Source organism: Collinsella sp. AF02-46-1 (genome assembly GCF_003465825.1).
Taxonomy (GTDB): Bacteria; Actinomycetota; Coriobacteriia; order Coriobacteriales; family Coriobacteriaceae; genus Collinsella.
This window is the reverse complement of the sequence record NZ_QSBV01000016.1, coordinates 1-55840: the sequence shown is the minus strand read 5'-3', so window position 1 is coordinate 55840 and position 55840 is coordinate 1. Positions and strand designations below refer to the sequence as shown.

Genomic DNA, 55840 nt, shown 5'->3' with positions numbered 1-55840 from the left:
TGCGACTCCGCTTCAATGGGTAACAGTATCACATTGTTGATGACGCGTGTGGCCATGTAGACGGTGTAGGTGGGCCACTCGCTCACCAGTTGTTCAATTTTCCTCTGGAAGAAAGCGAAGTTGCGGGCATAAGCGCTCTTCCAGCCATCGCCTACGTTGCCCTCTCGTAAAATCTCGAGGAATTCATTCTTGTCGTTGTCCGATGCAACCTCGGAGTCGATCTTGAGGCGCTCCATGTCGGGCTCGTCGAACTCGTCGGTTTTCCATACACAACGGGCGATTGCCTCGCGCATCTTCACAGACTGCTTATCCTTCATGTTGGTGAACTTGTCGTAGAACGCGCGGAGCAGCAGCATGATGGTGGTGAGGCGCTGCTGGCCGTCAATGATCTCGAGTTGACCAGAGAGGTTCTTAAAGGTGACGATGGGTCCTAGAAAGTATTCGTCGTTCTCGCTGTCGAAACGCTCGTAGTCATCGCCTGGAAAAGCGAACGAGAACAGGTCGTCCCACAGCGTTGCGCATTCATCCTCGCCCCAGGCGTAGGGCCTCTGGTAGTCGGGGATGAGGAAGTCCGATCGCTTATCGGTGAGAAGATCGCGAATCGATCGCTGGTCGATGTTGAGCTTGGACATGAGCTGTACCTTCCGCGCAGGAACAATCAAGATGGACAGATTATATCGCCGAAGTCGTCATTCGCTCTATTGCTGCGAGCTACTGAATCTAGCAACCTCTGGCCAACCCTTACAGTTTCATGTCGTGATCCATATCGGCGCCGATCAATGCCCGTGATGCTTCTGCTTGCACCTTCTTTGGAGAGCGCGAACGAGAGATGCGATCTACAGACGACTGAATAGCTCCATTCATTTTGGTTACAAAAAAACATGCCGCGCGCCTGCAGCATGAAGGAGAGGGAATCCTATGAAAATCGTTGTATTGAGTGGTAGCCCGCGCAAGGGCGCCAATACCGACACCATGGTCGAGGCGTTTGCCGAGACCGCGCGTGAGGGCGGCCATACGGTCGAGGTCATCCGCGTTGCCAGCAAGAAGATCGCCGGCTGCTTGGGATGCCAGTACTGCTTCGCCCATGAGGGCGTCTGCGTGCAGAAGGATGACATGGTCAACGTGATCGAGTCGTTGAAAGACGCAGATATGGTCGTCTTTGCCTCGCCTATCTACTGGTTCGATATCACCGCGCAGGAGAAGGCTGTCATCGACCGCCTGTACGCCTTCGGTGCTACGGGCTTCCCGTTCACCAAGACGGCCCTTTTGCTCGATAGCCACAGCGAGGGCGTCTATGATGCGGCGATCGCCATGTACAAGTCCACGTGCGCATACTGCAAGTGGGAGGACCAGGGCATTGTCACCATCAGCGGTATGACCGAGCGCGACAGCATGGCCTCCTCGCCCAAGCTGGAAGAGGTGCGAGAGCTCGCTCGCAAGCTCGCCTAAGGGCAAGAAGAGCGCATGGCAATCGGTGTTGGTGGAAATGCTTGCTGTCCTTACCGAGAGATAGGGGCGAATTCCCTCAAGTGCCGTATAGAACAATTTTTAAACGCAGAAAAATAACTGAAAACAAATTAATCCGCGTTAAAATATTGTCAAATAGAAGTTCATGAGGGAAGGTTACGTATGCGTCGCAAGGCAGACGAGCTCCTTAGGGAATGGCGAGACAGAGCTGATAGAAAACCTTTGCTGGTCAAAGGCGTGCGCCAGTGTGGCAAGACCTATCTGCTCAGAACGTACGCCCGGGATCTTTTCGAATCGGTTGTCTACGTTAATCTTGAGAACGACCGGTCGGCGCGAGCGGATTTTTCGGGCGGTCTTGACCCTCATTCGATCGTACGTGCGATCGAGGCTCGTACGGGACGGCGTATCGTGCCTGGCAAAACCTTACTGTTCATTGACGAGATCCAGGCATGCGAGGAAGCGCTCACTTCCCTTAAATACTTTTGCGAAGATGCTCCCGAGTATTACGTTGCGGCTGCCGGGTCGCTTCTTGGGGTTGCCATTAACCATCAGTCGTATTCGTTCCCCGTCGGAAAGACCGACTTGATTGAGATGACTCCACTCGATTTCGAGGAGTTTCTCTGGGCGATGGGGCACGATCAGCTGGTCGACGAGATACGCTCATCATTCGAGATAATGGGTCCTCTTGCGCCAAGCCTTCATGAAAAGGCGCTTGGGCTCTATCGACAGTATCTTGTTGTTGGCGGAATGCCCGAGGCGGTCCAAACGTACATCGATGATCAGTCAATCATTGATGTGGCCGAAAAGCATCGGATTATTCTCGACGGATATTCCGCCGACACCAATAAATATGCTGATGAACGCTTGAGTGCAAAGACGCGTGCGTGCTTCGATTCCATTCCACAGCAGCTTGCCAAAGAGAATCGTAAATTTCAATACAAGGTAGTGCGAGCGGGGGGCAATGCGTCTCTCTTTGGAGATGCTCTCGATTGGCTTGTATTGTCGGGTACGGTGGCGCGCTGCAGCCTAGTCGGGCAGATCGAAAGCCCCTTAGAGGCCTTCGTTAACCCTTCTGCTTTTAAAATCTATCAGGCGGATACAGGGCTGCTGGTCTCCAAGGCCGGTGCTCAACGCGCCGATATTCTTGCCGGTATCGGCGGCACATTCATGGGTGCACTTACCGAAAACTACGTTGCCCAACAGCTTTCAGCCATGGGTTATCCACTGCATTATTGGGCGCGAGATAATCGTGCGGAAATCGACTTTGTAGTAGAGAAGCAGGGATGCTTGTCTGCGATTGAAGTCAAGGCGGGGGAGAACACAAGATCTCGAAGTCTGTCCTCACTTAAAAAGACCCATCCGGGCGTGCGCCTTATCAGGCTATCGACTAAGCCCTTTGGAATGAATGATGGGCTTATGTCTGTTCCGCTTTATGCGGCATTTTGTCTATAGGGATGATGCTGGTGTAATGCATGGGGCCCGGGGCGCAGCGTTTACTGCGCTCCGGGCCCCGCTGCTTTGTAAAACCATGACGGTTTAGTCGCCGTTGTTTTAGTCAAACAAACTCGGCATGTCATTTTCCTTCATGAGGGCGCCGGCGGAGGGCAGGCTCTGCGCGGTGAACTTCTCGGCCGAGACGCCGGCGCCAAGGATTTCCTCGGTCGTGCCGACGGTGGTGACCGAGCGGCCCTTCTTGGCCGTAAAGGCCTGGACGCCCTGCGTGTTGGTGGTCGTCTTGGTCTTGAGCAGCGACGTGTTGAAGTTCATCAGGCGGTAGTCGCTCGAGACCAGCGCGAGGTCGCGGTCCTCCTTGAGCACCTGCGCATACAGCAGCTTGCTGCCGCCGTAGATGGCGTTCTTAAGGCGCTTGCGGTTGGTCTTGGTAGCGTATCCAGAAAGCGCGACACGCACCACGCGGCCGTTCTCAAAGACGAACAGCACGTCGGCCTTGTAGTCCTCGGGGTCGATGACCCAGATGACGCTCTCGTCGGGTTCCATCTCAAGATCGGTCGGAAGGTACGAGCCCAGCTGGGCCGACTTGGTGTCCTCAAACGCCGCGACCTTGCACTTGTACACCTGGCTCTTGTTGGTAAAGACCAGCAGCTCGTGGGTGTTGGAGGACGGGAACTCGATAAAGGGTTTGTCGCCGTCCTTGTACTTGAGCGTGGTCGCCTTCTTGAGCACGCGGTCCGTCATCTTCTTTAGGTAGCCATCGCGCGAGAGCATGATGGTGACCGGGTACTCCTCGACCTCGGGCTCCAAGCTTACCTCGATAACCTCATGGGGCTCGATCCTGCCCGTGCGGCGCGGCATCACGTACTTCTTGTTGACCGCTGCTAGCTCGTCGCTGATGACCTTCTTGATGTTCTCCTCGCTGGAGAGGATCTCCTCAAGCTCGGCAATCTCGCCCTCGAGCTTGGCGATGTCCTTGGTGCGGTTGAGGATGTACTCCTCGTTGATGTTGCGGAGCTTAAGCTCGGCGACAAACTCGGCCTGGGTCTCGTCGATGTCGAAACCCTTCATAAGGTTGGGTACAACCTCTGCCTCGAGCTTAGTGCCGCGGATGATGGCGATGGCCTTGTCGATGTCGAGCAGAATTGCCTCAAGGCCGTGCAGCAGGTGCAGGCGCTCGGACTTTTTGCCCAGGTCAAAGTTAATGCGGCGACGCGTGGACGCAATACGCCACGCGACCCACTCGTGCAGGATCTGGCGCACGCCCATAACACGGGGATAGCCGTCGACCAGCACGTTGAAGTTGCACGAGAACGAATCCTGCAGCGTGGTCGAGCGATAGAGCTTCGCCATGAGCTTGTCGGGGTCGACGCCGCGCTTGAGGTCGATGGCGATACGCAGGCCCGAAAGGTCGGTCTCATCGCGGATGTCGGCGATCTCCTTGACCTTGCCCTCCTTGGAGAGCTTGACAATGCGCTCGATGATGACATCGGTCTTGGTGGTGTAGGGAATCTCGTAGACCTCGATGATGCGCTCTTCGGGAATCCAGCGCCAGCGGGAGCGAATCTGGAAGCTGCCCAGGCCGGTCTCGACGATCTTCTCCATCTCCTCGCGGCGGTAGATAATCTCGCCGCCGGTCGAGAAGTCGGGCATGGGCATGTACTCGAGCAGGTCGCAGTCGGGATCCTGCAGGTAGTGCATCGTGGCGGTGCAGACCTCGTTGAGGTTGAAACCGCAGATGTCGGACGCCATGGCGACGCCGATGCCCTTATTGGCCGAGACAAGGATGTTGGGGAACGTGGTGGGCAGCAGGCGCGGCTCCTTCATGGCGCCGTCGTAGCTGTCGACGAAGTCGACCGGGTCCTTGTCGATGTCCTTGAAGATCTCGGCGCTGATGGGGGAGAGCTTGGCCTCGGTGTAACGCGAGGCGGCGTAGCTCAGGTCGCCCGAATAGTACTTGCCAAAGTTGCCCTTCGACTCCACGAAGGGGGCAAGCAGCGCTTCGTTGCCCGTCGCCAGGCGCACCATCGTTTCGTAGATGGCGGCGTCGCCGTGTGGGTTGAGCTTCATGGTCTGGCCCACGATGTTGGCGCTCTTTTGGCGCTCGCCCTTGAGCAGGCCCATCTTGTACATAGTGTAGAGCAGCTTGCGGTGCGAGGGCTTAAAGCCGTCGATCTCGGGGAATGCACGCGAGACGTTGACGCTCATAGCGTAGGGCATGTAGTTGACCTCGAGCGTCTGCGTAATCGGCTGGTCGGTGACCTCGGAGTGCAGGCCGATGACGTTCTCGGCGTTGACCTGCTTTTTCTTTGGCTGGTTCTTCGTCTTCTTCTTTGCCACGATTTCCTCTTGAACTATTTGTGGGCCGTCGTTATCGATTTGCTGCTATTGCAGGTCCAGCTGGTCCAGGTATTCCTTGCCGTGCTCGGAGATATGGCGCTTGCGGCCCGCCTCGTCGTTGCCCAGCAACAGGTTGAACATGGTTTCCATCTTGGTGACGTCCTCGGGCTCCACCTTGATCAGACGGCGCGTCTCGGGGTTCATGGTGGTGAGCCACATCATGTCCGGATCGTTCTCACCAAGACCCTTGGAGCGGTTGATGGAGCACTTCTGGTCGCCGATCTCCTTGAGGATGCCGTTCTTCTCGAGCTCGGTGTAGGCAAAGTAGGTCTTCTCTTTGCAGTTGATCTCGTAGAGCGGCGACTCGGCGATATACACGTAGCCCTCGTCGATAAGTGTGGGCACCAGGCGGTAGAGCATGGTGAGCACGAGCGTGCGGATGTGGTAGCCGTCGACGTCGGCGTCCGTACAGATGATGACCTTGTTCCAGTTGAGGTTGTCCAGGTCAAAGGCACCGAGGTTCTTGATGCGCTTGTCCTTAATCTCCACGCCGCAGCCCAGCACGCGCATAAGGTCCATGATGATGTCGGACTTAAAGATGCGCGGATAGTCCTCCTTCAGGCAATTGAGGATCTTGCCGCGGACGGGCATAACACCCTGGAACTCGGCATCGCGCGAGGTGCGAATGGCGCCTGCTGCCGAGTCGCCCTCTACGATGTAGATCTCGCGACGGCTCTTGTCCTTGGAACGGCAGTCGATGAATTTCTGCACGCGGTTGGCCATGTCGGTCTTCTGCTGCAGGTTGGTCTTGATGCTCTGGCGCGTCTTCTCGGCATTCTCGCGCGAGCGCTTGTTGATGAGCACCTGCTCCATGATCTTGTTGGCGGCATCTTTGTTCTCGATCAAGTAGGTCGAGAGGCGCTCCTTAAAGAATGCCGTCATGGCCTGCTGGATAAAGCGGTTGTTGATGGCCTTCTTAGTCTGGTTTTCGTAGGACGTCTGGGTGGAGAAGCAGTTGGTCACCAGCACCAGACAGTCCTGGACATCTTGCCACTTAATGCCGCTCTCGTTTTTGTTGTACTTGCCCTGTTGCTTAATGTAAGCATCGATGGCGCTGGTCAGGGCGCTACGGGCCGCCTTTTCGGGTGAGCCGCCGTTCTCGAGCCAGGAGGAGTTGTGGTAGTACTCCTGCATCGTGAAAGTGCGCGAGAAGCACATGCAAGCAGTGATTTTTACGTTGTAATCGGGCAGATCCTCGCGATCGCGACCGCGACGGTCGGCCTCGATAAAGAAGGGCTCGGTAAGGTAGTCGGTACCGACCTTCTCGAGCACATAGTCCTCGATGCCCTTGGGGTAGCAGAAGTCCTCTTCGGAAAACTCGCCGTCGTCGCCCTCGATGCGCAGACGGAAGGTCACGTTGGCGTTGACCACGGCCTGGCGGCGCATGGTCTCGCGATACCACTCGTGGGGAATGCTGATCGAGGTAAAGACCTCAAGATCGGGACGCCACTTGATGGTGGTGCCGGTGCGTTCCTCGTCGCTGGGCTCAATCTCGAGTGCCTTCTTTTTGGCGCCGACGACCTTGCCCTTTTTAAAGTGCAGGGAGTACTTGTTGCCGTCGCGCCAAACTGTGACGTCCATGTACTCGGAGGCGTACTGGGTCGCGCACGAACCCAGGCCGTTGGTACCGAGCGAGAAGTCGTAGTCGCCGCCCTGGTTGTTGTTGTACTTGCCGCCAGCGTAGAGCTCGCAAAAGACGAGCTCCCAGTTAAAGCGCTTCTCGGAAGGGTTCCAGTCGAGCGGGCATCCGCGACCGTTGTCCTCTACCTGAATGGAGCCATCGCGAAAGGCGGTAAGGGTGATGAGCTTGCCGTAGCCCTGGCGCGCCTCGTCAACGGCGTTGGACAGGATCTCGAAGGCGGCATGCGCGCAGCCGTCGAGTCCGTCCGAGCCAAAAATAACGGCGGGGCGCAGACGTACGCGCTCCTCGTCCTTGAGCTGGCGGATACTGTCGTTACCATAGTTTGCGGTGTTTTTTGCCATACTCGCTCTCTCGGTGCTCCTTTGCTGCGTTTAAGTCATATAGATAGTCAAGGTAGCATAGCCCAGCCCATAGGCGATTCCAACCAACACGAAATCCATCGAACAATCGTTCGGAGTTCGATGGAGATTCGTTTACTCGGACAAAACCGAGTCGGCTCTGTCCGAGTAAGTTTGAATAGCGAACCGAAGTTGTAATGTCCGCATGGCGATGACGAACATGGTTTCCATAATGACAGATATAGTTGACATTATCTGATATATGCAATATATCTCTGTCATGTTGCAATGGATATCTGTCCATTACTACGAAAGGAGCTCAATGCCGGGTAAAAAGAACCTTCGCATGAAGGCGGCGCGCGCGGCGGCTGGCCTTTCGCAAGCCGACTTGGCCCAAGCCGTGGGCGTTACGCGCCAAACCATCGGCCTTATCGAGGCGGGCGGCTACAACCCCACGCTCAATTTGTGCGTGGCAATCTGTAAGGCGCTGCGCGTTACGTTGAACGACTTGTTTTGGGAAGACGAAACCGACGCCGACCCTAACGCTCTTTAGGAGTTCGCTATGAAATTTGAAGATTTAAAACTCGTGCAAAAGTGGCGTGAATATGCCGGCCCAAAGGATGAGCGCCTGGAGGCTGAGAGCGCGAAGATCTACAAGATTGGTTTCGTGCTGCTTTCGTTTGGCATGTTGATGATCTTTCTCTACCAGTCTATAGCTCGACAGGTTGCGTGGGTTCACAGCGACGCCAGTGAAATGCCGCATGGCTTTGCAACGCCGTTCGAGGCAGCCATGTATTTGTGGCTCGTTCTCGTGATGTTGATTTGCGCAGGACTGCAAACGCGGAAGGGCTATGTCGATACCAATCGTTTTGGGCAAACCGAGCATCTTCCTGTTGGATATTTCCTGCTTGTCAGCAGTCTTAGCGGCGTCGCGTTCGCGCTTGTTATTGCCGCAATGCGCTGTATCGCTGAGGCGCAGATCGTGCCGCCCGAAAGCGTCTTTTGGTTGGCGAACCTGGCCACGGGCGTGTTCTGCGGTGCGACGGTTTTCGCGGCCACGTTTGCAGTCCTGTGCGCAACGTTTTTCACGGCGAAAAGACGCCGCGCCAAGCTCGAGGCAGAACTCGACTCCTCTGACGACATCTAATGCGTAATGGGCTGGCTCTGGGTATCCAGAACCAGCCCATTTTGATGTTCGATGAGCCGAGTCGGCGTCTCTCGCAAAAGTAACTAGAAGCTAGCGACGCTTATCAGAATTGACCTCATTGGCGGTGTCGGTTTCGAGCGCCGTGCGGCGGGCGCTGTAGGCGACAAGGCCGGCGCCTGCCGCGGCGAGTGCTGCCGCGGCTGCCGTCAGGGGGACGTTGCTGTCTTTGCGAGAAGGTGCCCCGTGGCGGTAGTGCCGTTCGAGGGCCAAAATGTCCAATTTGAGCGCGCGAAAGCGCTAGGCCCCCGGAGCGCTTTCGATACGCTAGGCAGTCTGGCCACTAGCGCAACATGTGGGCAACCAGCTCGGCGCGAGTTCCGATACCAAGCTTGGCATACACTCCTGATAGGCGGTTTTTAACAGCGCCCGGCGATACTTCCATGTGGCGTGCGATTTCGGCGTCGGTCCATCCGCGGCAGGCGAGCATGGCCATGGTGAACTCCGTGGTCGTTAAATCGTCGGCCACGTCCTCGCCCGAATCGGGGTTGTGGATGCGCCGCCAGCCGTAGCTGAATCGATACGTAATCTCGATGATGCGTGCGAAATCGTCAGGGTATTGCGCTTTTAGGCACGCCTCGATGAGCCCCTGTAAAAGGCCGTGGTGCTCGCCAATGAGCTCGATAAGGCCGTCGGGGCGCGCAATGTCCCAAGCGGCTCCGAAATGTGCCTTTGCGGCGTCGATGTCCTTGAGGCTCATGCATGCCATGGAAGCCGCCAGGTGCAGGAACAGTTCCGAGATGGGATAGCTTCCCTGTTTCATGATCAGGGTATTTTCCACCATGCCCAGGCTGCGGCCGTATTCGCCGCGCAGATACAAGGCGTGCGCCATCACGTAGCTGGCGAACAGGCGCAGACCTTCGGGCAAATGCGCCGCAAGCGGATAAAACTCTTCGGCGGAATACGGGGAAGACAAGTGCAGCAGGACGCTCGCGGCCGAGGCGAACAGGATGTGCATGGCGTGGACGGCAGGCGATTCCTCGTCGGCCGGCGTATCGAGGATGCCAGTAAGGCACCGGCGGGCATCGGCGATACGGTTGAGCGACAGACTGGCGTATCCGCAGATAAAGCATGCGGAATAGCGCAGTGCGGGGTCGGTGGCGTCAAGATAGGGGCGCGCCGTCTTGGCAGCGAGGGTGGCCTGTCCGCGAAAGTACAGCGCTTCTGCCGTGGCAATGGCGCGCGAATCGGGGTCGGAAATGCCTGCAACCGCAGCGTCAATCTGCCCCGGCACAAAGGCGGTGCACATCAACGGCATGGGAACGCATGGGTAGCCATCGCAGTCCATCTCCCAACAGCCGGCAACAATAGCAGCAATTGTACTCCTGTTACTCGGGACTGGAATTTGTGGGCATGGCATACGATTACGCAGAACGTATAAAGGAAGAGTCTATTGGCGATGCTGCCAAGGTGGCTACCGAAGCCTAGCTGACCTCGACAGTAGGAAAAATTGCCACCTCTGCAAAAAGCCTTGTCGCAGCGATGGGAAACACATCTTGTTCTGCATATAATGAAGTCATATGACGGTGCGTTTGCATACGTGTGACGCATTCCCATCGAACCGAAAAGGAGGCCCGCAGGGTTGGCGACGAGGTCAGCTTCCTCGCCCAGGGCACCATCTATCCCGACATCCTGGAGTCCCAGGACGGCGTGAAGGCCCATCACAACGTGGTTGGCCTGCCCGAGGACCTGCAGTTTGAGCTCTGCGAGACCGTCAGACTTCTGTACAAGGACGAGGTCCCCGGCATCTGCCGCGTGTGCTACGACCTCACGCCCAAACCCGTCGGCACCGTTGAGTGGGAATAAGCTTTTTGGGCTGCTTTGATCATAGTTCCATGAATGGGGGGCCTCGCGCGATTGCGCGGGGCCTTCTTTTTCGAAAAGAGCTGCCGTCGTGGTGTTGCCACTGTCCATCGTGCCTGCCATCGCCTCTGGTGTTGCTCCTGAGCAGGGCTGGTTTGCGACGAGAACTAGCAGGGCTTGTTGGCGGCACGAGCGAAGCAGGTTGTTTCGCATTGAGCGCGCCGGGCAGAAGAAGGCCATAATGGAGTGTGCGCACAATTTGTTTTAGAGGAGGATGCCGCATGGCAAAAGACGAACAAACAGGCTGGATTGTTGAGATGCTCATGGCCAGTGTGTCGGTGGCGCCCGCGGCTCTTTTGGAAGAGGTTATGGCAGATGAGCGCTGCGTGGCTTTTGGCCCCATCCACCATTTTATTGTGGGCGCGGTGCTGCTTGCGTGCTGGCGCAACGCCGAAGCATCTAGGGAGCGAGATGCGATGCTCAAAGACGATCTTGCCGATTTGATGTCTCGTTCGGATTGTGTGCCGGGGGCGACGTGTGCCCGCTGGGGCATGTGCGGGGCAGCTGCGTCTGCGGGCATGGCATATGCAATCGTGCGGGGCAATGCGCCGCTGCGCAGTGAAGGCTGGCAGGAAGGGCAGCTTATGGTTTCGGAGCTGCTTGCCGCCATCGCGCGCTCGGGAAGCCCACGGTGCTGCAAGCGAGATGCGCGCGTGGCGATTCGTGAGGCCGTTTCGTTTTTTAACGCGCTCGGCGGACCACAGCTTAAAGCATGGGAGAAGACGCCAGCCTGCGATAGCTATGCGGTCAATACAGTGTGCATGGGCGAAAAGTGCCCGTATCATCCGTCCTTTATCATCCAATAGGGAATCGGGTGCACCAATAAGAGTTGGGCAGATGTGACAAAGGGACAGTCCCTTTGTCACATTATCGATGCTATGTGCGGGATGGTACGTCACGCGATGTGCCGTCCTGCTCGTTTTTTGGCGCGCTTCGTTACATTCCCCACTTGCGCCGGTAAAAAATGGGGATAGAGTAGGACAAACGCGTCGAATACGAACGGCGGGGGAGAGCGGGCAAGGTGCCTGCGCGGGAGAGGTTGCCGTCCATGTTGGAACTCAAAGGAATTTGCAAAAGGTACGTTACGCAGTCGTTTACGCAGGTGGCGCTCGACAGCGTGAGCCTGTCTTTTCGGGATAACGAGTTCGTGGCCATTCTGGGGCCCTCGGGTTCGGGTAAGACCACGATGCTCAACGTTATCGGCGGACTCGACCACTTTGACTCGGGTGACCTGCTAATCGACGGTATTTCGACCAAGGACTTCCACGATCGCGATTGGGATGCCTATCGCAACAACCGCATCGGCTTTGTGTTCCAAAGCTATAACCTCATTCCACATCAGACCATTTTGGAAAACGTGGAGCTGGCGCTTGCGCTCACGGGCGTGGGGCACGCCGAGCGCCGCCAGCGTGCGCGCAAGGCGCTCGAGGCCGTTGGTCTGGGCGAGCACGTGAACAAACGCCCGAGTCAGCTTTCGGGTGGACAGATGCAGCGCGTGGCCATCGCCCGCGCCCTGATTAATGATCCCGAGATTGTGCTGGCAGACGAGCCGACTGGCGCCTTGGATTCCACAACGTCCGTACAGGTCATGGACTTGCTCAAGGACGTCGCGCGCGACCGTCTGGTTATCATGGTCACGCATAATCCCGATCTGGCGTACGAGTATGCCACGCGTATCGTCAACCTGGCGGACGGCAAGATTACCGACGATTCTGATCCTTTCGATGTCGCTGACGCCACGCGCCGCGAGGCCAAGCCTACGCGCAAAACCTCGATGAGCTTTGTGACGGCGCTGGGGCTTTCTGCCCGAAACCTCATGACCAAAAAGGGCCGTACGGCCATGACGGCCTTTGCGGGCTCGATTGGCATTATTGGCATCGCGGCGATTTTGGCGCTGTCCAATGGCGTAAACGGCTACATCAAAAAGGTCGAGGAGGATACGCTCTCGAGCTACCCGCTTACCATTTCCAAGCAGGACTACGACCTGTCGTCCATGATGGGCGGGCAGGGGGCTGCGGATGACGATACGTCCAAGAACGAGGGCTCGTCCGACGACGCCACCGACGGCAAGGCTCAGGGAACCGAAAAGATTCCCGTGGTCACGGCCGTAAAGGATATGTTTGCAAGTGTTAAGTCCAACGATATGACGAGCTTTAAGGCATGGCTCGATGCCGGCGGCGACGGTATCGACAAAGAGGTCAATGCCATCCAGTACGGTTACGGCGTGACGCCGGTTGTCTATCGTGCCGGCAAGGGCGATGAGAAGCCTGTCCGGCTGGTGCCCAACGCTATGACCGAGGCCATGAGCGGTGGTGCGAGCTCGGCGGCAACGGTGAGCATGGACTCCATGGGAACCTCGGTCTTTAACGAGATGATCGACGATCAGAGTTTGCTCGACAGCCAGTACGATGTCGTGGCGGGGCATTGGCCCACGTCCGCCAACGAAGCCGTGATGGTGCTTTCGAGCCGCGGTACGGTGGGCGACTACACGCTCTACAGCATCGGCGCTCTGGATATCAATGAGCTCAACGACTTGGTCAACAGCGCCATGACGGCAGACGGTGGGGTCGAAACGCCCGAGACCGGCGCCGACTTTACCTACGACGATGCGCTGTCCACGACGTTTAAGGTGCTGTCGCCGGCCGATGCGTATCGCAAAAACGAAGAGACCGGCATGTGGACCGATATGTCTGGCGACGCCGACTTTATGGCCGACAAGGTTGCCGACGGTATTGACGTGCACATTGTGGGCGTGGTGCGGCCTAACGAGACGGCCAATGCGAGTGCGTTGTCCCCGGGCATTGCCTACACGCATGCGCTGACTCGCCAGCTTATGGAGCGCGCTGCCGATTCGCAGATCGTGCAAGAGCAACTTGCCCACCCCGAGACGGATGTCTTTACGGGCAAGTCTTTCGATGAGCTGCAAGGCGAGGCCAAACAAGGCGTGGACCTGGGCAGCATGTTCAGTGTGGACGAGGCGGCGCTCAAGAGCGCGTTCTCGTTCGATACGTCTGCGCTCTCGGGTGTTGCCGGCGGTATGGACCTGTCGGGTCTTGACTTGTCCGGGCTGGACATTGACCTTTCGGGCGTTGGTAAGGACATCGACTTCAGCGACATCATGGCCAAAGCGCCAGCCCCAGATTTTTCGGATATCTTTGACGGTCTGGAACTCACGCCCGAGCAAATGCAGCAGGTGGGAACACTAGCCAATCAGCTGTTTGAGGGCTTTTTGCAGTCTGATCAGTTTAAGGCGCTGACACCCGAAGATCTTAAGGACGCGTCAAAGCTCGCTGCCGCATTCTCGACTTATCTTGAGAATGATGCGGCAGCCCAGCAATGCCTGGCTCAGCTCAAAGCGCTCGGCGGCGATATCCTGGCCGAGCGCCTGCAGCAGGCGATGGCCGACTATGTGCAAAAGCAGCTGGCTCCGTATTTGCAGCAGGCTATGGATCAGGTGACGAAGGCAATCAGCGAGCAGGTGGCAACGACCGTGTCGACCCAGCTTAAGGCCGCCGCGGCAGGGCTCATGGACCAGATGGTGACGCAGATGTCTTCGAGTTTTGCCAACCTGGCGAGCGCCATGCGCGTGGATGCGAGCGCCTTTGCTCGTGCCATCCACTTCAACATGGACGCCGAGGACCTGAGCTCGCTCATGATGAGCTATGCCAAGGCGTCGAAGCTTACCTACGACAACAATCTGACCACGTTGGGCTACGCGGATGAAGCGGACCCCATCTCGGTCAAGATTTTCCCGCGTGACTTTGAGGCCAAGGAGCGCGTACTCGACCATATCGATGCGTACAACAAGCAGGTCAAAGCTGCTGGCCATGATGAACAGGCAATTTCGTACACCGACTACATGGGCATCATCATGGGCTCGGTGACCGACATCGTGAATACCATCAGCTTGGTGCTCATCGCGTTCGTGAGCATCAGCCTGGTCGTGAGCTCCATCATGATCGGCATCATCACCTACATCAGCGTACTGGAGCGCAAGAAGGAGATCGGCATCCTACGCGCAATCGGTGCGTCGAAGCGCAACGTGGCAAACGTGTTCAACGCCGAGACCTTTATCGAGGGCCTCATCGCCGGTGTCTTTGCCATTGTCGTTGTGGTGCTCGTGAGTTTTCCGGTTAATGCCTGGGCGCTTGCTGCCAAACAGGTACCCAATCTGATGAGCCTGCCCGTGCAGGATGCGCTGGCGCTCATTGCAATTTCGGTGCTGCTGACGGTCGTTGCCGGCCTGCTGCCGGCCCGCAGTGCATCCAAAAAAGACCCCGTGGAAGCCCTGCGCTCCGAATAATGTGACAAAGAGACTGTCATTTTGTCACATTGAGTGACATTTAAATCGAGGTCTAATACTTTTCCCGAGAAGTGAACGAGTCAAAATGGACCCCCGAAGCATCGACACTTTTGAGATGCAATTTCCTGCGGTTTTGCCAGCCAAATCCTGCGGGTTTGGCGTCTAAAAATGTCGATGCTTCGGGGGTCCAAATATAGCCGTTCACTTCTCGGGAAAAGTATTAGACCTCGAGAGATAGACGGCGTTCTCGAGCGCCAACTAGAGCGTAGGCCCCTGGCATTTCTTCGCTGAGAGCATAAGACTAATTTCCGGACGGATGTATTCGTCGAACTCTTCCTCGGGCACCCTTTCGGATTGTCGGTTACTTTGCGGCGCATTAGCCGGTGCCAAGTGGCGGCACTTTCGATAGCTCGGATTTGCTACCCAAGAAAGCAAGCTCATGCTCAAAGCCACGGCAATGAGGCTCGAAAAAGAATGCTCCAGGCACAGGGAGCCGGAGCTTTACCTGTAAGACCGAGCGGTTTTGATGCCCGTCGTGTTTGATAGAAGGCGCGGGAAGGGGATGGCCCCTCCCGCGCCTTCTAGTTTGTTTTGCTCATCAGCGTGATGCGGATGATTGGATGGGTGTACTCGTCAAACTCGTCCTTAGGATCCGTATCAAACGAGTAATACGCTTTAATGGAGTCGCCACTCGTCCTGATAGAGATTCTCTCGTAGAGCGAGCCGTTCAAAAAAGTCTGCCTAAACTCTTCGGGAAGCTTCTGCGCTGCTAGGAGCTCGGGGCTTGTGGCCTTGACGTTTATGGTTTGGACGGCAGAGGAAAGCTCGTCAAGGTCGAGCTCGATACGGGTAAGGTTGTCCTCGAGGCTCGCATCGGGGTCGATCTCTGCCGCGTAGCTCACTTCCGTGAGCGTTCCCTTGTTGTCAAAATCCAGGTACGTATAGGTCTTTTGGGTATCCGAGTCGCCGTCGTGCAGATAGCCGCGGACGTGATAGCCGTAATCTTGATATCGCTCGTAGGGGTCATCGGCGGACACGTACTCGCATGAGGGCTCTAATGCCTTGCGTGCGATGGCGATCTGCTCGGCCGCGGCCGCGGCGTTCTCCTGCATCTCGATGTTTCCCTGCGCCAGCTGCGGGATATAGGCGCCGCACACAATTGCGAGGGGCAGCGCCACAAGCGCGACGATCCACTTTTTTGCACGGGGGATAGGCACGCCACAGGCCTCTGCCATAGCCTTTGCGTTGGCGAAGCTCTCGGCAAGCACATCTGCCGCGGTGGCGACGGCGCCTACGGCAGCGGCGACTTCTGCCGTGCCGCCCAGGTTGCGTGCGGTCTCGTTGTCGCTGTTCTTGAGCAGGCGTGCGGCGCCCTGCGTGCCAACAACGCCTGCGATTTGTGCCGAGCGGTCTTTCTCGCTCTGCTCGACGGCGAGCCGGTTCTGCATTTCCTTCCACTGCTTGCCGCGCATGCCAAAACGCGGCGCGAGGGCACAGTAGCAGAATATGACGAGCTCGATGGCGGTGAGCACCAAGGCGGTCATCATGCCCGTCTCTTGGAAGCCTTCGTGATGGAAGACGATGTCGTCGATCATTTCGAAAGGAATAATCAATAAGGGCAGCACGAATGCCATGGCAAGCGCCGCGCCGGCAACCTTGGGGCAGATGCAGTATCGCTGGATGCGCTTACGTTCTTGTTCGGAGAGTGTTGCCATAGCCGGTCCTTGGAGTCGTGGCGGTCGTTGTGGCGCGATGCCGTCATATGTGACTCAGTATAGAGAATCCCGCCATCGGTGAGCGCAGGTCATACGGCAAAAGTGCCACGACAACTCGACAATTCGATGGGTTCGTCATTTGCGCCTTTTTTGCGTTAGAGGTACCCTGCTGCGAACCTCTTGAGTTCGGTGTCGCTTGCGTTGTTGAGGATGCCGTCGTCAACGATCTTTGCACCCGGAGCGCTTGCCCTAAGGACCGACGCCGTCTTTCCCATTCCGCTTCCGCCCGAAGTGGCAAACAGGACGATCGTCTTGCCTGTCAGGTCGTAAGACTCAAGGAATGTGTTGATAATCGCCGGTGCCACGTACCACCATATGGGGAAACCCAAAAAGATGGTGTCGTAGCCTTCGATGTGCTCCACTCTAGAGGTTATGGCGGGGCGGCAGGAGGGGTCGGCGGCCTCGCGTGTGCTGCGGCTCTGCTTGTCGCGCCAGTTGAGGTCGGCGCTCGTGTATGGATTGACGGGCACAATGGCGAACAGGTCACTGTCCGTCACGCGAGCCAAGCGGCTCGCAACGTCCATCGTTGTTCCCGATGCGCTGAAATATGCCACAAGTGTCTTAGCCATTGGAGTCCCTTTCGTTGCTGAGGGTTAGGTTTTATGGTGAGGTGCTATTAAGTGCCGCCTCATGGCCGCGATACCGAGCGGCTTGAACAGCATCCGGTTGAGGCGTTGCGTAGCCGATAGATGAGATAGTCAAGGCATTCGAGCTTCTGTTGCCCCGCGTGTATATCGTTGAGCAATTCGCGGCGATGCCGTTTTAGTAGGCAAATGCGCGCACAGTCGCTGGCAGCAGTGCCGTATAGCTCGATAAACTCTTCGCTGCAACCGGCGTCGCGTAGGCTGTCGATGATGTTGTCGTCCATGGCATCACTTTGTGGTTTTGACCTTGGTGGTGCCGGCAAGCGGCTTTTCGCCGGGACGGGCCTTGGGGCCAACGAGCGCGTGCGGTTGATAGAGCTCTTCGAGGAACTCGATCTCGGCGGGCGAGAGCGTTACGTCGAGCTCGGCCACGGCATCGTCGACGCGCCCGGGCTTGGAGCAGCCCACGATGGGGGCCGCCACACCACGTGCCCAGTGCCATGCCAGCGCAATCCTCGACATCGGCACGTCGTGATCGGCGGCAATCTTGGCCACGCGCTCAATGACGGGCATGTCGATGGCGCGATCATGGTCGTACTTGTTGGCCATGGTCGTGTCGGTGGTGCCGCGTGTGCTCGAGCTTTCCCACGTGGGTCGGCAGAGGTGTCCCGAAGCCATGGGGCTGTATGGCGTAAGGGCCATGTCAAACTGGCGGCACACCGGGATCATCTCGCGCTCGTCCTCTCGGTACAGCAGGTTGTAGTGGCACTGCATGCTCGTAAAGGGCGTCCATCCGTGGTCGCGCGCGACGATCTGCAGGTTGTGCAGCTGGTAAGCATACATAGCGCTGGCGCCGAGCGCGCGAACCTTGCCCTCGCGCGCCAAGTCGTTGAGCGCCTCCATGGTCTCTTCCATGGGAACGTCGTAATCGAAGCGGTGAATGATGTAGAGGTCTAGGTAATCGGTGCCCAAGCGCTTGAGCGAGCCTTCGATCTCGCGTTTGATGGCGTTGGCGGAAAGGCCGCCCTCGTTGAAGTGAACCTTGCTAGCCAGCACGACGCTCTCGCGAGCGATTCCCAGATTGCGCAGGGCGGCGCCAATGTACTCTTCGCTCGTGCCAAAGCTGTAGCAGTTCGCGGTATCGATAAAGTTGATTCCGGTGTCGAGTGCGCGTTTGATGACGGCGCGTGTGCCGTCGGGTCCGATGGTCCACTGATGAAAGTCGGGGCTGGGCTCGCCAAAGCTCATGCCTCCCAGGCAGAGTTTAGAGACTTTAATGCCGGAATGGCCAAGGGTTGTGTACTGCATGATGCTCCTATTTCTGGTTCTCAACGTCGGGGTGCCAGGCGGCATATTGCGCAAGCTTCTCGGGCGTGCGCTCATAGAAGGGTTTCCCGCGATCGAGGGTAGCCATGGCGGTCATGTCGCTGTCCGTGAGCTCGAAGTCGAAGACATCGATGTTGTCGGCGATGTGCGTCGGATTCTTGGAGCCTGGAATGACGATATTTCCCTCTTGGATATGCCAACGCATAATGATTTGAGCAGGCGTTTTGCCATACTTGACAGCGAGGTCGCGCACGACGGGTTCGTTCATGATGCTGCTGTTACCGCGCCCGCCGAGCGGGTACCACACCTGCAACGCAATGTCGTGCTGGGCGAGCAGCTTCTTCAGTTCGGTCTGCGGGAAATACGGATGGCACTCGACCTGAATAAGGGATGGAACGATCTCGCAATTTGCGAGAAGCTTCTCGATTTCGTTCTCGTCGAAATTGGAGATTCCGATGGAGCGGAGCTTGCCTTCCTTGTACGCGATCTCAAGCTTCTCATAGCCCGCCAAGTAGTCGCCTGCGGGTTGGTGCAGAATCATGAGGTCGATGTAAGGTGTGTTCAGACGCTCGAGCGTTTCGTCAACGGCGGTGTCGCTGTTGTAAAAATAGGGCCAGAGCTTGGTTTCGAGAAACACGTTTTCGCGTGGCAAGTCTGATTCGCGCACGCCACGACCCACTGCTCGCTCATTCACGTATGCATTGGCAGTGTCGATGAGCTCATACCCCATGCCGAGTGCGGAGGTAACCGACGATTGGGCATCGTCGGGTTTAAGCAGATACGTGCCAAGTCCTAGCTGGGGGCTTTTGATGCCGTTATTGAGCGTGATGTATTCCATGCGCTTCCTTTCTCGATGGTTCTCTTCTGTAACGATAGTTCCGAGATTTGATAATGTATATTTCCTATAGCAACTAGCTAGATATACGGATTATGTATGTGAAACGAATTGGACCGAATGAAGTTCTCCGTTGTGCACGAAGGAGCAATCATGGAGCTGCGAACGCTGCGTTATTTTCTTGCTGTGGCCCGCGAGGAAAACATGACCGAAGCTGCTAACGTGCTACATGTGACGCAGCCCACGCTCTCGCGCCAGATAGCCGATTTGGAACGCGAGCTGGGCGTGGAGCTGTTCGAGCGCACCAATCGATCGTGTGTGCTCACGAGCGATGGCATGCGCTTGCGCCAGCGCGCCGAGGAGATTGTCTTGCTGGTGGAACAGACCGAGCTAGAGTTGGCGGATCGGGAGCTCGGCATTGCAGGCGTTATCCGCATTGGAGCCGGCGAAACCAAATCGATGCGGCTGGTGCTCGATACTTTTGCTGAGCTGCATCGGAGTCATCCCGGAGTGACGATTGAGCTCTATACCGGCAATGCCGATGCGGTGGAGGAGCGCTTGGAGCGTGGCTTGCTCGACTTTGCCCTGCTGTTGGAGCCCGTTAACGTCGAGAAATACGAGTGGATCCGTATGCCTGAGGCTGACCGGGCCGGCGCCGTTGTCGCCGCGAGCGGTCCATGGGGTGGCCTGGACGTGTTAACGCCTGCGGACGTGGCGAAGATGCCGCTGCTGGTGAGTTCGCGTACCTCGAATCGAGCGTTCGATCTCGAAGTGTGGTCGGGCGGCGTCTTCAGCTTCGATGACCTCAACGTCGTGGGGCATTTCGATCTGATCGGCAACGCGTCGCACCTGGTGCGTTCGGGCACCGCATGTGCGGTTGGTATTGGAAGCTTGTTGCAGATAGATGAAAGCAGCGACCTGCGTTTTATCCCGTTTGAGCCGCCGCTCACCATTGCATCGTATCTGGTGTGGAAAAAATATCGCCTGCGTTCTCGCGCCTGCGAAGAGTTCCTGAACCGCTTGAATGGGATGTGACAAAGGGACAGTCCCTTTGTCACATTGATTTGAGAATGGATGTTGATGTATTTATCGCTGGCCCCTATGGAGGGGATTACCGGGCATGTGTTCCGTCGCGTGCATGCGGAGTGCTTCGGCGCGCTCGATTGTTATTACACGCCGTTTTTGCCGCCGCCGCGGGTGGGAAACCGCTTTGGCGGCAAGGCGTTTAAGGAGATCGATCCTGCCAATAACCAGGGACTTAATGTCGTTCCCCAGCTTATGTCCAAGAATGCGGACGAGTTTGTGTGGGCAGCACACGTGCTCGCCGACATGGGCTACCGCGAGGTCAATCTCAACCTTGGTTGCCCCTCGGGGACGGTTGTCGCGAAGGGCAAAGGGTCGGGCTTTCTGCGCAACCTCGATGAGCTCGAGGTGTTCCTGAGCGATGTGTGCGAGCGGTCGCCGTTGCCGGTGTCGGTAAAGACCAGGCTGGGGTTGGAGAGTGACGACGAATACGGGCGCGTGCTCGATCTGTACTGCCGCATGCCGTTGACAGAGCTGATCGTGCACCCGCGTGTACAGAGGGATCGCTATACGGGTTCGCCGCGCAAAGCGTTTTACGGCGAGACGTTGGATCGCGCGCCATTCCCCGTGGCCTATAACGGCGACATCTTTGATCTTGAGGACATGGATGCGCTGGTGGAGGCCTATCCCGGCACGCACCATGTAATGCTGGGACGCGGCTTGCTCGCGAACCCCGCGCTGGCTCGCATGGTTAAGGGTGGCCCTGCTGCCACGGCAGCCGAACTGCAGCGTTTCCATGACATGCTGTTTGCGGCCTATGCGGAAGAGATTGGCGGCAACGCGGTCTTTCGCATGAAGGAGTGGTGGTTCTACGCCAAATGCGCCTTCGCCGACCCCGCTACCGTTCACAAGCTCGTACGCAAGACTAAAAAGGTCGACGAATACCGTGCCGCCGTCGAGCGTGTCTTTCGCGAGCAGCCACTTGCGCCTATAGCCCGCTTCCACGGCTAGTTAGTTATCGGGGACGTTCTTTAACGACTGGTCATTTAAGAACGTCCCCGATGACTATGTTGCAAAAAAGCTGTACGCCAGCATTCAAAGATGTCGAAAAATGTCGACTTTGGATGCTGGCGTACATGTTTGGGTCGGCGGGAGAGTGGAGTCTAAGCAATCATTGCATCGAGCGTGATGAGCTCTCTGAGTCGCTCCGTGCGTGTTTGCCCATGGCGCTTTGCTTTTGCGTCAAAGGCTTCAAGAACAGACTTACCCACACGTGCCGATAAAACAACGCTTGGCTCATCAGAGATCGACGGCCTTCCCGGCTTGATGGTGCGACCCTTCGGCCATTCATCTTTTTCGTATGCCTCCGCGGCTTTCTCCAACTCTCCGGGGGCAAACCCCATCATCTTTTCAAGCTGCTTGGCGTCCATAGCGCCTCCTATCGATTGACATAATGTCGAGCGCTGGTTACCGGAATCTCTTTTTGTATACAGTTTTGTAGACAAAAATACAAGCAGTTTATCAAGCTAATTAGCGTGTATTGACTAGTTTTTTCGATAGGAAATGAGCATCGATGGCTTCGATATTTCTTCACTTGCTAGTCTGGAACATGAGCGCTCATTGAACCTGCAGAGGGGGCACTTTAACAAACTATCGAGATTCTGGCCAGGAGCTTTCACCGGTCTTCGGTGGTGAGAACAGCTCAATTCGCGACACAGTGTGTCGCGAATTGGAGTAGTCGCTGAGTGTTCTTTAACAACTAGTCATTCAAGAAGAGAGCATCTAAGTGCCGGAATTGCCATTTTGAGTCGTTCCTAACGACTATTCTGGAGGGCTGTGTGCAAAAAAGGGCAAATATGAGTACTGTTGCCATTATGGTTGCATTTATTTTGTTCAAAAATGAGGTCCCTGATGAGATTTAATACCATTAGGCGTCTCTTTTATTGAACATATGGGGAGAAATAACGCCGTCTGTGGGCGCTTGGGGCGTTGAATGATCCCTGAAATGATTAAAATTGCTGTTACTAAACAAGTAGCAGTACTCATATTTGCCATTTTTTGAACACGGCCCTCTAAGGAGCCCTTTCCAGAGACGTCAGATGGCCCCAAACAGCCATAATCCAAAGGCTGTCTCAAACAACTAGTCATTTAAGAACGTCCCCAACGACTACCTGTGCCGGGGCCATGCAAAAAGCTGTACACCAGCATCCAAAGATGTCGAAAAACGTCGACTTTGGATGCTGGTGTACATGTTTGGGTCGTATGGGCTTGGACGTCGGGGCGAGCCGACTGCAATTGCGTACTAGAGCAGGTTCTTCTGTATCCACGCGATGATGTCGCTCGATTCGTAGAGTGGTTTGCCGTCGATGAACAGGCAGGGAACCTGGCGTTTTCCGCCGATGGCGATGAGTGCCTGCTCGGCTTCGGTATCGGTCGAGATGTTGCGCTCGGGGATGGTCACGCCGTTATCGGCCAGGAAACGCTTGACCTTTATGCAATACGGGCAGCCGGTCATAACGTAGAGCGCGAGCTCGTGATCAGTAGCCATAGGTCTCCAATCGGTTGAGGTTTCGATTGAAATACCCAAAGCCGCCGCGGTCTATGCACGCGTCAACGACGACTCGATTGCCTGTACCAGAAACGCTGTGGCTCCGGTGCCGCAGGGGTTGTCGTAGTAGTCAACAAAGCGCTGGTCGGCAAGATAACCATTGGCGAGGCCCAGGTATGCTTCGTCCTGGGGCTCGTGTCCCCAGTTAAGGCCAATCCATCGGCGGTGCATTGCGACAAGCTTGCGGGCTTCGTTACTCTTTGGATCGCCGTCGCCCATGGCAATCGAGAGCTGGCCCAGAATAGCGCGTTCAAGTTCCTTCATGTCGTTCCATGTCTCGGGATCCATATCCAGCAGTGCTTCGTTTGCGGCGTCGATCGCCTCGTCGCCATAGCGCGCTCGCGCCTCGGCACCGTAGCGCTCCTCGTTTTCGTGCACGGAGCGCCAGCGCTCCAGTTGCGGCAGCACGGCGCCCATGAGCGAGACGGCTTCATCGAGCGACATGCCGGTGTTTTGTGCCAGACGCGGGGCACAATCCTCAATCATCGCCTCCATGGTGGTGTCATAGGTGTACTTGCCGTGGTCGTAGCACCACTTGCAGTAATGATCGGTCGTGGCGCCCGTGGCGTCGGTGCCGTAGTCGTCGGGCGTGAGTATCATGCCGCAGCTCTGGCAATAGTGCTCGGGCATTTCGAGCAGGTGGGGCAGCGGCTCTCCGGTTACGGCGGCAATGAGCTTCATCATGTCAATGCCCGGGGTGACTTCGCCACGCTCCCAACGGCTGACGGCTTGGCGTGTGACGAAGAGCTTGGCGGCGAGCTGCTCTTGGGTAAGGTTGTTGTCGCGGCGGATGGCGATGAGCTTTTCTGCAAAGGCCATAATGGCTCCTTTCTGCTGCTTGTTGGCTTAAGCATACGCGGCAGCCGATGTCCTTCCAAGCAACCGTTGGTTGCATGCAGATGACGATGAGAGAGAATCGCAGCCTGCGCCCCGCGCGCCTGTGCCGTACAATGACCGGCATGGAACCTATTGCACACATACATACCGACCTGCCGCAGAAGTTCGGCATCCCGCGCAACAGCTTTTTGGCGCCCCATCTTGAGGGGCGCATTGTCTTTGAGCCGGAATATGCTTCCAACGCGGCGGTTGAGGGCTTGGACTCCTTCTCGCACCTGTGGCTGCTCTGGCGCTTTGAAAACGGAACGCCCGGCGGCACGGCGGAAGACATCGCCGCCGATGCCAAGACGCAGGACAGGTCTGGCACCAACGCCAAGTGGTCGAAGACCGTGCGACCGCCGCGCTTGGGTGGAGCCGAGCGCGTGGGCGTATTTGCCACACGCAGCCCGTTTCGCCCCAATCCCATCGGTCTTACCTGCGTCAAGCTCGACCGCGTGGAGCTTAACGACGACGCCCCCATCATCCATGTGCTAGGGGCCGATCTGCGCGACGGCACGCCCATCTACGACATTAAGCCCTACATTCCGTTTGCGGACTGTCACCCGGATGCGACAGGCGGCTGGATTGAGGATGCGCCGTGGCAAGATCTCGACGTTGAGTTTCCGCATGCGCTGCAGGATATGGTCCCGCCCGCAAAGCTCTCCGGCTTGATAGAGGTCCTTCGCCAAGATCCGCGCCGCGCGGGCAGCAAGCACGAGCCAAACCGCGTGTACCACTTGGCTTACGCCGGGCTCGACATATCGTTTACGGTTGATGGAACCAGCTTGACGGTAACCGCCGTCAACGACGCACGGGACTAGCTGGCCATTCGACGGCGCTCGCCAAATTCAACGCCAAACCCCGTGCCAAAATCGCCCACGCTGGTGGACAATAACGCCTATCAAAACAATCCGCTTTGCACGGGAGCTCAGCATGAAATACGACTTTACTTCGCTTATCGACCGCCACGGCATGGACGCCATCGCCGTTGACTCCTGGGGCGAGATCCCTGGCATGGCTCCGAACGCGCCCGACGAGGGCTTCGACCGCATCCCCATGTGGGTGGCGGACATGAACTTTGCCACGGTGCCCACGGTCCAGGAGCACATCATTCAGCGCGCCCAGCATCCCATGTTTGGCTATTTCGATCCGCGCGACGAGTACTTCGACCGCATCATCGAATGGCAGAGCCGACGTAATGGCGTCGAGGGTCTGCTCCCGGAGCATATCGGCTACGAAAACGGCGTGCTGGGCGGTGTCGTGTCGACCCTGCGGGCGTATGTCCAGCCGGGCGATGCGGTGCTGGTCCACAGCCCTACCTACATCGGCTTTACCAAGTCCATCGAAGCCGCGGGCTATCGCATTGTCCACAGCCCGCTTAAGCTCGACGACCAGGGCGTGTGGCGCATGGACTTTGAGGACATGGAGCACAAGCTCGTCCAAAACCACATCCACGCCGCGGTGTTCTGCTCGCCGCACAATCCCTGCGGCCGCGTATGGGAGCGCGACGAGATCGAACGTGCCATGGACATCTATCGCCAGCACGATTGCGTGGTGATCTCGGATGAGATTTGGTCCGATATCATCCTGCCGGGTCACAGACATATCCCGACGCAGTCGGTGAGCGAGGATGCCCGCATGCGCACGGTTGCCCTCTACGCGCCCAGCAAGACGTTCAACCTGGCGGGCCTGGTCGGCAGCTACCACATCATCTATAACGAGACGCTGCGCGACCGCGTGTGCGCCGTGTCCAACAAGACTCACTACAACGAGATGAACGTCCTTTCGATGCACGCGCTTATCGGCGCCTACCAGCCGCAGGGCTACGAGTGGGTCGATGAGCTCAATCAGGTCATCCAGGGCAACATTGACTACTTCTGCGATTACGTGGACGAGCATTTTGAGGGCGTGGGCTATTCGCGTCCGCAGGGCACGTACATGGTGTTTCTGGACTGCACCGAGTGGTGCCTCGAGCATGGCCGCGATATTCAGTGGCTGCTCGACGAGGGGGCGCGCGTGGGCGTGGGGTATCAGGACGGCCGCCCGTTCCACGGGCCCTGTCACATCCGCGTGAATCTGGCACTGCCGCTTTCGCGGGTAAAGGAGGCGTGTGAGCGCCTGGACCGCTACGTTTTTGGGGTATAGGGGGCGCTCGATTCGAGTGCTGCCCCATGTGCCCACGCCGTCAAAATGCGTGGGCACATGGGGTGCAGAGGGTAGCGAGCGCGTTTTCCGCATTCGCTACTTTTCATGAATCTGCTTGCCGCAAAGATGTTCAATCGAAATCTCGTAGAGTTGGACGCCCTTTATGTCTTTGGCGATCTCCTCCTCGACTTCTTCGGCAGAAGGGTAGTACTTAAGCGCGAGCTGACGGACTTTGTCCTCGATAAACGCGGGCGCTTCATCTACCAGGCGACAACGACCAAAGACAACGGTACTCATAACGTAGGGAGCCCAGTCGCCGTCCTTGTACCACTCGTTGCCGTAAACGGTAAAGCAGACTTTATCATCATGCTTGAGTGAATCGACCTTGTGGCCAGCCTTGGCGCCATGGAAATAAATCTTGTCGTGCTCGGCGTCAAAGAAGTAGTTGACGGGAATGGCATAGGGGTAGCCATCATCGCCGTTGACGGCAAAGACGCCGCGCTTGCAGGTAGCGAGCAGTTCGCGCGCTTTCTCGTCGGTGATGGCGCGTTTCTTTCGACGTAAGGGCCTAAACATCGTTGGCTTCCTTTCTACTGCGCATGGTGGTTGAGCACAAACTATAGCGAAACAGCCCCATTTTTCTTGATACAGGCGAGTATGTTTTTGAGCTTGCTAAAGTCGAGCGGTTTGGGCAGATGGGCGTTCATGCCGGCGTCGTGTGCCGCCTTGGCGTCTTCGGCAAAGGCGTTGGCGGTGAGCGCGATGATGGGGATGTCGGCCGCATCGGCCTTTTCGCTCAGGCGGATCGCCCGGGTTGCCTCGTAGCCGTCCATGCCCGGCATCATGATGTCCATCAGGATTGCATCGAAGCTGCCGGTGGGACGACCAACATATAGATCGACCGTTTCGTTGCCGTCGGCGGCGCGAGTCACGACGATGCCTTCGCTTTCGAGCAGAGCTTGGGCAATCTCGGCATTGAGTTCGTTATCTTCTGCCAAAAGGACGTTCATGCCGGCGAGTGAGCAGCTGCTTACCTGCGTGTCTGCACACTCTTTTATCTGAGGGTTCTTGTCGATATCGAGCGGAATCCGGACGTCAAACGTACTCCCCACGCCAACCTCACTCGAAATCTCAATCGTGCCGCCCATCATATCGATGAGCGATTTGACGATAGACATGCCAATGCCGGTTCCTTGGAACTTGCTGCGCGCATCGTCGCCTTCCTGGGCAAACGGCTCGTAAATGTGTGCCAAAAACTCGGATGTCATACCAATGCCGGTATCCGAGACGCTAAAGCAAAACACGGCGTGCTCGTCGTCGACCGGTTTGATGGTCGATGAGAACGTGACGGTGCCTCCGTGCTTGTTGTACTTGATGCTGTTGTCGAGCAGGTTGACAAGGATCTGCCGAATATGGGTGGGGCTGCCGATCATATATTGGTCGACAGCGTAGGGCTCGCTGGTGTCGAGCATGGTTATGCCGCGGTCCGATGCGCGGAGCTTGCACAGTACGAGCGCATTGTCGCACAGCTCTTTAAGGTTGAATGATTCGTGCTCGAGCGTCACTTTGCGCTCCTCGATCCTGCCCATCTCGAGGATGTCGTTAATCAGTGACAGCAGGTGATTGGCGGCAACGCGCGCCTTGGCGCGGCTTTCGCGGGCGACCTGCATGTCGCCTTCTCTCAATTCCTCAATTTCGATAAGGCCCAGGATGCCGTTGAGCGGCGTGCGGATGTCGTGGCTCATGCGCGTGAGGAAAGCGGTTTTGGCGGCGTTGGCGGCATCGGCTTTCTGCCGTTCCTCCTGTGCGCGGTAAAGCGACCAGACAAGGATGACGATGCCGGTGAGCAAAATGCAAATGACGACTGCCGCAATGACGATGCGGTTGCGGTAGAGAAGTCGGAACGCATCCGATTCTTGCGCCGAGTACGATGTGGGGAAATAGCTGTTTGCAGAGAGCGATTCACCTGCATTGACGATGCCCTTATTGATGATTCCCAGCAGCTCGGGCTTGCCGCGCGAAATTAAACACGATAGTTGTGCCGTGTTGGTGAGTTCCTGTGTTTCGAAATCCTCGATGTCGTAGATGTCGCGGAGAGTTTCCAGGCGCGTGCTGGGGACAATGATGCAACGTGCCTTCCCCTCATCGAGGGCTTTGAGCACCTCGCCGTCATTCGAATACTCGGTTACCGTTGCGTTCGGAAAGAGACTTTCGAGCTCAAAACGGTTAACGATTGTGCTCTTTGTACAAGCGATGTTCTTAAGGTCGCTGTTCAGGTTTTTGCCACTGTGAATGGCGGTCAGCGAAACCGTTCCCATCGAGTTTGACTGGATGACCCCTGTCTGTTCGGCGAGCCAGTAGTCGCGAAACAACGGCAGGGCGACATCGATGGTCCCGTTGGAAAGGGCTTTGATCATTTGCTTGTTGTTCGAGAGTGCGATTGTTTTGACCGTAATGTCAAACTTGTCGTGCAACGTCGTTGCAAGCGAGGCGAGCGACCCTTCCATCTCGCCGTCGTCATTTTGCGTACAGTAGGGAAGTTGGTTTTTAAGATAGCCGAGCGTGATGGTATTGCCGTTTTCTTTGAGCCAGGTGGTCTCGGTGCCGGTGAGCGATGACGAGCCACTGTTTTGGGTCGAGTAACTCGTTTTGACTTCCTCGTTATAGCGCGGGTTATCGCGGGCGATGGTCGTCATGGCGGCGTTGATGTCGTTCATCAGGTCAGGGCGGCTTTTGGGAACGGCAAAATAGTAGTCGCTCGAGCCTACGTAGAACATGGGTGACGCATCGGGCGACGAAATGGTGTCGTTCATGATGACGGCGTCGACCTCGCCGTCTGCAAGCGCCTCAAAGAGGGCGCTGCCGGTGTCGATTTCTTTATAGGTGCAGGTAACGTCTTCGTTGGCGAGCCACTGCTGGCCGACGATAGTTTGCATAACGCCAGAGTTGCAGCCGATGGTGAGGCCTTGGAGCGCCTGAGGGTCACCCTTGGCTAGATCGTCGCGGTCGGGCCTGGCGTAGATATAGTAGCGCTCGGTGCCCTCGGGATTTGAGGAAAAGAGCAGCTTCTGCTCGCGTTCTGCCGAATACGAGATGTTGGGCATGAGGTCGATTTCGCCTGCCTCGAGCATGTCCATAAGCTCGGAGAAGGTGCCGCTAACGTATTCGTATTGCCAGCCCTTTGTGTAATACGAGAGGGTCTGGAGGTACTCGTAGCCCCATCCCGAGAGGCGCTCGCCCGGCGTGCCTTCCTGGAAGCCTTTGTTGTTGACGAGCCAGCCAACGCGGACCGTCTTGACCTGGTGGTCGGAGTCGGCGGCAAAGGCGGGGGCAGGCATGACGGCGCTCAGTACGGTGAGTACGGCAACCGCGACGGCTAGGGTGCGATATAGAGCCAAACGAAGGATGGCGGAAGGTTTCACATGTAATCCTATCGAGTCGAGACAGTATCACATAAGGATACCAGCTCAACCTGCCCACTCAGCCACCGCACCGCTAAACGGTCAGGTAGTCATTGGGGACGTTCTTGTTTGACTAGTCATTTAAGAACGTCCCCAATGACTAGTTCCGTTTGCGGGGGAGGCGTGGGACAATACCGAGCGAATGTGATTGGGCGTCTGGGAAAAGAGGTCGCGATGAACAAGTTGAGGACGCTTGCTGACGTGTTGCGCCAGGCTGGCTTTGCGCGCATCACGGGCCTGTTTCTCGTCTTCTATCTGCTGTGCTCGACGGCCGTCTGGCTGTCCGAGCCCACGACCCTCACGTTTGGCGACGGCCTCTGGTTTAGCTTTGAGACCGTATCGACGATCGGCTTCGGTGATATCCCGGCCGAGACGCCGGTTGCCCGCGCTATCACCGTCGTTTTGAGCGTCATCAGCATCTTCTACATCGCCATGCTCACGGGCGTGGCGGTGAACTACTGCAACACGCTCATCAAGATGCGTCAAAAGGACACCATGGCGCGCTTTATGGACGATCTCGAGCATTTGGAAGAGCTCGATCGTGACGAGCTCGCCGACCTGTCGCGCCGTGTGCGCGAATATCGCCGACGCCAACGCTAGAACGGGCGACGCGCGTCACGACGAGGGGGACTGAATATGAATATCACGGTATACCTGGGCGCGAGCGTCGGCAACGACCCGGCGTTTCTGCCTGCAGTGCGAGAGCTCGGCACGTGGATTGGCTCCAACGGCCACGCGCTGGTATACGGCGGCTCCAAGTCGGGCCTGATGGGCGCGCTTGCCGATAGCGTGCTCAATGCTGGCGGGCATGTGACGGGCGTTGAGCCGAGCTTTTTTATCGAGGCAGAGTTTCAACACGACGGTATTGACGATCTCATCGTGACGAGTGACATGGCCGAGCGTAAGGCCAAGATGATCGAGCTCGGCGACGCGTTCATCGCCTTCCCGGGCGGTACGGGCACGCTCGAGGAGATTGCCGAGGTCATGTCCGCCGTGTCGTTGGGGCATCTCGATGCGCCGTGCATCCTGTACAACCTCGGGGGCTACTACAACGATCTTAAGTCGCTGCTCGGGCGCATGATCGACAAGGGCCTATCGAGCCCGCAGCGCCAGACCGGCATCTACTTTGCCGACGACCTGCGTCAAATCGCATCGATTATCGGCGCCTAAGCCTTAGGCTCATCGCTCGTGCGGCACCCAACGGCACCGTTCGCGGCGTAGATGGTTAGCCCGCCCGAGGCCTGCTCGTCCTACAATAAAACGTATCTTTGTCGATTTGACCACGGGAGGTCCCGATGGATACCCTTGCAAAACCCAAAAACCGTGCGCTGTTCTTAGTGAGCGTGGCTGCGACCGGTGCGTTTGCGGGCACCGCGGTCTGGCTGTTCTTCTTTGCGATGGAGCGCGGTATCGACTATCTATGGACCGAGATCCCGCATATGCTGGGCGTCGCTTCACCCGAGCTCGCGAGCGGCCCGTTCGGGTTTTTGCCGTATCCGTTTTTCGTCTGCCTGCTGGGCGGCCTGCTGATCGGCCTGTACGAAAAGATGACGGGCACCAAGACCGATGACCTCAACCAGGTAATGGCCAAGGTTAAGCAAGACGGTCGCTATCCGTACGACAACCTGGGCAAGCTTTCGCTCGCGGCGTTGCTGCCGCTGCTGTTTGGCGGAAGCATTGGACCGGAGGCCGGCCTGACCGGCGTTATCGCGGGTCTGTGCAGCTGGGTCGGCGACCGCATGCGTCGCTTTGGAGCTGAGTTTAGGGAGCTCACGCTGCTGGGCACCCAGGCTGCTCTGACGGCACTCTTTACCGCGCCCGTGTTTGGCTTTGTGGCGCCGCTCGCCGGAAGTGCTGACGGTCAGGGTGCCAACGAAGACGAGGATTCCGCCTCCGACGAGATCACCATCAAGCTGCCCAAGGCGCAAAAGACCGTGGTCTACGGCATCGCGATTGCCGGCGGTCTGGGTACCTACCTGCTGCTCGGCCAGCTTATGGGCGGCGGCATGGGCATGACCAGGTTCGAGTCCGCTCAGGTGGGCAACCTGGAACTTGTCTGGCTCATTCCGCTGGCGTTGGTCGGCACCGTATGCGGCTGGCTGTACTTTGTCTCTGAGCACGCGAGCGAAACGTTTGCCCGGGCCATAGGAGAGCGTCCTGTCGTTAAGGCAATGCTGGCCGGTCTGGTACTTGCCGCCTGCGGTACGGCTCTGCCCTACACCATGTTTGCCGGCGAGACCCAAGCCGACGTGCTCATGGAGACCTATCTGACCATTCCCGCCGGCGTGCTTATCGCGACCGGTCTTGTTAAGGCCATGCTGACGCCCGCCCTCATCAACCTTGGTTGGCGTGGCGGCCACTTCTTCCCGGTTATCTTCTCGGGTGTGAGCCTGGGCTATGGTCTTGCCATCCTCACCGGCGCCGATCCGGTCTTTTGCGTCGCCGTCTGCACCGCCTCGACGATGGGCGTCGTTATGCGTCAGCCGGTCATGGTTGTGGGCCTGCTGCTCATGTGCTTCCCGCTCAAGGGTATCGTCTGCATGATCATCGCCGCCGTCATCGCGGCGGGCATTCCGCTGCCCAAGCCGCTGCGCAAGTAGCACGGTAGCGCGCGGGCAATACAAACATCTCAAGCCCGGTGTGGGCGCTGTGTCACGGATTTGCGGGTGGACTGAATCTCGCCTGACACCGACGCTACTTCCAAATCGCGAGCGCGGCGGTGCCCAGCACGATGAGGAAAAGGCCGATGGCGCTTCGATGCGACAGCTTTTCGTTGAAGGCCAGTCGTGCGAACAGCACCGATACGACAATCGATAGTTTGTCGATTTGCACGACGACGCTCACCTGGCCTGCAGCGATGGCGTAGTAGTACAGCAGCCACGACGCGCCGGTCGCAATGCCCGATGCCGCAAGAAATGCGAGTTCGCGCGGGTCAATGCGCGCGACCTGCTCCAGCTTTCCCTTGGCAGCCACGATTGCCCATGCCATAACAAGTACCACACAGGTGCGGATTGCCGTGGCCAGGTTTGACTCGACACCTTCGATGCCGATCTTGGCGAGGACGGAGGTGAGTGCCGCGAACACGGCGGCGCCGAGGGCGTAAGCGAGCCAGGCTCGGTCTTGCTTTTGCTCTGCGCCGACGGACTGCTTTTTCTCGATCATCAAAAACGTGCCGAGCGTGATAACTGCGGTTCCCACGAGCTTGACCGCCAGGTTGCCTGTCTCACCAAAAAGCACTATGGCGATCAGCACGGCGAGCACGGTGCTCATCTTGTCGACGGGTACAACCTTGTTGACGTCTCCGATGCTGAGCGCCTTAAAGTAACAGATCCACGAGGCGCCGGTGGCGAGTCCCGAGAGGGTGAGGAATAGCCAGGCTTTGGCGGGAATGGCGCCGATTGCTCCGATGGATCCAGAAATGCCCGCCATTGCCCAGGCAAATACGAGCACCACGCAAGTACGGATGGCGGTTGCAACGTCGGAGTCGGTGTGCCTGATGCCGCATTTGGCCAAAATGGATGTGATGCCGGCAAAGAAAGCTGATGCAAATGCTGCTGTAACCCACGACACGGGTTGAGCGCCTCCTCATAAAAGACCGCGCCAGATCTGCGGCGCATGCCCGATGATACCGCGCTTGCCTACAGGTCGCGTGCTCGATAGACCTTGGTACTGATGGCGCAACTCAGTGCAAAGAGCACGAGGGCCAGTACGGCAATTCCTGCGCACAGGCAGCCGAGGACGGCGGGATCGGGATTCGCCCCAGCAATCGACATGAGCCAGTTGCTGATGGGGTTGGAGGAGCTCAGTGTGGCCATGGCAAGGCATCCGAGCAGGGCAAACAGGCCGACGGAAAGGCGCAGCGCCTCCATGTGTCCAAATCGAAAGAACAGCGGCTGTGCCAGAAACACCATCATGAGGGAGATGAGCATCGATGCGGCGGAGGCTATCGTGGTCTCAAAGACGATCTGTCCCGTCGAGGGCATGCCCATGTGATCGAAGAACGGAAAGGTGATGATGCTCAAAAGCGCGGCGGCGCAGGTCATAACGGCCGAGAAGGCAATGATGCTCAGGTAGCGTGCACAGATGATGTCTTTGCGCGAGATGGGCAGCGTCGCCCGATAACGCTCCCATCCGTTTTGATTGTCGAAGCCGGCCAGCGAACTCATGACCATGATGGGCGACATGGCACTGACCGCGCAGGCGCCGGCGCTCATACCGGAATCGCCATCCGATGCGTTGGCGAGGGCCAGTACGACGAAGATGAACAGGCCGACGCCCGCGATGCTCGGGGCGAGCGTGCGAACGATGGCGAGCTCGGACATAAAGGCGCGTTTCATTTCGAAGCCCCTTTCAGCATGAGGCGAAGATAGTCATCAATGGTTGCCCGATCGCAGGGAATCTCTGGAAAGGCCTCGAGCGTTTCGCGACGGTCGGGCACAAGCACGTCCACGCTGTAGGCGTGGTGGGCGGCGCGGGCGTCTTCGACGCAAGCCATAAGCTCGGCGGCCTGTGCCTGAGTGCAGTGAGCGATGCCAGCACGGTCAGTAATGTCCTCGCGCGGCAGGTCAAACACAATCGAGCCGTTATCGATGCAGATGACGCGGTCGGCGGTGTGATCGAGGTCGGACGTAATGTGGCTCGAGAGCAGCACGCTGCGCTGGCCGTCGGCGACAAAGGCAAGCAGCTCGTCGAGCAGTTCCTCGCGCGCCATGGGATCAAGGCCTGCGGTGGCTTCGTCCAAAACGAGCAGCTTGGCATTGTGACTGAGTGCGCAGGCAAGCTGCAACTTCATGCCCATGCCGCGGGAGAGGTCCTTGACCTTCGTCTTGGGATCGAGGCCAAATCGGTCGATGAATCCGGCGAACGTTTCGCAGCTCCACGTGGGGTACGCCGGGCCTACGAGCCTCTCGACCTGGCCCACCTTGAGCGTGGAGGGGAAGGGGCATGTGTCCAGGACAAGGCCGACGCGGGAGCGCAGGTGGCGCTGTGCCTCGTCGGGCGCGTTGGCGTCGCAGCGCTGTCCAAGCAGATGCGCCTCGCCGGCATCGAGCTTTATAAGCCCGAGCGCGGCGCGAATGGTCGTCGTCTTGCCGGCGCCATTTGCGCCCACAAAGCCAACGATCTGGCCGGGCTCCACGGCAAGTGTGACGTCTCGCAGTGAAAAACGGTCGCTCACACGGCGTGAGATGCCTTTGAGTTCTAGAAGGTTTTGCATGGTATAGCCTTTCTTGCAGATGGCTACTGCATGGTTTCGGGGGCTATCAGGTCGAGCATCTCGTGCAGCTTGTCGCGCGTAACGCCCAGGGCTTCGGCTTGGCTCGCCGCTTTCGCAAGCAGTTCTTCGATATGGCAGAGCTGGTTTTCGCGCAAGAGCTCCTGGTTGCCCTCGGCGACAAAACAGCCCTTGCCCTGCACGGTGCAGATAAACCCGAGCTGCTCCAGGTCGGCGTAGGCGCGCTTGGTGGTGATGACGCTCACGCCAAGATCGCTCGCGAGCGCGCGGATGCTGGGGAGTTTGGCTCCCGCAGTGAGTGTGCCCGAAAGGATCTGAGCTTTGACCTGTGAGGATATCTGTTCGTAGATAGGCTTATCGCTCGAATCGGATAGGATGATGTCCACAGCGGCTCCTTAGCTGTTGGGTTACACGTGTATATAACCGGTAAGCACAGTATATATATACTATGCACAGTTATGCAAGAGCTAAATGTGGAATAGCCCATCGGCGCCGCGCTTGCTCCAAAACAATCTCAATCTGTAACACCTGGGTCCGTTTTGGGTCGCCTGCTGTTACAGATCGAGATCTTATTTGCCCGCTTGCCTATTTGTCTCAGTCTGTAACAGTAAGAGTCGATTTGCGCGGCTAGATGTTACAGATTGAGACATTGGCTCCCTGCCTTCCTGTTTATCTCGATTTGTAACAGCTAGACCCAATTTGGGCGGTCAGATGTTACAAATCGAGATTGTGCCGGCGGGCCTGCCGGTTTGTCTTGATCTGTAACAGGTAGAGGCTCAAAACCCGTCTTACTGTTACAGATCGAGACAGTCCTTGAGGCGACTGCCAGGTGCACAGCGAGCTTGGCTAATGAATTTGTCCTGATAGGTGCCCTATGGCGGGATTTCGCGGCTACAATAGTACGGTTTCAACGACGTAATGCACTCAATGCAAGAAAGGATCCGCATGGCAAGCCTGTCGGATGAAATCTCGTCGCGCCGCACATTCGCGATCATCAGCCACCCGGATGCCGGTAAGACCACGCTTACCGAGAAGCTGCTGCTCTATACCGGCAGTATCCAGACCGCCGGCTCGGTCAAGGGCAAGAGTTCGGCCAAGCATGCCGTCTCGGACTGGATGGACATCGAGAAGGAGCGCGGCATTTCCGTTACCTCCTCGGTGCTGCAGTTCACCTACAACGGCGCCTGCGTCAACATCCTCGATACCCCCGGCCACCAGGACTTCTCGGAGGATACCTACCGTACCCTTATGGCCGCCGACGCCGCGGTCATGGTCATCGACGGCGCCAAGGGCGTCGAGGCCCAGACCAAAAAGCTCTTTAAGGTCTGCACGCTGCGCCACATTCCCATCTTCACCTTTGTGAACAAGCTCGACCACGAGGCCCGCGATCCGTTTGAGCTCATGGAAGAGATCGAGAACGTTCTGGGCATCAATACGTATCCTATGAACTGGCCGATCGGCAGCGGCCGCAATTTCCGCGGCGTGTTCGATCGTCAGACCCGTCGCGTTATCGCCTTTGAGGGCGACGGCCACGCCAACGCCACCAAAAAGGTCGCCGAGGTCGAGGCCGAGTTGGGCGACCCCGCCATGGATGAGCTCATTGGCGAGGAGAACCATAAGAACCTGATGGACGACATCGAGCTGCTCGATGGCGCCGGCGACGAGCTCGATTTGGATGCCGTAGCCTGCGGCAAGCTGAGCCCGGCGTTCTTTGGCTCGGCGCTCACCAACTTTGGCGTGGAGCCCTTCCTTAAGGAGTTCCTTCGTCTGGCCCCGACGCCGCGCGCCTATACCGATACGCTCACCAGCGAGCCGGTCGACCCGTGTCGTGACGACTTTAGCGGCTTTGTGTTTAAGATCCAGGCCAACATGGACAAGAACCACCGCGACCGCATTGCCTTCGTGCGCATTTGCTCGGGCAAGTTCGAGCGCGGCATGGATGCCTTCCATATGCAGGGCAACCGCAAGCTCAAGCTGGCTACGGGCACGTCGATGATGGCCGATGACCGCGCCATCGTGGACGAGGCGTACGCGGGCGATATCGTGGGCCTGTTCGACCCGGGTATCTTTAGCATCGGCGACACCGTGTGCTCCGGCAAGCGCCACGTGCAGTATCCGCAGATCCCGACGTTTGCCCCCGAGATGTTCGCTCGTATTACGCAGGTCGACACGCTCAAGCGCAAGCAGTTCGTCAAGGGCATGGAGGAGCTTGCCCAGGAGGGTGCCATCCAGATCTTCCGCGAGCTGGGTGCCGGCATGGAGAGCGTCATCGTGGGCGTGGTCGGCGTACTGCAGTTTGAGGTGCTCGAGCGCCGCCTCAAGGCCGAGTACCGTGTTGAGGTTCGTCGCCAGCCACTGCCCTATACGGACATCCGCTGGATCCAGAACGACCCCGACACCATCGATATCCCGGGCCTTTCGCTCACGCGCGACACCCTGCGCGTCGAGGACATGCGCGGCGGTAAGCTGCTGCTGTTCACGAGCCCGTGGAACGTGGATTGGGCAACCGACCACAACCCCGACCTTATCCTATCGGAGTTTGGCAACGTAGCCTTTTAACGCATCGGCGCGGTGGCCCTGCGGGGCTGCCGCGCCGTTTGCTTGCCTGATGCCGCGTGAGCGGCTATCATACCCACCGTCGTCTCAAGACCGGGGCGTCCGAGCAGTTCGGGTCCGATATCCTGCTCGTTAAACCTAAAACCAAAGGAGTACATAATGATCAAGAAGGTCATGGAGGACTATAAGGTCCTGTTGCGGAGCATTCCCGCGGCAACGGTTTCGCTGTTTTTCGTGAGCGTCATCATGATGAACCTGCTGGCCAACAAAGAGCTTATCAGCCTGCCGTATCTGGCACTCGATTGCGGCTTTGTGGTGAGCTGGGTTTCGTTTTTGTGCCAGGACATGATCTGCAAGCGCTTTGGCGCCAAGGCATCCATCAAAATCTCTGTCCTCGCGCTGCTGGTCAACCTGGCCGTGAGCCTGTGCTTTTGGGCATGCTCGCTCACGCCCGGCATGTGGGGCGCCTACTACGACACGGGTATGATCGAGGTCAACACTGCCCTTAACGCCACCATCGGCGGCACCTGGTACGTGGTGCTTGGCTCTTCGCTGGCAATGCTCGTTTCTGCCGTGGTTAACTCCACGCTCAACCAGTCGCTCGGCCGTATGCTCAAAAAGAATAACTTTGCGAGCTTTGCCTTCCGCTCCTATGTGTCTACGGGTGTTGGCCAGTTTATCGATAACCTGGTCTTTGCCATTGTGGTGAGCCACACGTTCTTTGGTTGGACCTGGGTGCAGGTCCTTATGTGCTCGCTGACCGGCGCTGTCGCCGAGCTGCTGTGCGAGGTTTTCCTGAGCCCCGTGGGCTACAAGGTCGTGCGTGGCTGGGAGCGTGAGAATGTGGGCGCCGAGTACCTCGAGCGCCACGCAACCGCCTAAGGAGCAAGTATGCGGTTTTTGATCACGGGCGCTTCGGGCGGTATCGGAGCCGCGTGCGTGCAGCGCTTTTTGGACGAGGGCCACGAGGTCGTGGGCTTTGATTTGCTGCCGGCGGCGATCGAACACGAGCGCTACCGTCATCTGATCGTTGATGTCTGCGAGCCTGACTCGTTTCCAGGCGACCTTGAACCCCAGGTAATCGTGAACGCTGCCGGTACGCAGGATTCGGCCGATGACATCGCCGCCAACCTGTGTGGCACCATCAACGTGACCGAGCGTTACGCCTTTGTGGGGGAGGGGCTTGCCGCCAAGCCGGCGCCGGCTATCAAATCCGTGGTCAATGTGGGGTCGGCGAGCGGGCATACGGGATCGGAGTTTCCCGCCTATGCTGCCAGCAAGGGTGGCGTTATTGCCTACACCAAAAACCTTGCAAACCGCCTGGCACCGCAGGCCATCGCCAACAGTGTGGACCCGGGCGGCGTTATAACGCCGCTCAACCGTTGCGTGATGGAAGACGAACACCTGTGGAGCCAGATTATGGAGCTCACGCCGCTTAAACGCTGGGCCACCGCCCAAGAGATCGCCGAGTGGATCTACTTTGTGGGCGTGACCAACCGGTTTATGACCGGGCAGAGCCTGCTGATCGATGGCGGCGAGGCCGGCCGCACACAATTTATTTGGCCCGAATAGGAAACGCGCCCGGCGGAAAGCCGTCGGGCGCGTTTTTGATGTATCGATTTTTAGCCGAGGCAAGTCCAGTTGACGGGGGTCGAGCCGTGCTGTTCGAGTAGCCGATTGGCAGCGGAGAAGGGGCGCGACCCCATAAAAGCAGGGAGTTCTGCCGTGGCACGGTTGGCCGAAAGCGGCGAGGGATGCGTAGAGGCCAGGCAGAACTTGTCGGTTGCCTTGCCCGCGCCAGTTGCGACGAGCTTGCCTTCGACCATCTGCTGGGCAAAGCGGCCCCATGCCAAAAAGACTACCGGTTGGGGCAGCTGACAGCAGCGTTCGATAATGTAGTCGGTCAGGGTGCTCCAGCCCAGCTTGGCGTGCGAGTTCGCGGCGTGCTCGCGCACGGTGAGCGTGGTGTTGAGAAGCAGGACGCCCTGTTGTGCCCATGGGGTTAGGTCTCCCGTGGCGGGAATGGGGCAGTCCAGATCGGCATTGAGTTCCTTGTAGATGTTGCGCAGGCTTGGCGGCAACTTGGTTTGCGTCGCGGGGACCGAGAACGACAGCCCCATGGCCTGGTTGGGTCCGTGATAAGGGTCTTGACCCAAAATGACAACTTTGACCTGGTCGGCCGGCGTATAGGCGAGGGCATTGAGGATGTCGTCTTGTGCTGGGTAGATGGTCTGCTCGGCACGCAAAAGGGCGATGCGCTCGAGCAGCTGGTTCGTAGTGTCACGTACCGGCTGCGGCGCATCGCCCAACCAAGTTGCTATGTTGCGGTCGCGGGTTGCGGTGTCCATGGGGCTCCTTTATGGCAGATGCTCTGTTGGCATCTATTGTAAAGGCGCACCGGTTGCCTTTATGCCGCGGCTGCATAAGGAGTGGGGATTACGAGACGCGCTCGGGCGCTCCTGCCATACGAGCCTGTCCATGCGCGCGAAGGCGCGGAAGCTCGACGGTTGCCACCATGACGCCGGTGAGGATGAGGGCGGCGCCAAAGAAGGCGATGGGGCTCAGGACCTCGCCGACCAGGAAGAACGAGAAGACAGCGGAGCAGACCGGCTCGAGCGAGAAGGCAAAGCCGGTGGTCTCGGCGGGCACGTGGGGCTGCACGAGCGTCTGGGTGATAAAGCCATAGGCAGAGCAGATGAGTGCGAGCGCAACGACAACGACGATTTCGCCGGGCGTGCTGGGAAGCGTGAAACCGCCAAAAGCGCATGCGGCGATGCCCGAGAACAGGCCGCCAAAGCCCAGCTGCCAAACGCCCAGAGCCAGCGGATCGACTTCTTCGACAAAGCGCTTGGCGATGATAATGTGGCCGGCATAGATAAAGGCCGAGAGCAGCATGACCATCGCGCCGGGATTCAGGCTGGTAAAGTCGGCGCCCGAGAGCAGCAGCATACCGCAGGTGACGATGGCGGTTCCGATGAGCACCTTGCGCTCGGGGGCGCGACGCAGCAGGGCGGCGTTGGCAAACGGCACGATCACGACCGTCAGACTCTGCAAAAAGCCGGCGGTTGAGGCGGAGGTGAGGCTGGAGCCCAGGCACATGCAGGTGAGCTCGGTTGCCATGATGGCGCCGATGATGGCGGAGCGAATCATCACGTCACGGTTGATACGCAGCGCGTGCTTGTGGAAGAGCAGCAGGCAGGCCACAAAGGCGATGATGCAGCGCAGCGTAACGATGCTCGTGGCGTTCATGCTGTCCATGCCGATCTTCATAAGGGGGTACGAAAAGCCCCATGCGACGGGAACGGAAAATGAGAGCGCGATTGCTTTTTTGCGATCCATGGGACTCCTTTTGTTACAGAACGGTTTCGTAAAAGGGATTCTGCTCCCAGATTTGGATGTAGTAAAGCGAATGTATCTTCAGTATGATTAAGAAATGCTAATGTTGGCGGGAAAAGCCCTGGCAAAACGTTTTACGGCTGCATTGATGTGGAGGCACGATGGCATCGCGGTATCAGATTGTTTGTATGGTGGTCGATTGCGGCAGCCTGAAACGTGCCGCCGACGAGCTGGGCTATACGCAAAGCGCGGTGAGCCAGGCCGTCAAGGCGCTCGAGCGCGAGCTGGGCACCACGATTATCGAGCGTGGCAAGCAGGGCGTCTCGCTTACGCGCGACGGCAAACAGTATCTGCCGTATCTGCGCCAGATCGTTACTGCCGAGGCCGAGCTTGAGGGCAAGCGCCAAGAGTTGCTGGGGCTCTCCTCGACTGATATTCGTATCGCGACGTTTACCAACGTGAGTCGTACGGTGCTGCCGCGTGTGATCCGCGACTTTGGGGCCCTGCATCCGGGCGTGCACTTTACCCTCAAGCAGGGCGATTACACGCGCAACGCCCAGTGGGTACACGATGGCGTGGTCGACTTTTGCTTTACGGCGCGCGGATTTACCACGGGGCTCGAGAAGCGCGTGGTCTATCACGACGAGTTGGTGGCGCTGTTGCCGGCCGCGCATCCGCTGGCGGCAAAGAAAAAGGTAACGCTTGCCGACCTGGCGTCCGAACCGTTTGTGCTGTTGGACGAGGGCGAGCAGAGCCTGGTGCTCGATGCATTCGCGGCGCATGGGCTGTCGCCGCACGTGACGAGTGAGGTGACCGACGACTACACCATCATGGCGATGGTGGAGGAGGGCCTAGGCGTGAGCATGCTGTATCGCCGTACCGTTGAGGGCATGCGGGCCGATATTTGTGTGCGCCCCATCGTGCATGCTCCCTCGCGCGACGTGGTGGCCGCCTGGCGCAGCTGGGACACCATGCCTATCGCCACGAGGCGCTTTATCGACTATATGAGCTCGCATATTGTCAATTAATGACTGGCGTGGCGTTGAGTGTGGTGATTAGCGGGCTGTCGCTTTGGCTTGGGTGGCGCGATAGGTGTGTGCCGGATGGCAGAGCAATACCGCCACGACCATAAAGAACGCCGTAGTGCCCAGGCTGATGGGGTAGACCATCATGATGTTCGCAAAAGTGCGGAAGTGCGGGAACACGCAGAACACCCAATAGAAGCGGATGCCGCAGACGCAGATCATGGTGATGAGGGCGGGCGTGAGCGAGATGCCAAAGCCGCGCAGATAACCGGACATGTTTTCGTAGAACATGCTAAAGGCGTACGCCGGGAAGATCGAACACACGCGGATATAGCCGATCGAGACGATGTTGGGATCGCTGTTGAACAGCGACAGGATCTCGCGCCCCAGGCCGACAATGACGGCAATCGTGGTGAGCGCAACGATACCGCCTTCGACCAGGCAGACCTTGAGCGTCTTGGTGCAGCGGTCGATCTGGCGGGCACCGTGGTTCTGTCCCACAAAGGTGGTGCACGCCTGGCTAAAGCTGTTGAGCAGGTTGTAGCACACGTACTCCAGACTCATGGCGGCGCTCGATGCGGCCATGACCTCGGTGCCCAGGCTGTTGATGGCGGACTGGATGATGATGTTGGCGACGGCAAAGACAGCGCTTTGGACGCCGGCGGGCAGGCCGATCTTGACGATGCGCTTGAGGGCGACGGGGTCGATAGCCAGGTCGCGTGGGGTGACGCGGACGACGGAGTCGGTCTTGAGCAGGCGGATAAAGAGCGTAGCGGCGCTGACGGTGTAGGCGATGGCGGTGGCGATGGCGACGCCCGCGACGCCCCAGTGGAGTACGGGGACAAAGATGAGGTCCAGGCCAATGTTGAGGACGGTGGACACGGCAAGCGCCTGCAGCGGCATGCGGGTGATGCCGACGGAGCGGAAGATCGCGGCCTCAAAGTTGTAAAGCAAGATCGAGGGCATGCTGAGCAAAAAGACGCGCAGGTAGAGCGAAGCGAGCGGCATGGTTTCGGCGGGAACGTTGAGCGCGGCGAGCATGGGCTCGGCAAAGATCTCGCCCAGCGCAATGACGACAAAGCCCACGAGCGCCATTAAAATCGAGGTATGGACGGCGCGTTTGACCATGTTCTGATCGTTGCGGCCGATAGCGTTGGCGATGACCACGTTGGAGCCAAGCGACATACCGATAAACAGGTTGAGCATAAGGCTGGTAAGCGGAACATTGGAGCCGACCGCCGCCATGGCGAGGGTTCCCTGGTCGCCCGAGAAGTTACCGATGATGACGGTGGCGATGAGGTTCGACAGCTGCTCCAAGATGCTCGTGGCGGCCACGGGGAAGGCGAACAGGGGAATATTGCGCCACAGCGAGCCGGTGGTCATGTCAATGTGCCTAGATGCGGTATCAGCCATACGCTCTCAATCTCTAACATGCTCTTTCGTGCTTATTTGCGCAGACGATGATACTCCTAATACATCCAGCCAGCACTTAGGGACGTTCCTTTTCTGCCGGCAGCTGGGGACACTCCTTAGTCATTCAAGAACGTCCCCAATGACTTGGTGGGGGAGGCGTGCGACAATGGTGGGCGTTGTGTTGTCCGCGCTAAGGAGTTGCCATGTTGTTGTGTCCCGTTTGCCATGAGCCGTTGGTGGACGACGAGCGCGGTGCTGCATGCGCGGGCGGACACCGGTTTGACCGTGCGCGCGAGGGCTATCTATATCTGCTGCGCTCGTCGAAGAGCGGCGACTCCATGGGCGATCCCAAGTCGCAGGCGCGCAGTCGTCGCGACTTTTTGAACCGCGGCTACTACGCGCCGTTGCGCGATGCGATGGTCGAGCTGGTGCGCGAGCAGGCGTCTGAGCGTGCGGCGTCTACGGGCGGCCCCATGACCTTGCTCGATATTTGCTGTGGCGAGGGCTACTACACCAGCGCCATGGGTGCGGTGCCGGGCGTGGATGCTTACGGCTTTGACCTGGGCAAAGAGATGGTGCGCCTTGCCGCCAAGCGCGGCGATGCGACCTACTTCGTGGCCAACATGAAGGACATCCCCGTGGCTGATGGCGCCTTCGATATGGTGACCGAGCTCTTCGCTCCCTTTAACGAGCGTGAGTTTGCCCGCGTGCTGGCACCCGAAGGCTCGCTCTACACCGTGGTACCGGGCGCCCGTCATCTGTTTGGACTCAAGGAGGTGCTCTACGACACGCCATACCTCAATGACGAGAAGCTGCCGAAGACCATCGAGCTCGAGTTAGTCGGAACGCAACGGGTGTCTGCGAACATTACGCTTCAGACCCAGGCCGACATCGAGGCGGTGTTCCAGATGACGCCGTACTACTACCGCACACGCCCTGCCGACAAAGAGCGCCTGGCAAATTTGGACACGCTCCAGACCGATATCGACTTCATCATCGCCGAGTACCGCCACTGCTAACCTACCAAAAAGGGACAGGTTTATTTTGGCAGGTTTTATCTGGGCAAACGCAAAGGGCCGACCGCGGAGATGCGCGATCGGCCCTTTTTAGTTGCTTGGCTGCAGAGGTTATGAGAAGCGAGCGCTTACAGGCGGTCCTTGTTCTCGGCCTTAACGGCGTGTGCCTGCTGAACAAAGAACAGGTCGTACACCACGATGACAAAGGCGACGATATTGACGGCGCTGCCGCCGAGCGCGGGAAGCGTGAGCGCGGCCTGCGCAATCGTGGCGATTGCGGCAACGATGCCGAGCTTAAACGCAGCATCCACCTGCGAAGGCTTGTTGGCGCCCTTGATGCCCGCAACACCTGCGGCGAGATCGATGAGGCCCTTGGCGACCAGCACGACCGCGGCGAGCATGGCGTTCGACCCGTACGTGGAATCGAGGTTGCCGGTCGCGATGCCGGCGATTCCAATGACGAGACTGGCGATGCCCAGAACAAAATAAATCAGGGCAAGGATTTTGAGTGTCTTGCGAGCGGCGCTCATAGCTGGTCCTTTCGATGCGGGCGCGGAGAATCTGTCGCACCCAGGTTGCGGCACATATCGTGAAGCACATTGTAGTTCAACGGGGCGATGCATGCGTTTGAAAGCGTCTCTTGCCTGTACGGTCCAACCTTTCAAAAAGGAAAGCTGGACGTAAGCCAAATCGATGGCAGCTCATGTGCGGCGCTGAGATGATGAGGTCGTAACAAGGAGCTGGTCTCAAGGAGGAGCCATGATGTACGGAGCAGAGCAAGTGCGTGAGCCGCGGTCGTTGGGAAGGCGCATGAGTGATTCCGTGATCGCTGCCGTGTGCACGGGATTGATGGCGGTGCTTTGCATTGGGATGCTGTGGACCATGTCGCGTGTGGGACAATAGCGGACGGTTGGGTGCCAACTGAGGTGGCGCTTACGTATTCGTTTTGCTTGCTAAGGAGTGTCCATGGGCGTCGTCGATCCCTTTTCTGTTGCTCGGGCTGCTGGGCTCGAGCTCGTGCGGACGTCCGAGGGCCTTACGCTCACCGACGGCACGATGGAGTTGCGTGCCGATTTTGGCCGCATGCTTCCACGGCTCAAGCAGGGTCGTCTGCAGCAAGAGCTACTGGTGAAGGCTGCGCGCACAAAAGGCATCGAGCAACCATGGGCGATTGATGCCACAGCAGGCTTTGGCGAGGATTCGCTGCTGCTGGCTGCCGCGGGTTTTGCGGTCGATTTGTATGAGCAGGATTGCGTGATCGCGGCGCTCCTCCAGGATGCCCTGGATCGCGCGGCAGATGATCCGGCGCTTGCGGCCGCCGTGGCGCGCATGCACTTACATGCGGGCGAGGACAGCATTGCCGGTCTTCGCCATACGGCCGAGCTGATCGAGCGGGGCGAGCTCGCGGCTCCCGACGTGGTGTATCTGGACCCCATGTTTCCCGAGCGCACCAAGAGCGCGGCGGTCAAAAAGAAGTTTCAGCTCTTGCACCATTTGGAGCAGCCGTGCGCCGATGAGGAGACGCTGGTCGAAGCTGCGCTTGCACCGCACCCGCGCAAGGTCGTTATCAAGCGGCCGGTGAAGGGGCCGCTGCTTGCCGGCGTTAAGCCGAGCTATCAGCTTGCGGGCAAGGCCGTCCGCTACGATGTTTTGGTGCCGCCGCGCCCGTAGTTTGCGTGCGATGGCCGGCGATGTGTCGGTGCCGCGCCGCTGCGTGAGTGTCGCGCCGATGCGGCGCCTATTTCCAAGGGTGCGACGTCAGGTGCCACCCGCCGCAGTATTCACATTTGTAGCAGGCCAAGCCACGTCGTCCACGGTTTTCGCAGTCGGCCATAACGGCCTCGGCCTCGGCGCGTGTGTCGTAGCGGTTTTTGCGCTCGCACGACTTGTAGCGCCAAGCCTCATCGCGCTCGGCGTCCAGGGCATCGCGGCGCTCGTCCTCGCGCGCAAACAGGTCGCTCATATCGCCGCCGGTGGCAGCGCCCAAAAACTCGCTTTTGGCCTTTGACCAGGCGGCTCGCTTTTTGCTTCCCATCCGCTCCTTGCCCTTTCCAAACGTTGGTATCATTGCTCAATCAAAGTGATACCAATAAACGTGAGGTCGCCGCGTGATGATCAGAAAAACCCTCGATACCGACATTCCCGCCGTCATGGCTATCTATGACGCGGCCCGCGCCTTTATGCGCGCGCATGGCAACGCCACGCAGTGGCCCGAGGGCACGCCTTCGGCCGAGCAGCTGGCTGCCGATATTGCCGCTGGTGGCAGTTACGTGTGCGAAGTCGACGGCCGCGTGGTGGCGACGTTTGCCTTTTTACCGGGTCCGGACGAGTGCTATGACGTGATTGAGGACGGTCAATGGCGCAGCGACACTCCGTATGCCGTGCTGCATCGCGTGGCATCCGACGGCACCGTGCACGGTATCGCGGCGGCGATGTTTGCCTTTGCCAAGGAATGCGCCGACCATCTGCGTATCGACACGCACGAGGACAACTTGCCAATGCAGGGCGCCATCGCCAAGGCGGGGTTCGAGCGTGTCGGTATCGTCTATGTGTCCGACGGCACGGCGCGTGTCGCGTTTGATTGGCTGCGCGAGGCGTAGGAGCCAAGGCACGTATCATCACCCAGCTCAAATAAAAAATGGCCCCGAGTGGGGCCATTTTTGGTAAAACGCGTCGTTGTGGGACTCGCATTGTTACCGCCCCAGATGAACCCGGGCAGACAAAAAGGGGAGGTGCCGGCTTTCGCAAGGCGCGAACCTACGAAAATCGCCGCGCGGCAACGCGGGGCGATGAGCTCGGTCGGGGGATAGGGCCCGCTTCGCCCACCGGCCCGTAAATTGTATCATCCAGTGTGGAGCGTGAACGCCCGTTGCCGCGTGCGATGGGCTTGCAATAAGAGGAGAGCCATGTCGAAGCAAGCGGTCGTTGGAATCTTGGCGCATGTCGATGCCGGCAAGACCACGTTGGCCGAGGCCATGCTGTTCAACGCGGGCCGCATTCGCAAGCGTGGCCGCGTGGACGATGGCGATTCGCATCTGGACACTAACACGATCGAGCGCGAGCGCGGTATCACGATTTTCTCGTCGCAGGCCGTGCTCGACCACGGCGATACCCACGTCATGCTCGTGGATGCTCCCGGCCATGTCGATTTTTCTGCCGAGGCGGAGCGCACACTGCGTGCCCTGGACTACGCGATTCTGGTGGTGGGCGCCAACGATGGCGTGCAGGGGCACACCGAAACCCTGTGGCGCCTGCTTGCACGCTATGACATCCCGACGTTCATCTTCATCAACAAGATCGATTTGGAGAATCCCAGCCGCGATGTTTTGCTGGCACAACTCGGGCAGCGTCTTTCCGAGGGCTGCCTGGATGCCAACGAGCTGCTGGCGGGCGCCGCCGTTCAGGAGGACGCTGCTGCGTTGGACGAAGCGGCGCTCGAGGAGTTTCTTGAAGCGGGTGAGCTTTCTGTCGCAACGCTGTCGCGCATGGTTGCCGAGCGCAAGCTCTTTCCCTGCTTTGCCGGCTCGGCGCTCAAGGACCAAGGCGTTGACGAGCTACTGGATGGTATATGCGCGCTGATGCGTGAGCAGGCGTGGCTCCCGGAGTTTGCCGCGCGCGTCTATCGTGTCAGCCGCGGGGATCGTGGCGAGCGCTTGGCTTGGGTTAAAGTGACCGGCGGCACGCTGCGCGCAAAACAGATGATCAGCGGGCGTTCCAGTGCCGAGGCGTGGGAACAGAAGGTCGATCAGGTACGCATCTATAACGGCGAGAAGTATGAGCTTGCCCAAGAAGTTGCTGCTGGCGGTATTTGCGCCGTGACGGGTCTTGCGCACGTTCGCCCAGGGGACGCCCTGGGCGCGGAGCCCGCGGGCGATGCGCCCGTCATCGCTCCGGTCCTCACCTATACGGTGCTGCCGGGCGAACACGACGTTCATGCGGTGTTTAAAGCGCTGAGTGAGTTGGCGGACGAAGATCCCATGCTCGGCGTAAGCTGGAATACGCATCTTGAGCAGATCCATTTGCAGTTGATGGGCGCCGTGCAACTCGAGGTCGTGCAGCGGGTGTTGGCCGATCGCTTTGGCCTTTCGGTTGCGTTTGAGCCCGGCGGCATTCTCTATAAGGAGACTATTTCGCGGCCGGTCGAGGGCGTGGGCCACTTTGAGCCGCTGCGCCACTATGCCGAGGTGCATCTGCGCCTGGAGCCGTTGCCGGCGGGTTCGGGTGTGCAGTTTGGCACCGTGACCTCGACCGACGAGCTCGATCTTAACTGGCAGCGTTTGGCACTCACCAACGCTATGGAGCGCGACCACCTGGGCGTGCTGACGGGCTCGCCCATCACCGATGTGCGCATTACGCTCACGGGCGGTCGCGCGCATGCCAAACACACCGAGGGCGGCGATTTTCGCCAGGCCACGTATCGCGCGATTCGCCAGGGTTTGATGCAGGCGCGCGAGGTCGGCGCAGACGTGTTGCTGGAGCCGTGGTACCACTTTGAGCTCGAGGTGCCGGGGGAGTGCGTGGGCCGGGCGTTGTCAGATGCCACACGCATGGGTGCCGAGTACGAGCCGCCGACGATGGCGGGAGACCGAGCGAAGCTTGTGGGTCGCGTGCCGGCATCCGAGGTGCAGGATTACGCGCTGGAGGTGGCTGCCTACACGAGCGGGCGCGGTCATCTGTACCTGGAGTTCGCCGGTTATGCGGCTTGCCATGATGCCGGGCGCGTAATCGAGACGGCGGCCTATGAACCCGAGGCCGATCTGCCCAACACGCCCGACTCGGTCTTTTGCTCTCACGGCGCCGGCTACACGGTCAAATGGTACGACGTGCCCGCCGCGGCGCACGTAAAGGTCGATCCCGCCACCTTCCGCCCCTGGCGAGCAGCAGACGCCGAGTTTTTCGGCCACTGGTGATAGAAGGGCGGCCTCTTTGTCACCTGCTGTTGGTATAACTCGGTATAAGTTGGTATAACTATAGGCAGCGTTTGCCAATCCGAGGAGGCCGATATGAATCCAAATCCCTTTAAGCCCACAGCTGGTAAGCGGCCTCCGATACTCATCGGTCGCGAGTCGGTCATCGAAGATTTTGAGGAAGGGCTCGACAACGGCGCCGGAGCGCCGGGCAGGCTCATGCTCATTACGGGAAACCGCGGCTGTGGCAAAACGGTTCTCCTGCGGGAGCTGCAACGTCTAGCCAGCGAGCGCGGATGGGCGGTTGTCTCCGATTCCGCTTCGCTTGGTTTGTGCGACCGCTTGGCCGACGCGCTTCGCTCGAATAAACCCGTTGTGACATCAATGGAGTTTGGTCCGTCGTTTGGCCGGATGTCGGTCGAGGCGGCGCGGGCAAAGGGCGAAACGTTGCGAGGGCTGGTCAACGAGCGCTTCAAGAAACTCGGCCCAAGCAAGGGTATTCTGTTTGCGATTGACGAGGCTCAATCTGCGTCTATCGAGGAACTGGCGGCTCTCGCCGTTCTCTATCAGCAGGTGCTCGGAGATCAGGATGCCACGGGCTTGCCCGATAGCGACCAGCGAGGTCTTGCGTTGGTCTTTGCCGGCTTGCCCAGCATGGTTGACGATCTGCTCGAAGAGCCGAGCGTGACGTTTTTGCGGCGCGCCCAGCAGCGTACGTTGGGGGCGATTTCTTTGCCCCAGGTGCGCGATTCATATATCCAGACGGTCGAATGTGCTGGTCTTTGCATTGATGCGGGGACGGCGGATCTTGCGGCGCACAAGAGCATGGGACATCCCTATATGGTTCAGCTGGTGGGATATTACATGTGGCGGTCTGCTGTCCGGCGTGGCTCGCAGGTCATTGAAGGGTGCGATGTCGAGGTTGGTCATGCGGATGCCGTCTCTGAGTTCTACGAAGCGGTTGACGCGCCTCTGTATTACGGGCTGCGCACCCCACAGCGCCTCTTTATCGAGGCTATGGCGGTTGACGAGGGCAAGCTGACGCGCATGGCGGATATCATTGAGCGCTGCGATCGCACCCAGAGCTGGGCGAGTAAATATCGCGCAAGCTTAATTCGCGAGCGCGTCATCGAGGCCGCCGGATACGGTCTCGTCCGGTTTAGCGTGCCTATGCTGGGCAAGTATATCCGCGACCGCGTTTTATGGCATGAGTAGGGTGATAAAGGTGACGGAACAGAAGATGAGCCCACAGGCTATCGAGGTGCGCGGTGCACGTGTCCACAATCTCAAGGACATCGATATCGATATTCCGCTGGGGAGGCTCGTGGGCATTGCCGGCGTATCGGGTTCGGGCAAGAGCTCGCTGGCGCTGGGAGTTCTTTATGCCGAGGGCTCGCGCCGTTACCTGGAGGCGCTCAGCACCTATACCCGCCGTCGTCTGACGCAGGCCGAGCACGCCCAGGTGGACGAGGTGCTGCACGTACCGGCGGCGCTCGCATTGCATCAGCGCCCTAGCGTGCCGGGCGTGCGTTCCACCTTTGGTACCATGACCGAGCTCAACAATAGTCTGCGCCTGCTCTTTAGCCGTTGCGCCCATCACGTGTGCCCGCATTGCGGGGCGCGCGTGGAGCCGAGCCTTAACGTGGCTGCGGGCCTGTCGCTCACGTGCCCCGCATGCGGCCGCGAGTTCTACGCGCCGAGTGCCGAGGATTTGGCTTTCAATAGCGGCGGTGCGTGCCCTACCTGCGGCGGCACCGGTGTCATGCGCGAGGTGGACGAGGCGAGCCTGGTGCCCGACGAGTCAAAGACTATCAATGAAGGCGCAGTGCTTCCCTGGGGCACGCTCATGTGGGACCTGATGAAGCAGGTGGCCGGCGAGATGGGCGTGCGCACCGACGTGCCGTTTAACCAGCTCACGCCTCAAGAGCGCGACATCGTGTTCCATGGTCCGGCGGTTAAAAAGCACATTCTCTACGTTCCCAAAAACGGCGAGGGCGCCACGCCGCTCGACTTCACCTATTACAACGCCGTCTATACGGTCGAGAACGCGCTCGCCAAGGTTAAGGACGATAAGGGCCTCAAACGCGTGGCACGCTTTTTGCGCGAGGGCCCGTGCCGTGATTGCGGCGGCACGCGCCTCTCCGAGGCTGCGCGCCAGCCCCAGGTGCGCGGTATCAATCTGGCGCAGGCGGCGGCCATGACGCTGGGCGAGGCGATTGAGTGGGTGCGCGGGGTGCCCGCATCCTTGCCGGTCGAGATGCAGCCCATGGCGACGGATATCTGCGATTCGTTTTTGGGAGCGGCCCGTCGTCTGGTCGACCTGGGTCTCGATTACCTTTCACTCGATCGCGCAGGTGCCACGCTCTCCACGGGTGAGCGTCAGCGCGTGCAACTCGCCCGCGTGGTGCGCAACCGATCGACGGGTGTGCTCTATGTGTTGGACGAGCCCTCGATTGGCTTGCATCCTGCCAATGTCGACGGCCTGGTAGGCGTGATGCGCGATCTGGTGGATGACGGCAACACCGTGGTTGTCGTTGACCACGATACACGCGTGCTGGCGGAAGCCGACTATCTGGTTGAGATGGGTCCCGTTGCCGGAGCAGGCGGCGGTAATGTGATTGCCGCGGGCACGGTAGACGAGATCGAACAATCGCAGGCCAGCCGCATCGCGCCGTTTTTGAGATCGGACTCCAAGCGTTTGCGTCCGCAGGTGACTGACGACGAAATGTTCGACCAGGGCCACATCCGCATGGCGACCGATACCATCCATACCGTCAAGCCGCTCGAAGTCGATATCCCGCGCGGTCGCCTTGTCGCGGTGACGGGCGTTTCGGGTTCGGGCAAGACGACGTTGGTACTCGAGACGCTCATCCCGGCGCTTAAGGCGCAGGCAGCTGGCGAGCGCTTGCCACGCCACGTGCGCTGGATCGATGCCGAGGGCATTGCACGTGCCAACCTGATTGACGCTACGCCTATCGGCGCCAACGTGCGCTCGACGGTGGCAACTTATGCCGACATTCATGATGAGCTGCGTCGCGCCTTCGCCCGTACGCCCGAGGCCAAGGCAGCCGGCTACAAGGCGGGTGCCTTTAGCTACAACACTGGCACTTTGCGCTGCCCTACGTGCGATGGCACGGGTTCGATATCGCTCGACGTGCAGTTTTTGCCCGACGTCGAGATCGTCTGCCCGGCATGTCGCGGCTCACGTTATGCAGACGCGGCTTCGCATATCCATCGCGAGGGCAAGGACGGGAGCCTGCTTACGTTGCCGCAGCTCATGGACATGAGTGTGGACGAGGCTCTCGACGCCACGCTGGGGCTCAAGAAAGTTCAGACGCGCTTGCAGACCTTGCGCGACCTGGGCTTGGGCTATCTCACGCTCGGTGAGCCCACGCCGGCGCTTTCGGGCGGCGAGGCGCAGCGTCTTAAGCTTGCGAGCGAGATGGGACGCGTGCAGGACGATGCCGTATTCGTGTTCGACGAGCCTACGATCGGCCTACATCCGCTCGATGTTCAGGTGTTGCTGAGTGTGTTCGACGGCCTTGTTGCCAAGGGCGCCACGGTTATCGTGATCGAACACGATCTCGACCTTATCCGTAACGCCGATTATGTGATCGACATGGGCCCGGGCGGTGGCGACGCCGGCGGGCAAATCGTCTGCGCCGGCACGCCGGCAGACATCGCGACCTGCTCCAAGAGCATTACCGGCCGCTATCTATAAGCGAATATGAAAAAGGGACTGTCCCTTTGTCACATTCCTGGGAAGTTTGACTGGCGCAGGGCCTCGTAGAGGACGATGGCGGCGCTGTTGGAGAGGTTGAGTGCGCTGATGCGGTAGTCGTCCGGATTGACGAAGTTGCCGCAGATATCCTGTCGAAGGATGGCTTCGTGTCTGTCCTCGGTATGCCCGAGCGACTCCTCGTGGGCCTCCCAGGCGTCGGCGTTTTCGAGCGAGTCGCAATCGCGCAACATGGGGATGCGCTCGCAGCGCTCGGGCGCCGCGGCAAGCAGTGGCTCGGGAATCCCCGAGCTCTCGCTGCCAAAGACCAAAAAGTCACCGTCGCGGTAGGTGCTTTGCGCATAGGTTCGGCGCGCCTTTTTGGTTAGCAGGTGCAGGCGCTCGTCGGCGGGGGAGAGGCCGTTGCGCGCAAGGAAATCCTTCCAGCCGGCATATGTCGTCACGTCCAAGTTTTGCCAGTAGCCCAGGCCGGCGCGACGCACCGTCTTGTCGTCGAGTGAAAAGCCCAGTGGCTCCACCAGATGCAGGCGGGCACCGGTAACCACGCAGGTGCGGCCGATATTGCCCGTATTGGCCGGAATCTCGGGCGCATACAGCACAATGTTGAACATGAATCTCCTTGGCTCAGAACGAAAAACCACCACGAAGGGCACCTTCGTGGTGGTTTGGCGGTTACGTAGGCGGAAAAATGCCCGCTTGGATAAACCTAGGCGCGGTGCCAGTCGGTCAGGCAGGCATCGAGGGAGGCGATGAGCGCGTCTTTGTCCATGTGACGGCCGATGATGCACAGGCTCGTCATGCGGTCGCCCGTCTCGTCGTCCCAAATCTGCATGATTTCGGGGTTCTCGTCGATAATCTTCTGCTTCTCGCCCTCGGGCGCAGAATCGACAAACAGGCCGTTTTCCATCAGACGCATCTGGTGGCCGGCCTGCTCAAACATGTAGCACATGTCCGGATCGCCGGTCTGCCACAGCGGACCCTTGACGCGAATGACTTCGTCGGGCCACTCCTGCTCAACAAAATCGGTGAACTTCTGCAGGTCAAACGGCTTGCGGCGCGAGTACACAAAGGTCTCGATGTCGTACTCGAGCACCTCGGGGTCGTCGTGCTCCTCGGGATGCTCCATGGCCTCGATCCAGGCGGCGGAGTTGTAGGCGCGCATAAAGTCGAAGCGGTCGGTGTCGAGCAGCTCCTCCATGGGGACCTCGCCGTTTTGAGCCTCGACAATCACGGCGTCCTTCTGCAGGCTGCGCACGATGGCTTTGAGCTCTGCGATCTGCTCGGGGGTGACGGTGTCAGTCTTATTAAGAATCAGCGTGGAGCAAAACTCGATCTGCTGGATGAGCAGGCTCTCGATGTCATCCTCGTCAATGTCCTCGGCCAGCAGGTCGCGACCGCCGTTGAACTCGTCGTACATGCGGGCGCAGTCGACCACGGCCACGATGTTGTCGAGCGCGAGCTTGGGCTCGCCGCCCACCTTGGCCTCGTCGCAGAAGCTCGAGATGGTGTAGGCGATGGGGATAGGCTCGCAAATACCCGAGGCCTCGATGATGATGTAGTCGAACTTGCCCGAATCGGCGATGCCCTGCAGCTGGTTGGCCAGGTCGTCCGAAAGCGTGCAGCAGATGCAGCCGTTGGTGAGCGGGATGAGGTCGTCGGTCTCGGAAAGGCCGCCGTCGGCGATAAGGCTAGCGTCGACGTTGATCTCGCCGATATCGTTGACGATCACGGCGGCGCGGATGCCGCCGTCGTTGGCGAGGATGTGGTTGAGCAGCGTGGTCTTGCCGGCACCGAGGTAGCCGGTAAGCATGATGATCTTCACGGGTTTGTTGGGCATGTGCCCTCCTTTGTTAGACATGGCTTACAGTTGAATCTTATGCCAAACGCCTGCTCTTATACCCACGCGCCGACAAATAACACAGGCTACTCCCAGGCTCCCCATACATCAGGGCAATAACCGACGGTGGCCTTTTTGCCGTTGCGCACGATGGGCTCGGCCAGAACCTGCTGGTTCTCGAGTAGCTTGTCGAAGCGCTGGCTGGTGGTGAGGTGCTGGATGAGTGCGAGCGTCTCCTCGTCCTTAGCCTTGGGGTTGAGCAGCTTGTCGATGCCGCCGACCGCCTGCATCACGCTCGTGAGCTCGCCCTTGCTCATCTCCTTTTCCTTAAGGTCGATAAACTGCACCTTAATGCGGCGCTCCTTAAAGTAGCGCTGGGCCTTCTTGGTATCGAAGGACTTTTTGGTGCCGAAGATTTGCACGTTCATGTATTTGTTCCGCCGTTCTAACGAACGGCGGTCACATCGACGCTGCAAAGCCATCTGATGGGCAATCTGCCTTTCAATCGTCGGGCGCGGGCAAAAGCCCAGCGCCCTCCTCTTTCAAGGCACCTTTCCTCATCAGCTGGCTTTTCGCTGACATTGATAGAGCATCGAGGTGACCACCGCTGGACTTATCGAATAAAGTTGGTGCGCGCGCGATCGGCCTCGGGGGCTTCGATGCCGGCGGCCTTTCCCGCCTCGATGCAACGCAGCAGCCAGGCCATGTTTTTACCGATGTTTCGCATGGTGGCAAGGCCCTCGGCGTCCTGGGCGGCCTCGCCCGGCATGGCACCGAAGACGTTGTTCCAGTAGGTGGATGCTACCACGGGCATCTGGTTGATGGTGAAGTACTTGTTGAGCACGTCGAAGGTGGTCGACGTGCCGCCGCGACGGGCAACGGCGACAGCGGCGCCCGGCTTGTGCGTAAAGGCCTTGCTGCCTGCATAGAATGCGCGGTCGAGTGCCGAGAGGATGCGTCCGCTGGGATGTGCGTAGTAGACGGGCGAGCCAAAGACAAAGCCGTCTGCCTGCTCGGCAGCGGCAATCAGCTCGTTGACCACATCGTCGTCAAAGGTGCAACGGCAATCGAGCTTGCCGCACTGGCCGCAACCAATGCAATCGCGAATGGGCTTGGCGCCCAGCTGAAACATCTCGGCCTCGATGCCTTCGGCGTTAAGCTGCTCGGCGACCTCGGCGAGTGCGCGGGCCGTGTTGCCGTTTGCCTTGGGGCTGCCATTGACCAAAAGAACCTTCATCACAAACTCCCTCTGCTGTCGGTGACTTCTGCAGAGGATTATCGCACGAGCGGGCAGATGGCGTGGGGCACGATGCCGGCCCCGAGGGCCCACGGCAGGCACGCTTACCAGGTACGAGCGGGATACGGTCCAGAGGATGTTGGAGTGCGGGGCCTCGTGCGAGCAGATTGTAAGGGGTCTGGGCGGGTCGCCCTCGATGGGGTTGATTTCCGATCTCAGCCGAACACATTGAGCAAATA

At 58.7% G+C, this 55840-nt stretch carries 51 protein-coding genes and 1 pseudogene (1 of these 52 cut by a window edge); 24 read left to right on the top strand and 28 right to left on the bottom strand.

What is annotated here, in order from left to right; genetic code table 11:
* Positions 1 to 632, bottom strand: the start of a protein-coding gene (locus DWV20_RS07700; protein ID WP_117636929.1) for a DUF262 domain-containing protein. 1102 nt of this gene lie to the left of the window's left edge; the window shows 632 of its 1734 coding nt (coding positions 1-632); it begins with the start codon at positions 630 to 632; its stop codon lies beyond the left edge, outside the window.
* Between the two features lie 286 nt (positions 633 to 918).
* On the opposite strand from DWV20_RS07700, the gene DWV20_RS07695 reads away from it, so the two are divergent.
* On the top strand, positions 919 to 1449 hold the full coding sequence (locus tag DWV20_RS07695) for a flavodoxin family protein (protein WP_118256733.1): 531 nt from the start codon (positions 919 to 921) through the stop codon (positions 1447 to 1449).
* 180 nt (positions 1450 to 1629) lie between these two features.
* Positions 1630 to 2919, top strand: coding sequence for an ATP-binding protein (locus DWV20_RS07690; protein WP_118256732.1), 1290 nt, complete (start codon positions 1630 to 1632; stop codon positions 2917 to 2919).
* A gap of 99 nt (positions 2920 to 3018) precedes the next feature.
* Here DWV20_RS07690 and DWV20_RS07685 read toward each other — a convergent pair whose 3' ends face one another.
* Both DWV20_RS07685 and DWV20_RS07680 read right to left on the bottom strand, forming a co-directional pair.
* Positions 3019 to 5259 carry a DNA gyrase subunit A gene (locus tag DWV20_RS07685; protein ID WP_118256731.1) on the bottom strand — a complete coding sequence of 747 codons (2241 nt, stop codon included), beginning with the start codon at positions 5257 to 5259 and terminating at the stop codon, positions 3019 to 3021.
* 45 nt (positions 5260 to 5304) lie between these two features.
* Positions 5305 to 7302 (bottom strand): type IIA DNA topoisomerase subunit B, encoded by a 1998-nt coding sequence (locus DWV20_RS07680; RefSeq protein ID WP_118256730.1) that lies wholly within the window; start codon positions 7300 to 7302, stop codon positions 5305 to 5307.
* A gap of 319 nt (positions 7303 to 7621) precedes the next feature.
* On the opposite strand from DWV20_RS07680, the gene DWV20_RS07675 reads away from it, so the two are divergent.
* Together DWV20_RS07675 and DWV20_RS07670 are read left to right on the top strand one after the other, a co-directional pair.
* Positions 7622 to 7852, top strand: coding sequence for a helix-turn-helix transcriptional regulator (locus DWV20_RS07675; RefSeq protein ID WP_055252407.1), 231 nt, complete (start codon positions 7622 to 7624; stop codon positions 7850 to 7852).
* Between the two features lie 9 nt (positions 7853 to 7861).
* Positions 7862 to 8446 (top strand): hypothetical protein, encoded by a 585-nt coding sequence (locus tag DWV20_RS07670; RefSeq protein WP_118256729.1) that lies wholly within the window; start codon positions 7862 to 7864, stop codon positions 8444 to 8446.
* Between the two features lie 90 nt (positions 8447 to 8536).
* On the opposite strand, the gene DWV20_RS09860 is transcribed toward DWV20_RS07670, so the two are convergent.
* The gene (locus DWV20_RS09860) at positions 8537 to 8716 is read right to left on the bottom strand and encodes a hypothetical protein (protein WP_147346316.1); all 180 of its coding nucleotides are present in this window, start codon (positions 8714 to 8716) and stop codon (positions 8537 to 8539) included.
* A gap of 70 nt (positions 8717 to 8786) precedes the next feature.
* Entirely contained in the window at positions 8787 to 9761 is a 975-nt protein-coding gene (locus DWV20_RS07665; RefSeq protein WP_158566352.1) for a helix-turn-helix transcriptional regulator, read from the bottom strand.
* A gap of 335 nt (positions 9762 to 10096) precedes the next feature.
* On the opposite strand from DWV20_RS07665, the pseudogene DWV20_RS07660 reads away from it, so the two are divergent.
* The 3 genes and pseudogenes from DWV20_RS07660 to DWV20_RS07650 form a co-directional block, all read left to right on the top strand.
* Positions 10097 to 10309: pseudogene (locus tag DWV20_RS07660) on the top strand (hypothetical protein); the annotation flags it as partial.
* Positions 10310 to 10587: 278 nt separating this feature from the next.
* The gene (locus tag DWV20_RS07655) at positions 10588 to 11172 is read left to right on the top strand and encodes a DUF5714 domain-containing protein (RefSeq protein ID WP_118256727.1); all 585 of its coding nucleotides are present in this window, start codon (positions 10588 to 10590) and stop codon (positions 11170 to 11172) included.
* Between the two features lie 242 nt (positions 11173 to 11414).
* On the top strand, positions 11415 to 14669 hold the full coding sequence (locus DWV20_RS07650; protein WP_118256726.1) for an ABC transporter ATP-binding protein/permease: 3255 nt from the start codon (positions 11415 to 11417) through the stop codon (positions 14667 to 14669).
* 581 nt (positions 14670 to 15250) lie between these two features.
* Here the strand turns inward: DWV20_RS07650 and DWV20_RS07645 are convergent.
* From DWV20_RS07645 to DWV20_RS07630, 5 genes are all read right to left on the bottom strand, one after another.
* Positions 15251 to 16384, bottom strand: a complete 1134-nt coding sequence (locus DWV20_RS07645; RefSeq protein WP_118256725.1) for a hypothetical protein — start codon at positions 16382 to 16384, stop codon at positions 15251 to 15253.
* 155 nt (positions 16385 to 16539) lie between these two features.
* On the bottom strand, positions 16540 to 17013 hold the full coding sequence (locus DWV20_RS07640) for a flavodoxin (RefSeq protein ID WP_118256724.1): 474 nt from the start codon (positions 17011 to 17013) through the stop codon (positions 16540 to 16542).
* A gap of 59 nt (positions 17014 to 17072) precedes the next feature.
* Entirely contained in the window at positions 17073 to 17312 is a 240-nt protein-coding gene (locus DWV20_RS09855) for a hypothetical protein (RefSeq protein WP_147346315.1), read from the bottom strand.
* A gap of 4 nt (positions 17313 to 17316) precedes the next feature.
* The gene (locus DWV20_RS07635; RefSeq protein ID WP_118256723.1) at positions 17317 to 18336 is read right to left on the bottom strand and encodes an aldo/keto reductase; all 1020 of its coding nucleotides are present in this window, start codon (positions 18334 to 18336) and stop codon (positions 17317 to 17319) included.
* A gap of 7 nt (positions 18337 to 18343) precedes the next feature.
* Positions 18344 to 19192: an aldo/keto reductase gene (locus DWV20_RS07630; protein ID WP_118256722.1), complete on the bottom strand. Its 849-nt coding sequence runs from the start codon at positions 19190 to 19192 to the stop codon at positions 18344 to 18346.
* Positions 19193 to 19342: 150 nt separating this feature from the next.
* Between DWV20_RS07630 and DWV20_RS07625 the strand changes: the two genes are divergently transcribed.
* Both DWV20_RS07625 and DWV20_RS07620 read left to right on the top strand, forming a co-directional pair.
* Positions 19343 to 20224, top strand: a complete 882-nt coding sequence (locus DWV20_RS07625; protein WP_118256721.1) for a LysR family transcriptional regulator — start codon at positions 19343 to 19345, stop codon at positions 20222 to 20224.
* Between the two features lie 45 nt (positions 20225 to 20269).
* Complete coding sequence (locus tag DWV20_RS07620) at positions 20270 to 21223, top strand: tRNA-dihydrouridine synthase (protein WP_118256737.1); 954 nt, start codon at positions 20270 to 20272, stop codon at positions 21221 to 21223.
* Between the two features lie 152 nt (positions 21224 to 21375).
* On the opposite strand, the gene DWV20_RS07615 is transcribed toward DWV20_RS07620, so the two are convergent.
* From DWV20_RS07615 to DWV20_RS09905, 3 genes are all read right to left on the bottom strand, one after another.
* On the bottom strand, positions 21376 to 21642 hold the full coding sequence (locus DWV20_RS07615; RefSeq protein ID WP_118094936.1) for a ribbon-helix-helix protein, CopG family: 267 nt from the start codon (positions 21640 to 21642) through the stop codon (positions 21376 to 21378).
* Between the two features lie 872 nt (positions 21643 to 22514).
* Positions 22515 to 22760: a glutaredoxin gene (locus tag DWV20_RS07610; protein WP_118094154.1), complete on the bottom strand. Its 246-nt coding sequence runs from the start codon at positions 22758 to 22760 to the stop codon at positions 22515 to 22517.
* Positions 22761 to 22811: 51 nt separating this feature from the next.
* On the bottom strand, positions 22812 to 23639 hold the full coding sequence (locus tag DWV20_RS09905; RefSeq protein ID WP_118238016.1) for a TipAS antibiotic-recognition domain-containing protein: 828 nt from the start codon (positions 23637 to 23639) through the stop codon (positions 22812 to 22814).
* 140 nt (positions 23640 to 23779) lie between these two features.
* Between DWV20_RS09905 and DWV20_RS07600 the strand changes: the two genes are divergently transcribed.
* Both DWV20_RS07600 and DWV20_RS07595 read left to right on the top strand, forming a co-directional pair.
* Positions 23780 to 24517, top strand: coding sequence for a tRNA (N6-threonylcarbamoyladenosine(37)-N6)-methyltransferase TrmO (locus tag DWV20_RS07600; protein ID WP_233539798.1), 738 nt, complete (start codon positions 23780 to 23782; stop codon positions 24515 to 24517).
* 112 nt (positions 24518 to 24629) lie between these two features.
* A complete protein-coding gene (locus tag DWV20_RS07595) occupies positions 24630 to 25841 on the top strand; it encodes a MalY/PatB family protein (protein ID WP_118256720.1) in 1212 nt (403 codons plus the stop codon).
* Between the two features lie 96 nt (positions 25842 to 25937).
* Here DWV20_RS07595 and DWV20_RS07590 read toward each other — a convergent pair whose 3' ends face one another.
* Positions 25938 to 26417: a pyridoxamine 5'-phosphate oxidase family protein gene (locus tag DWV20_RS07590; protein WP_055252525.1), complete on the bottom strand. Its 480-nt coding sequence runs from the start codon at positions 26415 to 26417 to the stop codon at positions 25938 to 25940.
* Between the two features lie 41 nt (positions 26418 to 26458).
* The gene (locus tag DWV20_RS07585) at positions 26459 to 29263 is read right to left on the bottom strand and encodes a transporter substrate-binding domain-containing protein (protein WP_117758275.1); all 2805 of its coding nucleotides are present in this window, start codon (positions 29261 to 29263) and stop codon (positions 26459 to 26461) included.
* Between the two features lie 213 nt (positions 29264 to 29476).
* Here DWV20_RS07585 and DWV20_RS07580 point away from each other — a divergent pair, with 213 nt between their 5' ends.
* The 3 genes from DWV20_RS07580 to DWV20_RS07570 all read left to right on the top strand — a co-directional run bounded on the left by DWV20_RS07580 (position 29477) and on the right by DWV20_RS07570 (position 31902).
* Positions 29477 to 29902: a potassium channel family protein gene (locus tag DWV20_RS07580; RefSeq protein WP_055252221.1), complete on the top strand. Its 426-nt coding sequence runs from the start codon at positions 29477 to 29479 to the stop codon at positions 29900 to 29902.
* Positions 29903 to 29938: 36 nt separating this feature from the next.
* Positions 29939 to 30472: a TIGR00730 family Rossman fold protein gene (locus tag DWV20_RS07575; RefSeq protein ID WP_117758274.1), complete on the top strand. Its 534-nt coding sequence runs from the start codon at positions 29939 to 29941 to the stop codon at positions 30470 to 30472.
* 125 nt (positions 30473 to 30597) lie between these two features.
* The gene (locus tag DWV20_RS07570) at positions 30598 to 31902 is read left to right on the top strand and encodes a chloride channel protein (protein ID WP_117758273.1); all 1305 of its coding nucleotides are present in this window, start codon (positions 30598 to 30600) and stop codon (positions 31900 to 31902) included.
* 94 nt (positions 31903 to 31996) lie between these two features.
* Here the strand turns inward: DWV20_RS07570 and DWV20_RS07565 are convergent, their stop codons facing one another.
* The 4 genes from DWV20_RS07565 to DWV20_RS07550 all read right to left on the bottom strand — a co-directional run bounded on the left by DWV20_RS07565 (position 31997) and on the right by DWV20_RS07550 (position 34921).
* Complete coding sequence (locus DWV20_RS07565) at positions 31997 to 32872, bottom strand: EamA family transporter (RefSeq protein WP_117640579.1); 876 nt, start codon at positions 32870 to 32872, stop codon at positions 31997 to 31999.
* Between the two features lie 68 nt (positions 32873 to 32940).
* Positions 32941 to 33639: an ABC-2 transporter permease gene (locus DWV20_RS07560; protein WP_118256719.1), complete on the bottom strand. Its 699-nt coding sequence runs from the start codon at positions 33637 to 33639 to the stop codon at positions 32941 to 32943.
* Positions 33636 to 34517: an ABC transporter ATP-binding protein gene (locus DWV20_RS07555; RefSeq protein ID WP_117758271.1), complete on the bottom strand. Its 882-nt coding sequence runs from the start codon at positions 34515 to 34517 to the stop codon at positions 33636 to 33638. The genes DWV20_RS07560 and DWV20_RS07555 overlap by 4 nt, the downstream gene beginning before the upstream one ends.
* Before the next feature lie 23 nt (positions 34518 to 34540).
* Complete coding sequence (locus DWV20_RS07550) at positions 34541 to 34921, bottom strand: GntR family transcriptional regulator (protein ID WP_117758270.1); 381 nt, start codon at positions 34919 to 34921, stop codon at positions 34541 to 34543.
* Between the two features lie 559 nt (positions 34922 to 35480).
* On the opposite strand from DWV20_RS07550, the gene DWV20_RS07545 reads away from it, so the two are divergent.
* From DWV20_RS07545 to DWV20_RS07535, 3 genes are all read left to right on the top strand, one after another.
* Positions 35481 to 37094 (top strand): peptide chain release factor 3, encoded by a 1614-nt coding sequence (locus DWV20_RS07545; RefSeq protein ID WP_118256718.1) that lies wholly within the window; start codon positions 35481 to 35483, stop codon positions 37092 to 37094.
* A 156-nt stretch (positions 37095 to 37250) separates the two neighbouring features.
* Positions 37251 to 37973 (top strand): VUT family protein, encoded by a 723-nt coding sequence (locus DWV20_RS07540; protein ID WP_233503106.1) that lies wholly within the window; start codon positions 37251 to 37253, stop codon positions 37971 to 37973.
* Positions 37974 to 37982: 9 nt separating this feature from the next.
* On the top strand, positions 37983 to 38663 hold the full coding sequence (locus DWV20_RS07535; protein ID WP_118256717.1) for an SDR family NAD(P)-dependent oxidoreductase: 681 nt from the start codon (positions 37983 to 37985) through the stop codon (positions 38661 to 38663).
* A gap of 50 nt (positions 38664 to 38713) precedes the next feature.
* On the opposite strand, the gene DWV20_RS07530 is transcribed toward DWV20_RS07535, so the two are convergent.
* Together DWV20_RS07530 and DWV20_RS07525 are read right to left on the bottom strand one after the other, a co-directional pair.
* Positions 38714 to 39439 carry a uracil-DNA glycosylase gene (locus tag DWV20_RS07530; protein WP_118256716.1) on the bottom strand — a complete coding sequence of 242 codons (726 nt, stop codon included), beginning with the start codon at positions 39437 to 39439 and terminating at the stop codon, positions 38714 to 38716.
* 88 nt (positions 39440 to 39527) lie between these two features.
* Complete coding sequence (locus DWV20_RS07525) at positions 39528 to 40430, bottom strand: DMT family transporter (RefSeq protein ID WP_118256715.1); 903 nt, start codon at positions 40428 to 40430, stop codon at positions 39528 to 39530.
* 158 nt (positions 40431 to 40588) lie between these two features.
* Here DWV20_RS07525 and DWV20_RS07520 point away from each other — a divergent pair, with 158 nt between their 5' ends.
* Positions 40589 to 41455 carry a LysR family transcriptional regulator gene (locus tag DWV20_RS07520; protein ID WP_118256714.1) on the top strand — a complete coding sequence of 289 codons (867 nt, stop codon included), beginning with the start codon at positions 40589 to 40591 and terminating at the stop codon, positions 41453 to 41455.
* Positions 41456 to 41482: 27 nt separating this feature from the next.
* On the opposite strand, the gene DWV20_RS07515 is transcribed toward DWV20_RS07520, so the two are convergent.
* Entirely contained in the window at positions 41483 to 42865 is a 1383-nt protein-coding gene (locus tag DWV20_RS07515; RefSeq protein WP_118256713.1) for an MATE family efflux transporter, read from the bottom strand.
* 203 nt (positions 42866 to 43068) lie between these two features.
* On the opposite strand from DWV20_RS07515, the gene DWV20_RS07510 reads away from it, so the two are divergent.
* On the top strand, positions 43069 to 43884 hold the full coding sequence (locus DWV20_RS07510) for a putative RNA methyltransferase (RefSeq protein WP_118256712.1): 816 nt from the start codon (positions 43069 to 43071) through the stop codon (positions 43882 to 43884).
* A gap of 125 nt (positions 43885 to 44009) precedes the next feature.
* Here DWV20_RS07510 and DWV20_RS07505 read toward each other — a convergent pair whose 3' ends face one another.
* A complete protein-coding gene (locus tag DWV20_RS07505) occupies positions 44010 to 44411 on the bottom strand; it encodes a hypothetical protein (protein ID WP_117820863.1) in 402 nt (133 codons plus the stop codon).
* Positions 44412 to 44847: 436 nt separating this feature from the next.
* On the opposite strand from DWV20_RS07505, the gene DWV20_RS07500 reads away from it, so the two are divergent.
* Complete coding sequence (locus tag DWV20_RS07500; protein WP_118256711.1) at positions 44848 to 45552, top strand: class I SAM-dependent methyltransferase; 705 nt, start codon at positions 44848 to 44850, stop codon at positions 45550 to 45552.
* A 67-nt stretch (positions 45553 to 45619) separates the two neighbouring features.
* Here the strand turns inward: DWV20_RS07500 and DWV20_RS07495 are convergent, their stop codons facing one another.
* Entirely contained in the window at positions 45620 to 45916 is a 297-nt protein-coding gene (locus DWV20_RS07495) for a hypothetical protein (RefSeq protein WP_055310006.1), read from the bottom strand.
* Positions 45917 to 45992: 76 nt separating this feature from the next.
* On the opposite strand from DWV20_RS07495, the gene DWV20_RS07490 reads away from it, so the two are divergent.
* The 4 genes from DWV20_RS07490 (at position 45993) to DWV20_RS07475 (ending at position 52509) form a co-directional block, all read left to right on the top strand.
* The gene (locus tag DWV20_RS07490; protein WP_117582849.1) at positions 45993 to 46481 is read left to right on the top strand and encodes a GNAT family N-acetyltransferase; all 489 of its coding nucleotides are present in this window, start codon (positions 45993 to 45995) and stop codon (positions 46479 to 46481) included.
* Positions 46482 to 46787: 306 nt separating this feature from the next.
* Positions 46788 to 48791 (top strand): translation factor GTPase family protein, encoded by a 2004-nt coding sequence (locus DWV20_RS07485; RefSeq protein WP_118238035.1) that lies wholly within the window; start codon positions 46788 to 46790, stop codon positions 48789 to 48791.
* Positions 48792 to 48884: 93 nt separating this feature from the next.
* Positions 48885 to 50003, top strand: a complete 1119-nt coding sequence (locus DWV20_RS07480; RefSeq protein ID WP_118238037.1) for an AAA family ATPase — start codon at positions 48885 to 48887, stop codon at positions 50001 to 50003.
* Between the two features lie 10 nt (positions 50004 to 50013).
* Positions 50014 to 52509 (top strand): excinuclease ABC subunit UvrA, encoded by a 2496-nt coding sequence (locus DWV20_RS07475; RefSeq protein WP_233539797.1) that lies wholly within the window; start codon positions 50014 to 50016, stop codon positions 52507 to 52509.
* Between the two features lie 29 nt (positions 52510 to 52538).
* Here DWV20_RS07475 and DWV20_RS07470 read toward each other — a convergent pair whose 3' ends face one another.
* The 4 genes from DWV20_RS07470 to DWV20_RS07455 all read right to left on the bottom strand — a co-directional run bounded on the left by DWV20_RS07470 (position 52539) and on the right by DWV20_RS07455 (position 55601).
* Entirely contained in the window at positions 52539 to 53138 is a 600-nt protein-coding gene (locus tag DWV20_RS07470; RefSeq protein ID WP_117716516.1) for a tRNA (cytidine(34)-2'-O)-methyltransferase, read from the bottom strand.
* Between the two features lie 95 nt (positions 53139 to 53233).
* Positions 53234 to 54364, bottom strand: a complete 1131-nt coding sequence (locus DWV20_RS07465; protein WP_117635529.1) for a GTP-binding protein — start codon at positions 54362 to 54364, stop codon at positions 53234 to 53236.
* A gap of 86 nt (positions 54365 to 54450) precedes the next feature.
* Positions 54451 to 54792, bottom strand: a complete 342-nt coding sequence (locus DWV20_RS07460; protein ID WP_117716515.1) for an arsenate reductase family protein — start codon at positions 54790 to 54792, stop codon at positions 54451 to 54453.
* A gap of 185 nt (positions 54793 to 54977) precedes the next feature.
* Positions 54978 to 55601 (bottom strand): flavodoxin family protein, encoded by a 624-nt coding sequence (locus DWV20_RS07455; protein ID WP_117716514.1) that lies wholly within the window; start codon positions 55599 to 55601, stop codon positions 54978 to 54980.
* Positions 55602 to 55840 lie beyond the last annotated feature (239 nt).

What these genes read in the sequence shown, in the direction of transcription:
- DWV20_RS07695 (WP_118256733.1), top strand. Translation starts at nt 919, where the DNA reads ATGAAAATCGTTGTATTGAGTGGTAGCCCGCGCAAGGGCGCCAATACC.
- DWV20_RS07690 (WP_118256732.1), top strand. Translation starts at nt 1,630, where the DNA reads ATGCGTCGCAAGGCAGACGAGCTCCTTAGGGAATGGCGAGACAGAGCT.
- DWV20_RS07680 (WP_118256730.1), bottom strand. Translation starts at nt 7,302, where the DNA reads ATGGCAAAAAACACCGCAAACTATGGTAACGACAGTATCCGCCAGCTC.
- DWV20_RS07675 (WP_055252407.1), top strand. Translation starts at nt 7,622, where the DNA reads ATGCCGGGTAAAAAGAACCTTCGCATGAAGGCGGCGCGCGCGGCGGCT.
- DWV20_RS07670 (WP_118256729.1), top strand. Translation starts at nt 7,862, where the DNA reads ATGAAATTTGAAGATTTAAAACTCGTGCAAAAGTGGCGTGAATATGCC.
- DWV20_RS07665 (WP_158566352.1), bottom strand. Translation starts at nt 9,761, where the DNA reads ATGCCGTTGATGTGCACCGCCTTTGTGCCGGGGCAGATTGACGCTGCG.
- DWV20_RS07655 (WP_118256727.1), top strand. Translation starts at nt 10,588, where the DNA reads ATGGCAAAAGACGAACAAACAGGCTGGATTGTTGAGATGCTCATGGCC.
- DWV20_RS07650 (WP_118256726.1), top strand. Translation starts at nt 11,415, where the DNA reads ATGTTGGAACTCAAAGGAATTTGCAAAAGGTACGTTACGCAGTCGTTT.
- DWV20_RS07645 (WP_118256725.1), bottom strand. Translation starts at nt 16,384, where the DNA reads ATGGCAACACTCTCCGAACAAGAACGTAAGCGCATCCAGCGATACTGC.
- DWV20_RS07640 (WP_118256724.1), bottom strand. Translation starts at nt 17,013, where the DNA reads ATGGCTAAGACACTTGTGGCATATTTCAGCGCATCGGGAACAACGATG.
- DWV20_RS09855 (WP_147346315.1), bottom strand. Translation starts at nt 17,312, where the DNA reads ATGGACGACAACATCATCGACAGCCTACGCGACGCCGGTTGCAGCGAA.
- DWV20_RS07635 (WP_118256723.1), bottom strand. Translation starts at nt 18,336, where the DNA reads ATGCAGTACACAACCCTTGGCCATTCCGGCATTAAAGTCTCTAAACTC.
- DWV20_RS07630 (WP_118256722.1), bottom strand. Translation starts at nt 19,192, where the DNA reads ATGGAATACATCACGCTCAATAACGGCATCAAAAGCCCCCAGCTAGGA.
- DWV20_RS07625 (WP_118256721.1), top strand. Translation starts at nt 19,343, where the DNA reads ATGGAGCTGCGAACGCTGCGTTATTTTCTTGCTGTGGCCCGCGAGGAA.
- DWV20_RS07620 (WP_118256737.1), top strand. Translation starts at nt 20,270, where the DNA reads ATGTATTTATCGCTGGCCCCTATGGAGGGGATTACCGGGCATGTGTTC.
- DWV20_RS07615 (WP_118094936.1), bottom strand. Translation starts at nt 21,642, where the DNA reads ATGGACGCCAAGCAGCTTGAAAAGATGATGGGGTTTGCCCCCGGAGAG.
- DWV20_RS07610 (WP_118094154.1), bottom strand. Translation starts at nt 22,760, where the DNA reads ATGGCTACTGATCACGAGCTCGCGCTCTACGTTATGACCGGCTGCCCG.
- DWV20_RS09905 (WP_118238016.1), bottom strand. Translation starts at nt 23,639, where the DNA reads ATGGCCTTTGCAGAAAAGCTCATCGCCATCCGCCGCGACAACAACCTT.
- DWV20_RS07600 (WP_233539798.1), top strand. Translation starts at nt 23,780, where the DNA reads ATGGAACCTATTGCACACATACATACCGACCTGCCGCAGAAGTTCGGC.
- DWV20_RS07595 (WP_118256720.1), top strand. Translation starts at nt 24,630, where the DNA reads ATGAAATACGACTTTACTTCGCTTATCGACCGCCACGGCATGGACGCC.
- DWV20_RS07590 (WP_055252525.1), bottom strand. Translation starts at nt 26,417, where the DNA reads ATGTTTAGGCCCTTACGTCGAAAGAAACGCGCCATCACCGACGAGAAA.
- DWV20_RS07580 (WP_055252221.1), top strand. Translation starts at nt 29,477, where the DNA reads ATGAACAAGTTGAGGACGCTTGCTGACGTGTTGCGCCAGGCTGGCTTT.
- DWV20_RS07575 (WP_117758274.1), top strand. Translation starts at nt 29,939, where the DNA reads ATGAATATCACGGTATACCTGGGCGCGAGCGTCGGCAACGACCCGGCG.
- DWV20_RS07570 (WP_117758273.1), top strand. Translation starts at nt 30,598, where the DNA reads ATGGATACCCTTGCAAAACCCAAAAACCGTGCGCTGTTCTTAGTGAGC.
- DWV20_RS07560 (WP_118256719.1), bottom strand. Translation starts at nt 33,639, where the DNA reads ATGAAACGCGCCTTTATGTCCGAGCTCGCCATCGTTCGCACGCTCGCC.
- DWV20_RS07555 (WP_117758271.1), bottom strand. Translation starts at nt 34,517, where the DNA reads ATGCAAAACCTTCTAGAACTCAAAGGCATCTCACGCCGTGTGAGCGAC.
- DWV20_RS07545 (WP_118256718.1), top strand. Translation starts at nt 35,481, where the DNA reads ATGGCAAGCCTGTCGGATGAAATCTCGTCGCGCCGCACATTCGCGATC.
- DWV20_RS07540 (WP_233503106.1), top strand. Translation starts at nt 37,251, where the DNA reads ATGATCAAGAAGGTCATGGAGGACTATAAGGTCCTGTTGCGGAGCATT.
- DWV20_RS07535 (WP_118256717.1), top strand. Translation starts at nt 37,983, where the DNA reads ATGCGGTTTTTGATCACGGGCGCTTCGGGCGGTATCGGAGCCGCGTGC.
- DWV20_RS07530 (WP_118256716.1), bottom strand. Translation starts at nt 39,439, where the DNA reads ATGGACACCGCAACCCGCGACCGCAACATAGCAACTTGGTTGGGCGAT.
- DWV20_RS07525 (WP_118256715.1), bottom strand. Translation starts at nt 40,430, where the DNA reads ATGGATCGCAAAAAAGCAATCGCGCTCTCATTTTCCGTTCCCGTCGCA.
- DWV20_RS07520 (WP_118256714.1), top strand. Translation starts at nt 40,589, where the DNA reads ATGGCATCGCGGTATCAGATTGTTTGTATGGTGGTCGATTGCGGCAGC.
- DWV20_RS07515 (WP_118256713.1), bottom strand. Translation starts at nt 42,865, where the DNA reads ATGGCTGATACCGCATCTAGGCACATTGACATGACCACCGGCTCGCTG.
- DWV20_RS07510 (WP_118256712.1), top strand. Translation starts at nt 43,069, where the DNA reads ATGTTGTTGTGTCCCGTTTGCCATGAGCCGTTGGTGGACGACGAGCGC.
- DWV20_RS07505 (WP_117820863.1), bottom strand. Translation starts at nt 44,411, where the DNA reads ATGAGCGCCGCTCGCAAGACACTCAAAATCCTTGCCCTGATTTATTTT.
- DWV20_RS07500 (WP_118256711.1), top strand. Translation starts at nt 44,848, where the DNA reads ATGGGCGTCGTCGATCCCTTTTCTGTTGCTCGGGCTGCTGGGCTCGAG.
- DWV20_RS07495 (WP_055310006.1), bottom strand. Translation starts at nt 45,916, where the DNA reads ATGGGAAGCAAAAAGCGAGCCGCCTGGTCAAAGGCCAAAAGCGAGTTT.
- DWV20_RS07490 (WP_117582849.1), top strand. Translation starts at nt 45,993, where the DNA reads ATGATCAGAAAAACCCTCGATACCGACATTCCCGCCGTCATGGCTATC.
- DWV20_RS07485 (WP_118238035.1), top strand. Translation starts at nt 46,788, where the DNA reads ATGTCGAAGCAAGCGGTCGTTGGAATCTTGGCGCATGTCGATGCCGGC.
- DWV20_RS07480 (WP_118238037.1), top strand. Translation starts at nt 48,885, where the DNA reads ATGAATCCAAATCCCTTTAAGCCCACAGCTGGTAAGCGGCCTCCGATA.
- DWV20_RS07470 (WP_117716516.1), bottom strand. Translation starts at nt 53,138, where the DNA reads ATGTTCAACATTGTGCTGTATGCGCCCGAGATTCCGGCCAATACGGGC.
- DWV20_RS07465 (WP_117635529.1), bottom strand. Translation starts at nt 54,364, where the DNA reads ATGCCCAACAAACCCGTGAAGATCATCATGCTTACCGGCTACCTCGGT.
- DWV20_RS07460 (WP_117716515.1), bottom strand. Translation starts at nt 54,792, where the DNA reads ATGAACGTGCAAATCTTCGGCACCAAAAAGTCCTTCGATACCAAGAAG.
- DWV20_RS07455 (WP_117716514.1), bottom strand. Translation starts at nt 55,601, where the DNA reads ATGAAGGTTCTTTTGGTCAATGGCAGCCCCAAGGCAAACGGCAACACG.